A 57,325-nucleotide genomic window follows, 5' to 3' on the forward strand; every position below is an offset into this window, starting at 1 on the left:
TATAGAACGCTTTACCCAAATTCTCTGCTATCAGGGCTTCATTGCTCAAGTTTAAAAATGTGTGGTCATGGTTATGGAATTACTGCACATCCATATATTTATTTAATTTGGATGAAAGATACTGCTGTTGCATCCAGTTCTATGCTATTAAAAGACACTATAAAACGAATAAATAAAATAATGCTAAGGAACAAAAAAAGATGCAACAGGAATTCGATTACATCATCATTGGTGGAGGCAGTGCCGGCAGTGTTTTAGCAAGCCGTTTAACTGAAGATCCGAACATTTCGGTATGCCTTTTGGAGGCAGGGGACAACGGGGAAAATTGGACCGTGAATATCCCTGCCGCAGCTGTAGTTAGTTTACCGAGCAAAATTAATAACTGGGCTTTTGAAACCGTACCGCAGGCAGGACTGAATGGGCGTAAAGGCTATCAGCCTCGCGGCAAAGGTCTGGGTGGCTCTTCCAATATCAATGCCATGATTTATATACGTGGTAATCAGGCAGACTATGATCATTGGGCTTCTTTAGGCAATACCGGATGGTCTTATCAAGAGGTATTGCCATATTTTATCAAATCCGAAAATAATGAACGCCTGCAGAATGAATATCATGGCAATTCAGGGCCGCTTTCAGTTTCCGATGTACGCACTGACAATCCGCTGCATCAGCGCTATATTGCAGCTGCAAAGGAACAAGGCTACAAAATACTGGATGACTTTAATGGCGCGGAACAGGAAGGGCTAGGCGTTTATCAGGTCACCCATGTCAATGGTGAGCGTTGCAGCGCTGCCCGTGCCTATTTATATCCGCATTTGCAGCAGCCAAATCTGATGGTTTTGACCCAGGCGCTGACGCAGAAGATTCTGATTGAACAGAAAACGGCTATAGGTGTAGAAGTTCAGCATGCCGGGAAAATCAAGCAGCTACGTGCCCGCAAAGAGGTATTGCTCAGCGCTGGCGCAATCCAGTCACCGCAAATTTTGATGCTGTCTGGCATTGGGGATCAGGCTGAGCTGAAAGCGTATCAGATTGAAGTGCAGCATCATTTACCCGGTGTAGGTAAAAATTTTCATGATCATCCCGACTTTATTTTTGGCTATAGTGTTAAAGATATTCAGGGAACTTTCGGCATATCCATCCTAGGCTCGCTGGATATGTTTAAGCAGGTGGGGCGTTATCGAAAGGAACGCCGTGGCATGATTGCTTCAAACTTTGCCGAATGTGGCGGTTTTTTAAAAAGCGATCCATCACTCTCTATTCCAAACTTGCAATTGCATTTTGTGGTGGCGCTGGTCGATGATCATGCACGTAAATTTCATGCCAGTCATGGGGTTTCCTGTCACGTTTGCCTGTTAAATCCGCGCAGTCGTGGTTCGGTTCAGCTGAGCGGTAACAAAATTTCTGATCCATTAAAAATTGATCCTAACTTTTTGGCAGATGAACAGGATTTGGAAGACCTGGTGCAAGGCTTTAAACTCACGCGAAAACTGATGCATTCGCCATCATTATCTGAAATTTATAAACGTGACCTGTTTACCGAGCATGTCAAAACCGATGATGATATTCGCCAGATTCTGCGTGAGCGCACAGACACGGTTTATCATCCGGTCGGCAGTTGTAAGATGGGTGTGGATGACATGGCTGTGGTTGACCCGCAATTACGGGTTTACGGTATACAGAATTTGCGCGTGGTGGATGCATCCATTATGCCAACCGTGGTAAATGGCAATACCAATGCGCCGGTGATCATGATTGCGGAAAAAGCGGCCGATTTGATCCGTCAAAGTGCACTTACGCAGTATGTGGCTTGAATAGACAAGAAATTGTACTGACATCAACTTAAGTTTCATCTATGTTGTAAAACAAGAAAAATAGGAAAAAAGATTATGGCGATGGAACAGCATCAGCTTTTTGAAAGCCTCGATGAGCCTGGAACAGGCGATTCTGACACAGCGGAGGGGCAGTTGCAGCAAGTCTTTGAACTGCAGAAGCAGGTATTTAAAGCACAGACTTATCCTGGTTTTGAACAACGCAAGCAGCATTTGCAAACATTGTATCAAATGGTCGCACAGCATCAGGATGAAATTGCTGAGGCCATCAGCCATGATTTTTCCAACCGCAGTGCCGATGAAACCCGACTGTTTGAAGTGATGACCAGCTTGAATGGCATCAAGCACAGTCTGAAGCATTTAAGAAAATGGATGAAGCCGAGCAAGCGGGAAGTCGGTATTCTGTTCCAGCCCGCCAGCGGCTATGTCATGTATCAGCCTTTAGGGGTTATCGGCGTAATTGTGCCCTGGAACTATCCTTTGTTTTTGGCAATCGGGCCATTGGCACAGGCTTTGGCAGCAGGCAATAACGTGATGCTGAAAATGAGCGAGTACACGCCTGCGTTTTCTGAACTGTTTAAAAAGTTGATTGCAGAAAACTTTGCCCAAAGTCATGTCAATGTCATTACGGGTGATGCACAAATCGCACAAGAGTTCACCCAACTGCCATTCGATCACTTGCTGTTTACTGGTGCAACTTCAATTGCATCACATGTACTGCATGCGGCAGCTGAGCATTTGACTCCAGTCACGTTAGAGCTGGGCGGCAAATCTCCAGTCATTGTGGCTCAGGATGCAGACTTGAAAGAAAGCGCGCGCCGTATCGCTTTTGGTAAAACCATGAATGCAGGTCAAACCTGTGTAGCACCGGATTATGCCATGGTGCATCGCAGTCAGCAGGATGAATTCATCAAAGCCTATTTTGACGTGATTCAGCAGTTTTATCCCGACAGCATTCATGCCAATCCAGATTACACCGCCATCGTCAATGAGCGTCAGTTCGCGCGTTTACAGCATTATTTACTGGATGCACAGCAAAAAGGCGCGCAGCTGATCCAGATTGAGCCGGAAGCGGATGGCAGACGCATGCCACATGCAATCGTTACAGATGTAAATGACAATATGCAATTGATGCAGAATGAAATCTTTGGGCCTATTTTGCCGATTGTCTGCTATGAGCATATAGACGAAGCGATTGAGTATATCAATGCACGTGAGCGTCCTTTAGCCTTGTATTACTTTGGCTATAACAAGGCTGAACAGCAGAAAGTGCTGCATGAAACCCATAGTGGCGGTGTCTGCCTGAATGAAACCCTCATGACCGCCGGAATGGAAGATATGCCGTTTGGAGGCATTGGCGCTTCAGGCATGGGGCATTATCATGGTCATGAAGGCTTTAAGACCTTTAGTCATGCCAAGTCGGTTTTTGTTCGGCCAAAATTTAGCTTGATGAAATTGATTTATCCACCGTATGGAACGTGGATTCAACAGCTGATTTACCGTTTATTTATACGCTAATGGCCCAATAAAAAAGCGCTCGGTTGAGTGCTTTTTTATTACAATATTTATCGGCGAAATCAGCCAATTTTCTTAAACAGGAAGTCATTAATTTTATGACCTTCCTCTAAGCCGCGACGCTCAAATTTTGTTTGCGGACGCCAGTCCGGGCGAGGGTAGCTGTTGCCTTTGCCTGCCATATTTTCAAGATTTGGACGGTTATCTAAAACGTCGAGCATCCATTCAGCATACGGTTCCCAATCGGTCGCTGAGTGGAAAGTACCGCCCATTTCCAGTTTTTGTTCCACCAGTGGCATACGGTCGTGTGATACAAAGCGACGTTTGAAATGGCGTTTCTTTTGCCAAGGATCAGGGAAATACAGCTGTACGGCATTAATGCTGTTATCTGGCATTTCGCGAAGTACCTGAATGGCATCCGCATCAAGCAAGCGTAAGTTGGTTAGACCTGCCATACCGGCTTCATACACACATTGCGCAATACCCGGAACATGGACTTCAATACCGACATAGTTACGCTCAGGGTTGGCTTTTGCCATGAGTACCAGTGAGCGACCCATACCAAAACCAATTTCAACGGTAAGCGGGCGTTCAGGGTGCTCAAACTGCTGACGTAAGTCACCCACCGGATATTCCAAAATTAGGTGACCATATTGTTCAAGCGCAGTACGTTGAGAGGTATTCAGCGGAGATGAACGACGCATAAAAGTGACAATTTCACGATGTTCATTCAAGTTGTCCAGCTCTACGACTTGCTGGTCTAATTGATCGTTCGACATAACTTTGGCAAATGTAAAAAATTCGAATGCGGTATTTTAAGTCCTGAGCCTGACAAGTCAAACTTTTTCATTTTTAAGATGCAACAAAGACAGCAGTGTCTTGTAGTTGTTGTGCCCTTATTTATTATAAGAAGTACCAATCTGTAAGAATTTCTGCTGTGGAAGGATATTTTGACTAAATTAAGAGTAATGCGTATTTTGTAAAATATTGGCTTAGAAAATATGGAAGCGGTGCGGGTCAGAAAATACCTTATTTTAAGGCAATGGTGAGTACGCCAACAGCAATTAGGACAATACCCAGATATTCCTGCACGCTTGGCCGTTCACCTAAAAAAATAACAGCAAATACCGTCACCAGAACTACGCTGAACTTATCAATCGGTGCAACCTGAGATGCTTGACCTAGTTGCAGGGCCCGAAAATAACACAACCATGAAGCACCGGTCGCTAAGGCAGATAAAGTTAAAAACAGCCAGGTCTTCCCTGAAAGCAATAAGGGATTCTGCCATTTGCCTAATCCCCAAACCATTAAACTTAATACCAATACAATAATCACGGTGCGAATGAGTGTGGCTAAATCGGAATCTACCTGGCGTAAACCGACTTTAGCAAAAATAGCGGTTAAAGCTGCGAAGCAGGCAGATAATATCGCCCACATCAACCAGTGATTCGTATTCATATGGCTGCCTATGATTTTTTTAGTTTTAGGTGGCTATCGTAAGAGGGGTATAGAAACGATAGCAGCGATAATCTCATGCTTATTTTAATTCAAAGTTACAGCGGATTATAGCAATCAATAAGTCTGGCTTGCTTCATTTAAACCGGCAACTTCAATATGCTGAGCTTTAAAATTGCTGTACCCCATGGTTCATAGCCCATATATAAACATCACACAGATCCATCACGATTTTTGATAGGTTTTGTGGAAAATCAAAAAACTGGATTTATCTGAAATGATAAAGAAAATCAGACCAGATACCCTGTAATAATGTATTGATTCATACAGTAAGCATGCGCTAATCCATGGCTGTCATCTGCTTGCTTTTCGTTAAGGGAAGAATCACTTGAATGGTTGTGTGACCAGGTTACGAATCAATTTTAAATTCACCGCCAATACGGGAAATTCGGGTGCACATACTATGCAGGCCAACGTACCGGCCTTGCTCAACCGTTGCCGGGTCAAAGCCGATGCCATTATCCTGAATTTGTAATATTAGTTTATGATCGGACTCAGATAAAGAAACCATGACTTCTAGTGTTGAATAGAATACATTGAATGTATTTCGGCTGAAGATGCATTGCATTTCAGAGGTTCCCCATTAAAAAATCACGTATTTCCTCAAATAAAGGCATACATTGATATCAAAACGCCAAAGCACTTTTAAATAGCTGTTTATTTAATAGTCAATATAACAGATTTATCTTTAAGAATATGACTTTATCAAGCCGGATATTTTATTTAAGTACTTAAAATTCAAAATAAAAGCAGCCTGAATGGGCTGCTTCATCTCTCAGATTCAGTTCAAATTTATAACTTAAGAACTGACACGGTCAATCAAGGTACTGCTGGCTTCATTTAAACCCGTCAAAGTGGTTTGTATGCCTTTAGCTTCAAACTTCTGTACCACAGCATTCAGCATATTCACCGAAGTAATATCCCAAATATGCGCATGTGTCAGATCAATGGTGACCTGATCAATGTGTTCCTGAAAGTTAAAAAACTGGAAGAATTTTTCTGAACTGCTAAAGAAGATTTGACCGCTAATTACATAGTGGCGTTGATTATTATGCAGGCTTGATTGTACTTTTACTTCACTTTCAAGCTTGTTGATAATGAACAGTGCAGACAGCAACACGCCAACTAATACGCCTAGAGCAAGATTATGCGTTGCCAGTACCACAATCACCACAGCAATCATCACCACAGCAATCATCACCACATTAAATGAAGCAGGATGCTGGCGGAATTGTTTCACTGATCCCCATTGGAAAGTGGTCAAGGCAACCATCACCATAATGGCCACCAATGCCGCCATCGGCACATAAGCCAGCCAGTCTTTTAAGAATACGACCAGACAGAGCAAGAACACACCAGCCACCAAAGTCGACAGTCGGGTACGTGCACCTGAAGACACGTTAATAATTGACTGGCCGATCATGGCACAACCGGCCATACCACCCATAAAACCACTGACAATATTGGCAATTCCCTGGCCGCGACATTCCTGATGACGGTCAGCCTCGGTCTCAGTCACCTCATTAATCACCGTTGTGGTCATCATGGTTTCAAGCAGACCAACCGTGGCAAGGGTGATGGAATAGGGAAAAATAATTTGCAGAGTTTCGAAGTTAAGCGGGATTTCTGGAATCAGGAAAATCGGCAAAGTATCGGGGAACTGTCCTAAATCACTGACGCTACGCATGTCGGCACCCAGAAATACGGCCAAAGCGCTGAGCACAACAATACAGATTAAAGGGGAAGGAATGGCTTTGCCAATTTTGGGTAGATAAGGAAACAGATAAATAATGCCCAGGCCAAGTGCCATAAATAAATAGCCTAAGCTATCCATTTTGCTGATTTCAGGAAGTTGTGCGACAAAAATCAAAATGGCGAGGGCATTCAAAAAGCCATAGACCACGGACTGCGAGACAAAGCGCATCAGTTTTGCCACTTTAAAATGAGCTGCAATCACTTGGATGATCCCTGTTAAAATCGTGGCCGCCAGTAAATATTGCAGCCCATGATCTTTCACCAGGGTAATCATCAGCAAAGCCATAGCACCCGTTGCAGCAGAGATCATGGCAGGTCGCCCACCAAAAAAAGCAATCGTGACAGCTATACAGAAAGAGGCATATAAGCCTACTTGTGGATCAACCCCAGCGATAGCTGAAAAAGCGATGGATTCGGGAATTAAGGCTAAACCGACCACCAAACTGGCCAATACATCGGTACGGATATTGGAAAACCATTGTTCTTTTTTCAGGTTAATCACACTAATTGCTTTCACAAATTTTAAAGATGCGTATGTTAAAACAAGTTTAATAAAAAATGCATAACAGTTTGAATTGAAAATATGCGTGATTTATACAATATTCAAAAGGTAAGTGATTTTTATACATTTACGCTTTTTTGCAATTTACAGGTTTGATCACTTGAAAGTTTGTTAGAAGCAATTTAAAACAGTAAATAGATATATAACAAGGATCAGGTATGAAGCTTTATTATTCTCCAGGTGCATGTTCTTTGGCATCCCACATTATTTTAAATGAAATTAATGTTGATTTTGACTTGGAGCGCGTTGATTTAAAAACACATAAAACTGAAAAAGGCACAGATTATTACGACATTAACCCTAAAGGTTATGTTCCGGCTTTAGAAATTAATCCAGGTTTGATCCTTACTGAAAACGTTGCCATTTTACCTTTCCTTGCTCAGCACGACCCTAAACAAGATTTGATTCCACCATCCGGGCTTGGGCGTGCCAAAGTTCTAGAATGGTTGGGATATTTAAACTCAGAATTACATGATGCTTATGCGGTTTTCTTTGGTGCTCCCTTGGAAAAAGAAGCAAAAGAAAAAGCCTACGCCGAAATCGACCGTTTATTGACTTATATCGATAAAGCAATTGGCGAGTCAGATAACGATTATCTGGTCGATGATAACTTTGGCCCGGCAGATGCATATTTATTCGTATTAACTAACTGGTCGAATGGTATCGAACATGACTTAATGCCGTATAAGAATATTATTGCCTTGCGTAATAAAGTGGCAGAACGCCAATCGGTACAGATTGCCATGCGTGATGAAGGCCTTATCCCTTAATTTTTTACATTGAATTGATTTGAAAAGCACCTTCGGGTGCTTTTTCCTTTTTTGGTTTTAAAACGTGTTAGAAGTGGAAGGATTGGAGAATGATATTATTGATTTTTAATCAATAGTATTTTGCAAATTCATGAATTTTTATCAATAAGATATTTGAGTATATTGGCCTTATGAAAATATATGATTCAAGGCGAATAAATGAGTAATATTCTGATTGTGAATGGTGCCAAACAGTTTGCACACTCGAATGGCGAGTTAAATGACACCTTGACTGAATTGGCAAATACTGTGCTTGGCGAACTGGGGCATAGCGTTAAAATTTCCCGTGCCGATAGCGACTATGAAATTCAGCAGGAAATTCAAAAATATGTCTGGGCTGATGTCATCATTTACCAAATGCCAGGCTGGTGGATGGGTGCACCGTGGACAGTAAAAAAATATATGGATGAAATTTTTACCGAAGGGCATGGCACTTTATATGCCAGTGATGGCCGATCACGTTCAGATACATCAAAAAAATATGGTTCAGGTGGCCTCATCCACGATAAAAAATATATGTTGTCCTTAACCTGGAATGCACCGATCGAAGCTTTTAATGACCCTTATCAATTTTTTCATGGCGTTGGGGTCGACGGGGTATATCTGCCCTTTCATAAAGCCAATCAATTTTTGGGTATGAAAAGTTTAGAGACTTTCATTGTGAATGATGTGATAAAAATGCCCAATGTCGCTCAATATGAACATGACTATCGTCAACATCTTATGGATGTTTTTGCTTAATTGATCGGTTGTTGAAGGAGTAAATCATGTTGATTGTAATTGCCGATATTCAGATTCGCCCAGGTGACCAGCATCGTGAAAATGTATTAAATGCGTTTAGAAAAATAACACCTGCTGTTTTGCAGGAACCGGGCTGTCACGGCTATGAGTTGCTGATCGATCATGAATCGGACGTCGATTATCAGACCAAAATTCCTGATTCAATTACCATGCTAGAACAGTGGCAAAGTCTTGAACATTTAAATGCACATTTACAGACTCCACATATGCAAGCCTATCAGCAACAGGTTAAAGATGACGTATTGGATGTAAAAATCCGGATGATGCAGAAAGGGCTAAACCTTTAAGTGCATTTTCTTGAAATATAAAAAAGGACTCATTTGAGTCCTTTTTTAATGACTTTAGCTTTATTTAAAGAAATAACCGGTTTCAGGTGAGCTGGCATTGGCCATGCGTTTACGCGGCATACGGCCTGCAAGGAATGCTTCGCGACCGGCTTCAACCGCTTTTTTCATCGCAGATGCCATTAAGATAGGGTTTTGCGCCGCAGCAATTGCAGTATTCATGAGTACACCGTCACAACCCAATTCCATTGCAATAGCAGCATCACTCGCTGTACCGACGCCTGCATCTACCAATACCGGAACTTTGGCATTTTCTTTAATAATCGAAATGGTATGCGGATTTAAAATCCCTAAACCTGAACCAATCAGGCTACCTAAAGGCATAATGGCGACACAGCCCATGCTCTCTAATTCTTGGGCAATAATCGGGTCATCTGATGTATACACCATAATCTCAAAGCCATCATCAATTAATGTACGCGCTGCTTTTAAGGTTTCAGTGACATTTGGATAAAGGGTTTTTTCATCGCCCAGTACTTCCAGTTTCACCAGATTGTGCCCATCCAGCAGTTCACGTGCCAGCATACAGGTACGTACTGCACTGTTGGCATCAAAGCAGCCGGCTGTATTAGGCAAAATGGTATATTTTTCTGGTGGAACGACAGAAAGCAAATTCGGCTGATCAGGATGCTGGCCAATATTGACCCGACGGATGGCAACCGTGACGATCTCTGCGCCGCTGGCCTGAATAGCCAGGTCAGTTTCAGTTAAATCTTTATATTTACCTGTACCAACCAATAAGCGTGAATTAAAAGTACGAGAACCAATTATAAGCGGGGTGTCTTCCATGGGAGCTCCGAATTAGCCGCCACCGACGGCATGAATAATTTCAATTTGATCTTCAGCGCAAATAGGGGTTTGTGCCAGTTTGCTTTTGGAAATGATCATTTCATTCTGTTCTACAGCAAAGCGTTTGCCTTCAAGTTCAAGCTCTTGAATTAGTTCTAATAAATTGGTGCATGTGGTGTTTTTTGCTTCGCCATTTAAATAAATCTGCATCTCTATTTTCCCTTTAATTTTATTTCACGTATTTAAAGGCATTCCACGCCAATACCAGCCAGCCTGCAATCATCAAAGCACCGCCAATCGGGGTAATGGCACCTAAAACGCGGGGTAGGCCCAAGGCCATGACATAGAGTGAGCCACAGAAAAAGAAAATACCAACCTGAATCAGGATAAAACTTGCTTTAATGGGAAGCTGGGGAAGTACTCTGGCTAAAATAGCAAGCGCCAAAAGTCCAAGTGCATGATAGAAAAAATAATCAGTTGCGGTATGCCACCATGCCAATTGCGCTTCAGTTGCACGTGTTTTTAAACCATGGGCACCGAAAGCACCTAGCATGACAGCAAAAGCTAAATTGAGGGCTGAAATTGCAATCCACATAAGCAATGACTACCTGAGTAAATTTGCGCATAACTTAGCATATTCTGGCACTTGCACGAAAGGCAAAAAGCAACATTCCTGCAGCCTATATATAAAAAAAGAGCACGCAGCCCTTTTTTTCAAAATATCATAAAATCGGTTCGATCACTTAGTTGGAAGACTTAATTAGATGACATGGCGACCTTAATTTTTTCCATGGCATTTTTTTCTAACTGACGAATACGCTCGGCAGATACGTTATATTCAGCAGCCAGCTCATGCAGTGTCGATTTTTCATCATCTAACCAGCGACGCTGTAAAATGTTGCGTGAACGGTCATCCAGTTGATCCATGGCATCATGCAGGGCAGAAGTACTTTGTTCCTCGTAGTCTTCTTCCTCAGCTAAACGTGCCGGATCGTAACGGTTATCTTCCAGATATAAGGCTGGAGCGACATGGGTCGAGCCTTCATCATCGTCATCGCCTTGTGCTTCAAAGGCAGCATCATAAGCGGTTAGACGACCTTCCATTTCCAGCACCTGTTCAGGTGTGACATTCAAGTCATTGGCAATGGATTGTGCTTCATCCAGGGTTAATTTTTTACTGGATTTTTTTAGGCTACGTAGATTGAAGAATAATTTACGTTGCGCCTTGGTGGTGGCAATTTTAACAATACGCCAGTTACGAATCACGTATTCATGAATTTCAGCTTTAATCCAATGCACGGCAAAAGACACCAAACGCACACCCATATTCGGGTCAAAGCGTTTAACCGCTTTCATCAGGCCAAGGTTGCCTTCTTGAATCAAATCGCCTTGTGGTAAACCATAGCCTGCGTAACTACGCGCAATATGTACCACAAAACGCAAATGCGACATTACCAGCATTTTTGCGGCATCTAAATCTTGGTCATAATAATAGCGTTCGGCTAACTCTTTTTCTTGTTCAGCCGTCAAAATAGGAATCTGATTGACAGTACTTATATAAGCACCGAGATTTACCCCTGGTGCCGATAATGACAGGGGCATCAATTGATTGCTGCTGTCACTCATGTGTTCTCCTTGAGAGTTGGATGACATAACCATCTTAATAAATTTATCTTAATCCAATATTTCCGTGAAATTAGGAAATTTGGGTAGAGAAATGTAATTTTTTATGCACATTTGAAACGTTCTAGTTTAATTGAAAATAATTAAGATTCAATTAAGTAGTGATACTCAGAATCAGAAATTTTACTCATCTTGCAATTCATCTGATGTATCTGGCAATAACGGCTTACATCTTGCTGACTATGGGGATCTGAAGATTTGAGTAAAAATATGCCGCCTGATTTGTTCTTGATCGCTCGCTTAAGCATCAATAATGGCATGGGGCAAGGCTTACCCATTGCATCAATAATTATTGCTGAATTGGCTAGATCATTCATCACATTCTATATCTGATTAACATTAAATAAATATTAGCAAATTTGGTGCCAAAGCCCAATAAAATTATATAACTTAAACATAAATATACTTATCTAAAATAAGGAAATAATTAGTAAAAAAGAAGCGGAATCAAAAAGAAGATTAATCAAAAAAAACAGTATGAATTGTTATAAACCCGTGTTAAGCTCGTCGCGTATTCAAAATTAATGACACTATTTCAGGTGTCTTAAAATTGAATATTGCAATGGATGTAACCGGGATTTTGTTAATAGTAATACAGAATGATTACAAGCTTAGAAATAATAATTATTTTTAAACCTTGTTTACTCTGCTGTTTGCAACACCGGGTGGTCCTTTAATTAAATACAATGAGGATTAACTTATGACAGCTCGTGAACAAGGCGTAGTTAAATGGTTCAACGACACTAAAGGCTTCGGCTTTATTCAACGTAACGGCGGCGACGACGTATTCGTTCATTTCCGCGCTATCCAAGGTGACGGCCACCGTTCACTTCGTGACGGCCAACGTGTTGAATTCAGCGTAGTTAAAGGTCAAAAAGGCTTCCAAGCTGAAGAAGTGCAACCTTTAGACTAATCGCCTGATTATTCATGAGAACGCCCCAATGTAATTTGGGGCGTTTTTGTTTATAATAGAGTCCTATTTTTCTTGATCATTAAGTTAGAGCACATTTATATGTCATCTGGTTTTGAAACCTTAAATTTACATCCGAAACTGAAACAGGCAATTGATGCTTTAGGTTTCAAAGAAATGACACCTATTCAGGAAAAGGTTTTAAAATTCACTTTGGCTGGACATGATGCCATTGGTCGTGCACAAACCGGTACGGGAAAAACAGCGGCTTTTCTGGTCAGCGTGATTAACGATTTGCTGAATAATCCGATCAAACAACAGCGTTTTCGTGGTGAAGCGCGTGCATTGATTCTTGCACCTACACGTGAGCTGGCTTTACAGATTGAAAGTGATGCCAAGGAGCTTACCAAATTTACCGATCTGCATCTGGTGACTTTGCTGGGTGGGGTAGATTTTGATAAGCAGAAAGCACAGCTAGATAAAAATTTTGTCGATATTATTGTGGCGACTCCAGGCCGTTTAATTGATTTCGTTGAACAAAAAGAAGTCTGGCTGGACCAGATTGAATTTTTGGTGATTGATGAAGCAGACCGTTTACTGGATATGGGCTTTATTCCATCGGTAAAACGTATTGTGCGTTTTTCTCCGCGTAAAGAACAACGTCAAACCTTAATGTTCTCTGCAACTTTTAGCTATGATGTGTTGAACCTGGCGCAGCAGTGGTTGTTCGAACCGGTGACTGTAGAAATTGAGCCGGAAAAGAAAACCAATGCTGATGTAGAGCAACGCGTTTATATGGTTGCTAAAACAGATAAATATAAGTTGTTGCAAGAAATCTTACGTGATGAACCGATTGAAAAAGTCATGATCTTTGCCAATCGTCGTGATCAAGTACGTAAGCTTTATGATCACCTGAAAAAAGACGGTTATAAAGTGGTGATGCTGTCTGGTGAAATTGCACAGGACAAACGCTTGAAAATGCTGGACCAGTTTAAGAATGGTCAACATAATATTATGATCGCAACCGATGTGGCAGGTCGTGGTATTCATGTGGATGGCGTTTCGCATGTGATTAACTTTACCTTGCCTGAACAGTCGGATGACTATGTCCATCGTATTGGCCGTACCGGTCGTGCGGGAACCAGTGGCGTGAGTATCAGTTTCTTGTCTGAAGATGATGCGTTCTATCTTCCGGAAATTGAAAAGGCCATTGGCCAGAAATTACCTTTAACCCGTTTAGAAGGTTACTGTTAATTTTAAGATGTTAATCTAAGTATTAAATAACATGTAAACCAAAAGCCGCTTCAATAAGCGGCTTTTTTTGCTTCTTGATCTAGACATTTTATTGAGTGAATAAGCTGAGATAGACCCTTATTAGAAACTTTAGTTGGCTCGACAAGTAAAGGTTAGGACAGTTTGATAGTCTTCATCACGTGCCAGACTGCCGCTTTTGCCAGCCAAGGTGCCAAGTACCGTGGTTGCAGCCTGAATCATTTGTCCTGTTTTTTCATCAACTACACCTTTTAAGGCGCCATTGTATTCAGTTTTTTCATTCACGATGACAGGGGTGGCTTTTTTACCACAAGTGTTATTGGCTGCGGTAATCGCATTATTTTTAGAAATTAAACTGCTTTTACCGATACCTGTCACTTCATATTGATTATTTTCTTTTTGCACAGCTAATGATGTGGTTGGATTGGATGCACATGCGGTGAGGGTGAGAGCAACGGCAGCTGTTGAAGCGAGTGCAAAGACTTGATTCATCTTTTTCCCCTGGATTGTTTTAAAAAGAATTTGAATTATTTGAACATGATTTTTTGAATGATTTTTGAAGGACTTGTATGAAATATGCAGCTTTATATGAACTCTCTGTGACTGAAAGTTGGTTAAGTTGGCTATTGTGGAGTAGACATTCACTCAACGCTCTAGAGTATCTGAACGAGATTATGCTAATCTTGATGAAATATTTAGTACACAGATATCAAAGTCAATGACGGATTCAGCGGTAGACACGGTTCATCAAAATATTCATCAACGTCAGTCGATTGGGCATTTGGTTGAGCCTGCGCCGAATGCAGAGCAACTGGAGAAAGCCTTTCAGTCGGCTTTGACTGCACCAGATCATCACCGTTTAAAGCCTACCCGTTTTGTGGTGATTCTGAGTGATCAGCGTGAAGCTTTTGGTGAGTTGCTGTCTAAAGCTCTGGCAGATATGGGTGAAACCGATCCGGCTCAGTTGGAGCGTGTTAAGCATCATCCATTTCGTGCACCGCTGCTGGTTTTGGCATTAACCCAGTTTCAGCCCCATCCTAAAGTGCCTAATTTTGAACAAACCTTAAGTTCAGGCGCGGCAATAGAAAACTTCTTATTGTCTTTACAGGTACAAGGCTTTTCAACCATGTGGCGTAGTGGGGCGGTGGTTGAGTCGCCATTGTTTAAGCGAAGCCTGGGACTATCAGAAGATGATTTAATTTCTGGAATTATTTATATTGGAACCGCAGCGAAAGCGATTCCAGCGCGTACAGCAGTGGATACACAAAATTATGTCAGTTATTGGAACAAATAACTGTATTAAATCATGAGTTGAGATATAAAAATAATGTCAGAGTTGAAATTTTCAGATCTTGTTGAACCGGTTGTCATCGATCAAAAAACGGCTTTGCGTGTAACGGTATTAGGGGGTGGTAGTTTTGGTACTGCTATGGCCAATACTGCGGTACGTAATGGTTGCGATACCATGATCTGGATTCGTGATGAAGCGGCAGCAGCAGAAATTAACCAGACCCATATCAATAAACGCTATTTACCCGATTTTGTTTTGGAACCGGGTTTAAAGGCAGTTTTGGATCTGGAAACTGCCGTTTGTGATCGTGACATTATTTTAGTGGCTATTCCGAGCCATTCTTTTCGCGATGTACTGAAACAAATTAAGCCTTTTATTACTTCGCAGGCCGTTATTTCCTTGACCAAAGGGATTGAGGCAAAAACTTTCCATTTTATGAGCGATATTATTCGTGAGGAATTGCCTCAGGTTCCGTATGGTGTACTTTCAGGACCAAACCTGGCCAAAGAAATTATGGCCGGACAACCTGCAGGAACGGTGATTGCCAGCCAATCGGAACTGGTGCGTTATGCCGTACAGCAAGCATTGCATAGTGCATTGTTCCGGGTTTTTGCTAGTGATGATGTGCATGGTGTGGAGCTGGGTGGGGCGTTAAAAAATATCTATGCTGTTGCCATGGGTATGGCTGCTGCTTATAAGGTGGGTGAAAACACCAAGAGCATGATTTTAACCCGTGCACTGGCAGAAATGAGCCGTTTTGCAGTGAAGTTGGGTGCAAATCCTCTGACGTTCCTTGGTTTATCAGGCGTAGGTGACTTGTTTGCCACCTGTAACAGCCCGCTCAGCCGTAACTATCAAGTTGGGTTTGCCCTGGGTTCCGGTAAAAGTCTGGAACAGGCCACTGAAGAATTGGGCCAAACTGCTGAAGGGATCAATACCATTGTGCAGGTGCGCAGCCGTTCGGAAGAGTTGGATGTGTATATGCCAATTACCAGTGCGCTATATGATGTGATTTTTGAAGGGGCTCCACCTTTAAGCATCGCACTTTCACTGATGAAAAATGGGCATCGTAGTGATGTGGAATTTGTTTTGCCTCATAATGAAGTGTAATTTTTTAATAAGATTCTTACCTTCATAAAGCCTGGTTATAATTGCTGCATATTCGAAAATAAGGAAATTTTATGCAACTTACCTTAGTCCGTCATGGTGAAGCTGCTCCAGCAGTGCATGGCAATGATGACAAGCGTCCTTTAACCGAGCGTGGTCATACACAGGCGCAACTCACCGCAGAATATTTAAAGGATATCATCCAGCCAGATGCTTTTGTGGTGAGTCCCTTATTGCGCGCGCAGGAAACCCTGGCACATCTGCAACATTATTTTCCTGATGTGCCAGTCTTGGTGTGCAATAAAATTAAACCCGATGATGATGCGAAGTTGGCAGTGGACTGGTTGTCACAGCTTCCTTATGAATCCATTGTGGTGGTGTGTCATATGAATGTGGTGGCACATATTTCGTCATTGTTGACAGCAGAACCTTTTCATCCGTATGCTTTGGCTGAAGCGCGGATCTATGAGCAGGCAGTCATTGCAACTGGGTTATCAACCCAGTTAAAAAGTTTTATACCAAACGCATAAAATATTAATTAAAACGGCAGAAAAACATTAATGTTGTATTTATGGATGCCTGAAGCCAATGGGGTTTGGCAATGGTCGACTGGAGAGAGCTGGACTCAGGCCTCTAGTCTTGAACAGTTGATTCAAGAGACTCAAGGCTATCATGGGCAAGAGGCGGTTGTATTTTTCCCCAGTCGCGATGTGCAAATGCTGCAACAAAGTCTGACCAAGCCTCAATACAAGAAATTGGGTGTGGACGGGGTAAAATATTTATTAGAAGAATTTGTGGTTTTACCCATCGATTCCATGAAAGTATTGCATCATTTTCAAAATCCCGATCAGCTGGTTATTTTGGGCGTGGCACATAGTACCGTTGAAACCTTGCAACATGCTTTGAACCTCATTCCGGTTAAAGTTATTTCCTTATTGCCTGATTTTCTCATTTTGCCGGTTCCAGAAGTGGGGCAAACCATTATTGCCAACCTGTCCGGGCGCTTGCTGGTACGTGAAAGTGAATTTATGGGAAATTCTGTAGATGATCTGGCACTTTTTTTAGATTATCACCCTCAGGGTCAATCTTATAAAATCAGTAATTTTACTGCTGAACAAATGCAAAGCCTTGAAGCCATGGTGACGCATGAACAGATTGAAACTTTTGATTATGCCGTGCCCTTATTAAAAAAAGCACAACATCATCCTTTTAATGTTCTGCCCAAAGCCAAAAATACCACGGGTGTATCTGGCTATTGGAAAGCGTGCGCTGCGGTATTGGTTGCTGCTTTAGTGGTTCAATTTGGCTATGATCTAACCCGCTGGTATAAATATAAAAAGGTGGCAGACCAGACTGCACTTCAAGCTGTTGATCAGTATAAATACTGGTTTGGGCAGAGCAGCCGTGTGACCGAGCAGAATTTAAAAAGCCAATTTGAAAGTCATGTGCGCTTAAATAAAAGTGCCAACACCCAAGCTTTGCAGTTGCTGAGCCGTCTTGGGCCGGTGCTCATGCAAAACCAGATTGTGGCTAATCGTGTTCATTACGAGGCTTCAGCTTTAAACATGGAATTGAAAGCGAATTCATCTACTGTGCTGCAAAATTTAATCCAGCAGCTGAATCAGCAAGGCTTTAAGGCAGAATTGGGTAATATTCAGCCGAACGGTGCGGGTGTAATGGGATTGGTGAAAATACAATAATGAATAGCTCAGAAAAACTGCAAAACTCGATTGATCAGTCCATTGAAAGAATCACTGATTATCTGGATCGGCTGTCTGTACGTGAACGTTATATGGTGATCTTTACCACTATTTTTGTTGTGGTTGCGGCCATTGGTTCAGCGCTTTGGTATATGCATGCTGCCGCGAATAAACAGCAGAATCGGGTCAATGATTTAAAAGACATGATGGTGTGGATGCAAAGCAACGCGGTGACCATGAAACCTGCAGATGATTTACAGTTAACTGTGGCAGATAAAGTGCAACGTGTTGCCCAGCAGCAGGGATTATCTGTGGCATCGCAACAAACAGGTGAGCAAATTCAGATTGTGGCAGTGCATGAAAATTATGCCATTTTAGCCAATTTTTTAACCCAATTGACACAAATGGGTCTAAGCCTTGAAAAAATAGAATTAATTTCCGAGGCGGGGCAGATTAAATTAACAGCGACAGTGCAATAATGGGTAAAAATAAAGATCTGCTAAGCATGGTGTTTTGTACAGGCTATGCCTATAATATGGCGACTTAAAAAGCAGTAGACTTTTATAGATATGTTGTATTCTCTTGCCCGCCCTTTGTTGTTTTCTTTAGCACCAGAGCGTGCACATGAGCTAACATTATCGTTATTGAAATCAGCTCATCGCATGGGCATGATGCGTCAAAACGTAGCGTCCAAACCTGTGACCTGTATGGGAATCGAATTTCCCAATCCAGTGGGTTTGGCTGCCGGCTTAGACAAAAATGGCGCTTATATTGATGCCCTGGCTGGACTGGGGTTTGGTTTTATTGAAATTGGAACCATTACACCGCGTCCACAAGCGGGCAATCCGCATCCCCGTTTATTCCGTTTACCTGAAGCCAAAGCCATTATTAACCGTATGGGGTTTAATAATGATGGGGTGGATAAACTGGTTGAAAACGTCAAAGCAGCTAAATTCAAAGGCATTTTAGGCATTAATATTGGTAAAAATGCCGATACGCCGGTTGAAAATGCAGTGGATGACTATCTGATCTGTCTGGAAAAAGTCTACAACTACGCTTCGTATATTACTGTCAATATTTCATCACCGAATACCAAAAATTTGCGTAGCCTGCAAAGCGGCGATGCACTGACCGAATTGTTGCAAACCTTAAGAAAACGTCAGCTTGAACTGGCTGAAGAACATCAGCATTATGTCCCTTTGGTGCTTAAAGTTGCACCAGATCTGACTGCCGAAGATATCGAGTTTATTGCGAAACAACTCATCCAGTTTAAAATTGATGGTTTGATTGTGACCAATACCACCTTGTCTCGTGAAGGTGTAGAAAATCTGAAGCATGGCGATGAAGCCGGGGGCTTGTCTGGTGCTCCGGTATTTGAAAAAAGTACTGCTTGTCTGGCAGCTTTTGCTAAAGCACTGAAAGGTCAGATTCCATTGATTGGCGTGGGCGGTATTTTGTCGGGTGAACAGGCGGTTGCGAAACAGCAAGCAGGCGCTAACCTTGTACAAATTTATAGTGGCCTCATATATACAGGTCCAAGCTTGGTAAAAGATTGTGTTGATGCTTTAAAAACGCCATGAATACACTGGATATCTTCGTACTGATTATTCTGCTCATTGGAGGGCTCAACGGTTTGCGACAAGGATTGGTTTCAGCCTTTGCGAACTTGGTAGGATGGATTTTTGCACTGGTCATCGGTGCAAAATATGCAACTATCCTGGCACCTTCGATGGTCTCACTCAGTGCAGATCCAGTAGTACAAAAAATAGCGGCTTTTGCATTTATTGTCTTGGTCATGGTGGTATTAACCTGGATTATTACCGCATTTCTCAACAAGATATTAAAGAGTCTGAAGCTTGGTCCTCTGAATAGACTGGCAGGCGGTGCTTTTGGCTCTTTAAAAGGTTTAATGATTGTACTGATTACCATGCAGGGCATTGGCCCTTGGGTAGAAAGCTCCCCGCATTGGAAACAGTCTAAATTTGTACAACTCCTTATTCCTTATGCACCCTGGGCGACTGAACTTTCTAAAGAAGCGGCGCAAGGGGCACTTGCTCATATCAAGTCCGATGAAGGTGCGCCGACATCTTCCGACTCATCATCTGATAAAACGCAAAAGCATGTAGCGCGTACAGATGAATCAACAAATAATCCTTTTTATTAATCCTAGCTTGTTTGCGAGGTTGCTATGTGTGGAGTAGTTGGTATAGCTGGTAAATCACCCGTTAACCAAATGTTGTTTGATGCATTAACGATGTTACAGCATCGTGGTCAGGATGCAGCCGGGATAGTAACTTGTCATGAAGGGCGTTTGTTCCTACGTAAAGACAACGGTATGGTACGAGACGTCTTTCATACACGTCACATGCGTGCACTGCTAGGGAATTACGGTATTGGTCATGTGCGTTATCCAACAGCAGGTTCTTCAAGCAGTGCTGAAGCACAGCCATTTTATGTGAACTCGCCTTATGGTATTACCTTGGCGCATAACGGTAACTTGACCAACGCTGAAGAAATTCATGAAGATTTGTTTAAAACAGATCTTCGTCACATGAATACCGATTCGGATTCTGAAGTACTGCTAAACGTTTTTGCACATGAAATGCACAAGAACGGCAAGTTGAATCCATCACCGGAAGATATCTTTGATGTAGTGTCACGTGTACATGAGCGTTGCAAGGGTGCTTATGGTGTTGTGGCAATGATCACTGGACATGGTTTGGTCGGCTTCCGTGATCCAAATGGTATTCGTCCATTGATCTATGGTTCGCGTGAAACTGAAAAAGGCATGGAATATATCATTGCTTCCGAGTCTGTAGCGATTACCGCTTTAGGCTTTAAGGTTGAGCGCGATATTGAACCGGGTGAAGCAATCTTGATTACTTCAGAAGGTGAATTGTTCAGCAAGCAATGTGCTGCAGATCCTGAATATCGTCCTTGTATCTTCGAATATGTCTATTTCGCACGTCCAGATGCAATCATCGACGGCATTTCAGTGTATAAGGCACGTTTGAAGATGGGCGAAAAACTGGCCAATAAAATTATCCGTGAATGGGGTGAGGAGCACGACATCGATGTGGTGATCCCAATTCCAGATACTTCGCGTACTTCCGCTTTGGAACTGGCAAATAGCTTGGGTGTTAAATTCCGTGAAGGTTTTGTGAAAAACCGTTATATCGGACGTACCTTTATTATGCCGGGTCAGCAGCAACGTGAAAAATCAGTACGTCAAAAACTTAACCCGGTTGAGCTTGAGTTTAAAGGCAAAAATGTTTTACTGGTAGACGACTCGATTGTACGTGGTACCACCTGTAACGAAATTATTCAAATGGCACGTGATGCTGGCGCGAAAAAAGTATTCTTTGCTTCAGCTGCACCGATGGTGAAATATCCAAACGTGTACGGTATTGATATGCCGGCAAAAGCGGAATTGATTGCTTCAAACCGTAGCGTTGAAGAAATTCGTGAAATTATTGGTGCTGACCGTTTAATTTTCCAGGATCTGGAAGATTTGAAAGGCGCAGTACGTACCAGTAAAGTACCGGCATTGCAGGAATTTGACTGTTCGGTGTTTGATGGTGTGTATGTGGCAGGTGGTATTGATGCAGCTTATCTCGATAATCTTGAGAATAAGCGTAACGATTCTGCGAAAAAAGCTCAAGACGGCTATATTGATGTCAATATCGATGCTGCATCAGTAGACTTGACTGGCGTGAAAGAAGAATAAATTCTTCTTTCATGCGATGAAAAGCGGGAAATTCCCGCTTTTTTAATTTATGATGAGTAGATAAATACAATGTAATAAAGGAACTTTACATTGAAGAGTGCTGGTTATTCTTTTATTCAAAACAAAAATATGATTTGGTCTGCAAGTATCTGTGTACTTGCGGTGTTGCTTACATTATTTATTTTAAATACCATTTTGGGGTTGAATGTTTTCTATTTTGATCAAACTCAATCCATCTTCTGGCATGTGTTAAGTCCTTATTTGATCGCTTTATTACTGAGTGTGATGGCTGTTTCTATAGGGTATGAGTTTTATGTTTTTCGTTCTGGTGGACATTCACTGGCGAAACAGATGGGGGCTCGTCGTTTAAACTTAATCGAAAGTATTCCTGAAGAAAGTATAGCGCTTAAAATTACCGAACAGCTGGCTGAAACCTTTTTAATTGATACACCTACGGTATATGTATTGCCTGATGAAGTCGGAGTAAATGCACTTACAGCCGGATTTTATCCACGTGATATTGTGATCATTTTAACCTGGGGCGCTTTGCAGAATCTGGATGAATTAGAGTTGTATGGTCTGTTAAGTCATGAGTTCAATAAAATTTTATCGGGTGAAACAGCTGAAAATACGCGTTTAAAAATTCTTTACAGCAGCCTGACGACTTTGAGCCAGTGGGGCAGTAAAATTGCCAAATTGGGCTTTACCAAGCATGGTCAGGCATATAGGCATAAACTTGCGACTTTCTTTGTGGCTATGGGTGGGCTGATCTGGTTGGTTGGAAGTTTAGGGGTTTTGATTACCCGTTTTATTAAATATATTTCACTCGGTAGCCGCACTTTTAAGAATGATCAAAAAACCAGACGTCTGATTCAAAATGATGCCAATGTGCAAACCTTGCTCAGAATTTATGTGCATCATTCAGGCTCACAAATTCATAGCGAATATGCAGAATCCATTTCACATATGTGTTTTGCCAATTCTTTAGGCCCACAAAACTGGATGAATATTCATCCGCGTATTGATCAACGTATTTATGAGTTGAATCCCGGGCTGGTGCAGGATTTACAGCTTGAAAATTTGAAGAAATTACGCAATCAGCCCTTATTTAGTCTGTTCCGTTCGCTTGATGAGTTGAACAGTGAAGTCTATATACCTTGGAGTTCCCCGCAACCCTTGCCCTTGCTGCGCCTGTCACCAATCAGTTTTGCCCTGAAGGATGCCATTAAACCCTTAAATCCAGAAATTCGAAACAATATGCAGCGTCCTGAATTAATCCAGCGTGCATTGCAGACTGCTACGGGTTCGCGAGAAGTGATGGTAGCCATTTTAATGATTCGGCAGTACCGTGAATTTATTCCGGCTGAAGCCGAAGTTAGCCGTGCCATCGTGGATTCATTACTGCATCTGGATGGCCGGGTGCATATCTCGATCTTTTATGAAGCATGTAAAAATATTGGCAGCATGCCTGCGACCATTGCACGACAGTTTTTAATGAAACTGGCGCGAATCATTCAGGAAGATGGTGAAATAGGTCTGCTAGATGCTTTATTACTGGAACGTGTGAAATATGAATTGAATCTGCTGCCTTTACATACCCCGACCTCACTGGAAGATGTAAAGCCGCAGATCGTGCGTTTGATTGATGCCTTGTTGCATGTACAGCAGATTAATAGCCATAATCAGCTCGATGTACGTAAAAAAATTCTGCGACGGGTACTCACGCTAAAAGAGCTGGAAATGTATGCCGAAATTTCAGATGAGCCGATTGATTTGTCAGAAATCTTAAATGATATTGCAGGTTTATTGCTGCGTGACCGCTTAAGTATTTTGGGTGTTGCTGAGCTATGTTTGTGGAATGATCGTATTATTACCCAAGATGAACTGGATGTTTTGCAACTGCTGTATTGGCGTTTTGGTTTTGAAACCGATGAAATTGTTGAACTGATGCAGAAGAAAAATAGTTTGATGATTGTCTAAACAAGTTGCGATAAAATTAGTGATGATTCAATAAAAGCACAGCAAAAAATCAGTAATCTCGTTAGAATACCAAGTATTCAATGGGTGATGAAAAAAGATGATAGGGCATCAGCGTGACATACTGGCAACATTGGGAATCGATATCTGGATTCCCCGGGATGCTGTATGTCAAAAAATGCCCTCTTCATCAATCTGGCGCGACCAGACTGCACCTGAATACCAGACTGAAATTGTGCTGGCAAAAGCGCCAGCAGTCTTGCCATTAGAGCTTAAGGCCGATCCTGAGCAAGCGATTGAGCGTATAGAACCTGTCAAGGCTCCGGTCTCAGCAAGTACAGAAAAAGTTGAAGTTGTTGCTGAAGCCATCGCAGAACGTGCAGCGCTGCAAATTGCAGCTTTTCAATTGCAAGCCTTAAGTTTGCCACATTGCGTCATCGTGGTTGATGCAACCGAAATGAGCGCTGAGCAGCAGCAGCTTTGGAGTAATATTCAACAGGCAATGCTGGCTGAATATTATGAATTGCAGTGGCCATTTCCTTTAATGAATTTTCAGGATGGTCACGGAGCGGAGAGTTATGTGCAAGGCTTTCTCGATGCAATAAGTGCAGATAAAAATATTATCTTTCTCGGGCAATGTACTTATTTTAGACATTCCAAAAGTATCAATTTGGCTGGTTTGCAGGAAATGCTGGATCAGCCCTTATTAAAAAAACGCTTGTGGCAGTTTATGCAAAAAAGGCCGCAAAACACGGATGGAACATGAAGCAGAAAGTTGTCGTTTTTAGCCAGTTAGATCAGGATATCCTTCAGCGATTACAACAACAATATCATGTAGTCATGATTAACCCGAAACTTGGGGATATCAATGCGCAGCTACTTGAACAGGTTAAAGATGCCGATGCAATGATTGGCGCAGGGCGTCTACTCAATGCAAGTAATTTGGCTACAGCACAACAGCTTAAAATTATTTCAAGTGTCAGTGTGGGTTATGACAACTATGATCTGGCCTATTTAAACCAGAAAAAAATCTGGTTATCCAATACCCCGCATGTATTAACCGAAACCACTGCCGATTTGGCTTTTAGCTTAATGCTGAGTGCAGCACGAAAAGTTCCTGCTCTTGATCAATGGACCAAGCAGGGCAATTGGCAACGTACCGTCGGGATGGCGCAATTCGGGCAGGATATTTTTGCCAAAACCCTCGGAATCATCGGTTTGGGAAATATTGGAGCTGCGATTGCACGGCGTGGTTTTTATGGTTTTAACATGAACATTCTGTACCACAACCGCCGTGAAAAACTGGAACTGGCGCAACCGTTAAATGCCCGTTATTGTGCTTTGGATGAATTGTTGCAACAGTCCGATTTTGTTGTGCTGGCTGTTGATCTCAATGCAGAATCTAAAGCGCTGATGGGTCAGCACGAGTTCGATCAAATGCAGTCACATGCGGTTTTTGTCAATATTGCCCGTGGTTCTGTGGTGGATGAGCAGGCGCTCATTGAGGTACTCAAAGCCGGTAAAATTTTTGCCGCTGGCCTAGATGTCTATGCAAAAGAGCCTTTACAAGAATCTGAACTTTTTGCTTTGGAAAATGTAGTGACTTTGCCACATGTGGGTTCTGCGACTGCAGAAACACGTAAAAAAATGGCTGAACTGGCTTATCGTAACTTGGTAGATGCTCTGGAAGGGCGCACACCTGCGTATGTGCTGAATCCTTCCTTTTCTTAAAATTTGATAACACTTCATTGCAAATTGCTCCAATTTTCAATGTTATAGTCTGATAAATCTTAAAAAAGCAGTTTGAGAACATCACATTGAAACGGTTTTTATGGGCTTGCAACATCGGTTTGCTTTCTGCAATGGCATTGACGCACAGTGCGAATTTCAATTCAATGCCGCAATTTAATGTTCCTGAAATCGGCAGCGGCATTGGTTTGATTGACCAACAAAAAGAAAAAATGATTGGCGAAAAAGTATTCCGTGAAGTGCAACATCAAATGTCGGTGCTGCAAAACCCATGGTTGGAAGACCAGTTAGGTGATGTATTTTCCCATATTCTAAGCCAGACCCAGCTGGGACAGCCCATAGGTCTGGTGATTATCAATGATCCGCAAATCAATGCTTTTGCTGTTCCCGGTGGACTGTTTGCCATCAATACGGGGATGGTGACATCTGCCCGAAATATCGATGAAGTGGCTGGAGTGATGGCACATGAAGTGGCACATGTGTCACAACGTCATTACAGTCGCTCGCAAGAGGCGTTTAAGGGGCAAGGCCTGTTAACTGTGGCAGGATTACTGGTCGGTGCGCTGATTGCTTCCCAAGCTGATGGTGATGCAGGGACTGCGGTGATGCTGGGTTCTCAGGCGGCGTTAATGGATAAACAGCTGAACTATAGCCGTAATCAGGAGCAGGAAGCAGACCGGATTGGGATGCAATATATGTATAGCGCTGGCTTTAATCCGCAAAGTATGGCCGACTTTTTTGAAGTGATGGATCGGTCAACCAGCAAGGTCAGTTTCTTGCCTGACTTCTGGTTAACCCATCCACTCAGTACCGAGCGGATGAGTGAAGCTCGTTTAAGAGCCAATCAATTCCCTCTGGTAAAATCAAGCTTGCATGATGAAGATTTTGAAATACTGAAATGGTACAGCAGGGTCATTTCTAATCAGGCGACAGAACAGCAATTGCAAGTTTTGGCCAATCGCAATAATTTTGCCGGCCAGCTGGCATTGGCTGCATTTTATTTAAAACAGGGTGATTATGTTCTGGCGCAGCAGGTTTTGAATCAGGCGAAAGCACAGCAGCGCTTAAATAATTTATTGGTTTTAATTCAAACCGACATTTATCTGGGACAGAATAAAAACGAGCAAGCCTATCAGGCCATTCAATCAGCAGCACGGATTATGCCGGAAAACCGGGCTTTGGCTTTTAAACTGGCAGAAGTTTATATTCGCCAGAAAGATGCTGCGCAGGCACAGAAGCTGATTCAGCGATTCACCAATAAAAACCCGCGTGATATACAGGCCTGGCGCTTGATGCAGCAAGCTGCAAATCTCGATCAGCAGTCAGCGTTTAGAACCGTGAATGTATTGCGATATCGGGCAGAAGTGGAATACTGGTCGGGATCGGAAGAAAATGCGATTAAATCCTTATTGCATGCACAACGCTTGACGAAAGATAATGAACTGTTGGCTGCAAAATTAAAACTGCGCATCAATGAAATGCAAAAAGAACGACAGTTAAGAATTTAATTCAGGATTTGGGATTTAAATTTGAAATAGCTATTTTACCTTTACCGTGCTGATAAAAATAAGGAGTTGCAGATGATAGAAGGTCAATGCTTATGTGGGGTGGTGAAGTATCGTTATCATGCTGAGATTGAAAAAACCATCATCTGTTATTGCAAGCACTGTCAAATGGCGCAAGGCTCCATCTTTGGATGGAACAGTCCCTTGCAGAAATCAAAATTTGAAATTACTCAAGGCATTAAATTTCTAAAAGAATATTTTCATAGTCCACATAAAGCACGGGTGTTTTGTCAGAAATGTGGCAGCCCGATCTATTCATATCGCTTGGATTTACCGGATATTATCCGTTTACGTTTAGGGACGGTAACTCAAGGTCATGTATCTGCGCCACCCGAACAGGCTTATGTGCAATACAAACCTGATTTTCTGCATATCGATGAATAAAATCTGCTGCTAGAATGATTATGCCTATGATAATCTTTATGTCTTGTGAATTTTAAATAATGAACAGAATCGATTTATGAAAAAAATATTATTGGTTTTATCGGTATTGGGGTGTGTGGGGTTAAATACGGCTTTTGCAGGCGTGGAACAATATGTCGCAGCAGTGGATCAAATCTCTGAGCAGTACAAGCAGGAGAGCAGAAACTTTTTTAGCAGTTTAAATGCGCAACAGACAAGCTTTACGTCACAGCAGCAAACACAGTACTGTGCAATTGTGGGTCGTTATATAGATCGGTTATATCAAGCGGCAGATCAGAACAGGGATTCTTTGGATCTTCAATTTAGACAAATGACTCGGCAAGATGTGATTAATCAAGTCATGTCATCAAGAGAAATGCTGATTTTGAAAAAATATAATATTCAGTGTGATCTGAAATAACAGAAAATATTTATGAGGGATTAGGGGGAAACATTTGAACTGTCTTTGAATAAAGGCAGTTCAACGATAAAGAACGATTTTAGGAGTGGGGATTAGCCAAGTTTCGCTTTAATTTTAGCTGAAACCTGTGCAGGATCGGCGCGCCCGGCTATGAGCGGACGCAGAGAATTCATCACCTTACCCATATCTTTCATGCTAGTAGCTTCTTGAGCAGTAATCGTCTGCGCAATAATAGAATCAAGCTCTTCCTCAGTCATAGCTTCTGGTAGAAATTGAGATAACACCTCAACTTCGGCTTGTTCCTTACTAGCTAAATCATCTCGACCAGCACCTTCAAAGGCTTTGATCGATTCTTTACGTTGTTTAATTTGCTTTTCAATGACCGCAAGAACTTGAGCGTCGTCAAGTTCTTTGCGCTCATCGACTTCGATTTGCTTAATTGCTGCCTGTAGACCACGAATCACCGTTAACTTGGACATTTCTTTAGCACGCATAGTGGCTTTCAAAACATCGGTTATTTGGTTTTTTAAAGTAGTCATTTATTTAGTCCAGGCAGTCAATCACAAATTAATCTTAGTAAAGGCGAGTAGTACGTACTGATTCACGCGCCAATTTCTTTTGGTAGCGTTTAACAGCAGCAGCTTTTTTACGTTTACGTTCTTGAGTTGGTTTTTCATAGAATTCGCGTTTACGAACGTCAGCTAAAACACCCGCTTTTTCGCATGAACGTTTGAAACGACGGATAGCTACGTCTACTGGTTCGCCTTCTTTCAATTTAACTTGTGGCATGAAGAATCCTCATTAAGTTATGGATAAGATCTAGGCTGTATTGCCTTGGATCACAAGTGAAGGACAGTATTTTACTCATTTACATCTCATATCACAAGTCTATAATAGCTTTAGCAATATTTAGATACGGGTAAAAGGCAGTTTAATGATCGTTCTGGGCTTGGAAACTTCTTGTGATGAAACTGGGTTAGCACTCTATGACAGTGAAGTCGGCTTAATAGGACAGGTGTTATATAGTCAGATTAAACTGCATGCAGAATATGGTGGCGTGGTACCGGAACTGGCTTCACGCGATCATGTGCGCAAGTTAATTCCTTTAATTAATCAATTGCTTGAACAAAGCAAGATTAAAAAATCAGACATTGATGCAGTGGCTTATACACGTGGTCCCGGTTTAATGGGGGCATTAATGACTGGTGCTCTGTTTGGTCGTACCTTGGCGTTTGCGCTAAATAAACCGGCTATTGGTGTACATCATATGGAAGGTCATATGCTTGCGCCACTGTTGTCTAAAACTCCACCAGAGTTTCCGTTTGTGGCGTTATTGGTGTCTGGTGGACATACACAGTTGATGGCAGCACATGGTATTGGTCAGTACGAATTGCTTGGTGAATCCATTGACGATGCTGCCGGTGAAGCTTTTGATAAAGTGGCAAAGATGATGGGCTTGCCTTATCCAGGTGGTCCGAACATCTCAAAACTGGCTGAGCAGGGGAATCCTGAAGCCTTTGCTTTCCCGCGTCCGATGTTGCATCAAGGTCTGGATTTTTCATTCAGCGGCCTAAAAACGGCAGTTTCGATTCAGTTAAAAAAAGTGGCAGGTCAAGGTCGCGAAGCCGATATTGCAGCAAGTTTCCAGGAAGCACTGGTCGATACACTGGTAAAAAAATCGGTAAAAACCTTGAAACAGACCGGTTTAAAACGTCTGGTGATCGCTGGTGGGGTAAGTGCCAATAAACGTTTACGTGAACGTTTGGAAGCCGATTTGGCCAAAATCAAAGCACAGGTTTATTATGCTGAACCTGCACTGTGTACAGATAATGGCGCGATGATTGCCTTTGCCGGTTATCAGCGTTTAAAAGCAGGCCAGCATGATGGCTTGTCTGTGACCACTACACCGCGCTGGCCGATGACGGAGTTGACTAATCCAAATCAAGCTTAAACATTCGAAATAAAAAAGAGGCGTAATGCCTCTTTTTATTTACTTAAAAAGCTGTGTTGTGGTTTTGTCCTATATTCAACAAAAAGGCATATTTTTTGAATAGCTGGCAAAATTCTAGACACCTAACTATCTCTTGATGGTGCTGTTCCTAATCTAATAGGAAACGTTGAGATGAGAATCAGGTTTGCATTTTGAACAGTAGAGCATCTTCAGATATTCAAATAAGTTTAAGTATTTTGATCTTTAAGTCCTAAGTAAAGGGCGATTTTAGGAATTCTGGATAAAATAAATTGTTCTAAGCACAATACAACAATGAGCGATAAACCGAGCAAAGGCAATGCAATACCCAAGATGATCATGGTCAATTTTAATGCCCAGCTTAAACGTCGGGACAAAATGATTGGAGGAGCTCCAAGTACAGCCTGAGGTTTACGTTTAAGCCACATCATTAAGCCGCTGATAGACACAAGAATAAGGCAAAACAGGGTCACGACACCAATAACGACATTGATCCAGCCTAAAAACCGACCTTCATGAATAGCAACACCATAAGCAATTAAACGGTCTAAAAATGCTTGATCGGCAAACTTTTTATGCTGTGTGATTTGACCATGATCATCAAAGATAATCTTTTCTCTTAAGGGACGATTTTGTGCTTGAGATTCTACAGTCCAAGGCTGCTGCATATCTTGAATTTCGGGTTTAATTAAAACTGGATTTGCCAAGGCAAAAGTAGATGCTTGTGCTGTGATTTTATCCAGTGTTTGATTTTGAGCTGCATTTAAATCTGCAGCATGCATTTCACCATGATGCGCAGATTTTTGCTGCTTTGTGAGCTGATTGAATACATGCTGCTGATGCTGTGCCTCGGCTTTGCTGCTGCTGGTCCAATCCTGATGGATTTCTGTATGCGCCGACCATTGACGGATATTTTTTAGCATGGCACCCCAGGAGGCAGACCAGGGTAAACCCGAAACAATCAAAAACAGTACAATTGCTGAAATCCAGAAACCGAGCACACTATGGATGTCTTTCCAAAAACTTCGTCCTGTACGGTTTAGACGTGGATATAGCATGCCGCCCAGTTGCAATTTTCCGCCTTTGCCTAGCCACATGAAAATACCGGTAATGATGAGCACTACAGTCCATGAAGCGGCAATTTGCATGAGATGTGAACCTTTGTCACCCAGCATAAATTCGCCGTGTAACAAGAAAATTTGCCGAGTAAATTCATCATTTTGATTGATGACTTTTAAAATCTGCAAATTTTCCGGATGCACATAGACTTTAATCAGCTGGTCTTGCTGTGCAACTAAAATTCTTGCTGCCGCATCTGGATAAGGCGGCATTTGATAAGCTGAAAATACAGCATGGGGAACGGCATTTACAGCGGCCTGAACCTGAGCAGAAGCAGGCTGCGCATGCTGAATGATTAAATGGTCATAAGGCCGATCAATATAGGCATCAATCTGCGGTTTGAATAAATATATTAAACCTGTGCAAGAAAGCCAGAGTATAAAGGGAATACAAAGCAGTCCCGCATAAAAATGCCAGCGCCATACCGTATTGTAGTGCAAGCCCTGTTTTTGAGCCTGTGGTGCATCAGTGGGCTGAGAAAAATTGGAATGTGTCATAAGCATCTCGAAATAGAGATAAAAGCATTTGGGCTTCTATCTCTAGGCAACTATTCACAAGCAGCGCTTAGAAGCGGTACTTCGCACCTACAGTCAGGTTTAACGGCATTGCATATTGGGGGACTGTGCCTGAACTTGAAGTATTGATGCGACCATCTGCCAGATAGCTAACTCCCTGATCATAATAAGCTTGATCGGTAATATTTTGAGCAATAGCAAATAGCTGTAACTTCGGGGTTGCTTGATAGTTGGCACTCACATCTGTGGTCAGTGCACCTTCATTCAGCTGTGTATGTGCGGTATTGTTCCAGTAATCGGCAAAGTCTCGTAACTGCGCATTCAGATTGAGTTTGTCTGTGGCTTGCCAGGATGCACCCAGTATGGCATTCCACGTCGGAATCTGGCCTAACTGTTGTCCTGTGGGTGCTATATTAGCACCCAGTTTTGATTGGGTGAGCTCAGACTGAGTGCGTGTATATCCAGCATTGAGGTTGAGACGGTCATTGAGTTGCCAATCTGCAATGAGTTCAAAACCTTGCATTTTTGCATTCCCCGCATTGATATACTGGCGTAAATTTGTGGCCGTGCTTACACCGGTATTGCAGTAATTATTGGCACTGCTGCAGTTTGTGCGCACGGTTGCATAATCAATGTAGTCCTGAACTTTATTATAGAAATATGTGCCAGAAAAATTTAAATCTTGATGTTTAAAATCGAAACCAAACTCGGTACCACGGTTGGTTTGTGAACTTAAGTCGGTGTTGGGTACCGTGTAGTTAGCACCACTGATAAAACTACGGTACATCTGGTTCAGCCCGGGTGCAGAGAAGTTTTTATAACTCGCACCACGCAAATCAAGCTGATCATTCAGATGATATTTAAAACCTATTCGCGGGCTAAAATGGCGTTCATCCTGATCCGCCAAGTTATTTTGAATGGGGCTACCACTATATTCACCATAAGTTTTTGCTTTGGAAGCCTGCCAAAAATCTTGCCGTAAACCTAAGGTAATATCTAAGGGAAGACTGTCGGGCTGATACAAAGCCTGAGCAAAAATGCCTGCGAACTGGTGGGTCGCTTCTGCGGTAATTTTGCCTAAAGCACCTGAACTATTATAAATATTCAGCGGATCTTTCACCTCGATTTGACGATAGTCAACCCCCAACTTAATGTCGTGTAAGGTTTTCCATTGCGTACTTGCAGTCATTGAGCTACCGAAACTATGGTATTTTGAAAATTCTTTTTGGCTGATATTGGCTGTGCCATTATTCGGTGTGGCCAAGCTATAGCCGGCATTAGACACATTCTGCGTATTCATTTCATTGCTTTGATACCAGCCTAAAGTATTTAAGCTCCAATCGGATGAAAGCACAGTTTTCCCGCTTGCAGCAATGCGGTAACTGTTCCATTCATTTTCAGCATTTTGATATTGCAAACCATTTTCTTGGGTTTGGCTGGCTTGTAAGGCAAGCCAATATTCATCCTGCTGATTTGGGGTATAAACGGCTTTAACATTTAAGCTATCCACCTGAGTCTGCGTTTTACTCATCTCGGGGTGGCGGTATTGTTTCGGCGTCTGCCAATAACCATCAGACTGGCTACCGTCATAACTTAAGCCAATTTTTAACTTTTCTGACAGTTCAAGCCCCTGGCTGGCCCCGTAGCTTGCGGTATTAAAACTGCCATAACTGGCATAAACTTCGCTGCCTTGCGCAGGCTGGCGTGTGACGATATTAATCACACCGCCCATAGCCATATTGCCCCATAAGCTGGTTGCGCCACCGCCACGGATGACTTCAATACGCTCAACTTGCTCTTTAGGAATCTGAGCCCAATTAATGGTTCTAAAATATGGATCATTGGCTGGAATGCCATCTAATAAAACCAGAGTTAAACCATTGGTGGACGTACCGAAGCCACGAATGTTTAGCAATTGTCCGGTAGGATGAATTTGGGTAGATAAGCGGGCTGGAGCAAATACCCCGGGAATTTTATTGACGATTTGATCAATGCTGGTTTGGGGTGCATGTTGTATTTGTGCATGCTGGATAATCGTGGTGCTCATATCCATGTCTTTTAAGTCACTGCCACGGCTTGCCATGACCGATATGGTTGCTAATTGCTGTGGCTTTTTTACATTTTCATCTTCTGCATAACTCAGGTTGCAGGTCAAAATTGCCAGTGAAAGTGTACTGAATTTAAATAAATGGTTCTGTGTGTTCATTACATTATTCCGCCCGGATGAGGACATAAAAGGAAATGCAAAACTGCGTGCTTTAAACACGAAGTATGAATAATTTTTCAAACACCAGCTTATGGTGTGAACACGACAGGAACAGGTGGGGCCCGGTTTTGAAAGAGAAAAAAGTAGAGTTTCTGATGCAGCTTAAAACTGTAAACATGCAGAGGGCGAGGCACTTTGCACAGTATCAATGCCAATAACACCAAAAGGCAGGCCAAAAAAACGGGATTAAAGTTTTGACTCAACACTAAGCAGAATTTGCAATATGAGTCTGTACTATGCAAGGGATTTTTCTTGGTACTGCTCGATTCACTTTGGAGCAAGGGTTCATGCATATGATGCTGTGCATGTTCTAATTTGACATGCTGGGAATGTGGCTGGGGTTCTGTGAAAATAGCAAGTTGTTCACAAACACCAAAACCAAGTTCTGGATGCTTTTGTAAAATAGGCGTAATAAAGACAGAAAGCTGCATCAACCATGCAAAGATGGCTAAGGTAATGGTTGCTTTCTGAGTAAATGAACGCAAAATGAATTTACCGATGTGAAGGTGTACAGAAGATGGTGTTTCTTAATAGCGCAAAAGTCGATAGAGATAAAGAGAATAATTTTTTTAGTTACATTATTTTAGCCAGCTTGGGCTGTGCAACCTTACATCACTAATTTTGCTATCCTCTAGTAGAATGAATGAAACAGAAATTTATATTTCCTGTGATTGACATGATATTGACAGTTAGGGTCTGGGTGTTTATTAAGTTTAAAGACATCATATCAGTTTAAAAATAAGGTAACCCCTAAGGCATAACAGCTTTGTTTAAAGTTTTATTTTTAATAACTTATACAAGTTATATTAGAGGTGTTGTTCACAATGATTTTTGTGATCAATTTAAAACCCAAAAAAACTGCTTAATTAAAAAATCCCAGACTCATCAGTCCGGGATTCTTTGTGGATTGGTCACTTTCCAGTCCGATATTTAATCAGGGTGTTGCTTTCATTACATCGCTTTCAACTGCTGCGACCCGATCCAGTGTTTCGAGAATTGATAGGCAGCACGACCTGAACGCTGACCACGACCCTGACACCATCTTAATGCTTCAGCACGAGTTTCTTCAGTCATTGGCATATCAGCTTTGGCCAAATAGTGCTGCACAATTTCCAGATACAGGTTTTGATCCATCGGATAGAACGACAGCCACATGCCGAAACGGTCAGACAGTGAAATCTTTTCTTCAATCGCTTCTTGCGGGTGCAGCTCGGTATATTGTGGAACATCGACACGTGTGACCGGAGTATTTTCATGCATAAATTCAGGCAATAAATGTCGGCGGTTACTGGTCGCATAAATAATAAAATTGCTTGCACCGGACTGTAATGAGCCATCCAGCACACTTTTTAAACTGCGATAATTTTCATCTTCTGCGTTAAAAGCCAAATCGTCACAATAGACAATGAATTTTTCCGGACGACCAGCAATGATTTTTTGAATTTCCGGTAAGTCTGACAAATCATCACGTTCAATCTCAATTAGGCGTAAACCTTGCGATTCATATTCAGTCAGCAGGGCACGTACAATAGAAGATTTTCCTGTACCACGTGAGCCGGTCAGTAACACATCATTAGCCGGCAAGTCTTTTAAAAACTGCAAGGTATTTTGAGTGACTTTTTCTTTTTGTTTCTCAATACCTTTTAAATCGTCCAGATAAATTTTTTTCGGCTGTTGAATGGCTTTCAACTGTTTATCTTGCCATTTAAAGGCAGAGGCGGAAAAGTTGGTTTCTTGTTTCAGTTCGGGTAAGTTTTGCTGTAGCTGTTGGAGTACAGTAGCAAGGGCTTGTAAGATATTGTCGGGTAAATCAATTGTTGCCATGATTGTTCAGCTTTATGCGTACGAAATTAAAAGAAGAATTTACTTGGGACTGTATACCAAATAGTCATAGTTTGCCAATTGAATCGGGGGTATGATGGGTGAATAATCAATTAAGTATTGTGCACATATGTTGTTTGATCACCTATTGAGAATAGGACATAATAATGAAAGTGTTTGAGGGATAGATATGCTATTTACAGACTTCACGACAGATATTAATCCACATCAAGCGTATCGTATAAAAAAATTAAAAGGCCAACTCGCAGCGGCAGAAACCTATGAAGAATGGAAAAGCATCGCCCTAAAAATAGATGAAGAATCCGGTGCCCAAGAATGGAAATATGACAACTGTTCCCCCTATTTCGATGCCGAAGTTATTTCCTATCGCTTAAGTTTGCTAAAACGCTATCGTTTTCAAAAGCGCACCCAAGACCTGATGTATATATTACGTGAAGGTCTTACCTACGATATCGCCAATATTGCCCATCCCATGCTTTTTGCGGCAACTTATGTCGGCACCAAAAAAATTATTGAAGATTATGTGGAAGAAGTCAGTGAAAGCCTGGCATATATCGCATCCTCGTCTTGTCATTGTTTGTCGATGTCGGAAAAAATAGAATTTTTCCAGCATTGTAAAAAGGCCTATGGTCAACCTGCAATCATGTTTTCGGGTGGGGCAACATTGGGGTTGTTTCATACTGGGGTGTGTAAGGCACTGCTTGAGCAGGATTTAATGCCCAAGGTGTTATCCGGTTCCAGTGCTGGAGCGATTATGACCGCCATGCTGGGGACTTCAAAACCTTCAGATATTTCAGGTCTGTTAAATGGCGAAAACTTTTTTACAGAAGCATTTCACTTCCGTAAATTTAATGAAATCATCAAAGGCAATGGTGGTTTTGCCGATGTTAAATATCTGAAAAAATTCCTGGTTGAAAATCTGGGTGATGTGACATTTGAAGAGGCATTTAAAACCTCGGGTTTGAATGTCAATGTAGCTGTGGCGCCATATGATGCCTCACAGGACGCTCGCATTATGAATGCCTATACATCTCCAGACTTGCTGGTTTGGAGTGCGGTATTGGCTTCCTGTGCCGTGCCAATTTTATTTCCACCGGTGAAGCTGACCAGTAAACGTCAGAATGGTCAGCTTACCCCATATATGGCAAACACGCGTTGGGTGGATGGCAGTGTAAGAAGTGATTTTCCACAAGAGAAAATGGCCAGGTTATATAACTTAAATTACACCATCGCCAGTCAGGTGAATCCGCATATTGTGCCGTTTATGCAAAGCGATTTGGAGCGTTATCGTAGTGACATGCTGAGTTGGCCTGAACGGATTATTCGCCGTCAAGGCAAGGTGATTGCCAGAGGCCTTATGGACTTTAGCCGGGGACGGATGGGTAAAATCCCCCCGATACGTCGGCTCCTCGATCATGGCTTTGGTGTAGTCAACCAAGGCTATTATGGTGATTTGAATATTGTGGGAAATTATAGCTTACGTCACTATAGTTATATGTTTCAGAACCCGCGTCCATATTTGTTCAAATTATTGCAACGTGAAGGTGAGCGGGCAACCTGGCCAAAAATATCCTCTATTGAAACCCATGCTCGAGTGGGTAAAACCATTCAGCATTGTTTAGAGCTTTTAAGTTATCAGCATGATCCAGAACAGAAAACCGCAGAATTTATTGCAGTTTAAAAAAGAGGATTTTGCCAACATCCCATTACAGCTGTACACCAAGCCCAAAAGTTTAACTTTTGGGCGTTGTTTATACACATTTGAATATCAGCAGCAACGCTATTGGTTAAAGACTCAAACCCTCAATATTCATCCGGACATCGAAGCCGGCTTTGTGCAGGAACTCAATTTTTATCGGCAATTTCTAGATCAAGCAAAAACGGTCAATTTTTTATTGCCTTTTCAAATAATTTCCCATTTTAAAAACGCCATAGAAACTCAAGGGCAGGGTGCAACAGCATTGCTATTGGCGCATGCGCATGTGTTTCTGGATGACTGTACTCTCCAATCAGTTCAACAGATCAAACAAAAAATATTGCTGTTACTGGATGCTGTGGAACAATTGCATCAACTGGGCTGGGTGCATGGTGATTTAAAGCGAGAGCATTTTGTTGAGTACCAAAAGCGCGCCTGTTTAATCGATTTTGAACAGGTAGAAAACATCAATTCAGCACAACAGCAGAAAAACCTAACTGCAACCCCACGCTATATGGCGCCCGAACTTTTTCACTGTGCAGATAAAACCGTACAAACCGATATTTATGCTTTAGGCATTATTCTGTATGAATGGTTAAGCGGGCAGCGTTTGACGGCAAAAAATTACAAGGATTGGGCCTATTTGCATTGTCAGTGCTTAAGTATTGAACTTCCACAACATTTGCACGTATTTGAAAAGTTATTGATGGGCATGTTGGCCAAGCAAAACAAGCAGAGATTTGCCGATATTTACGCGATAAAACAGCTCTTACTCACTGAAAATGCTTAAGAAAAATACAGGAAAACATTTTTTGTTTCTTATTTAAACAAACAAGTGGATTTTTCATAAAAAGGTCTTGTCATGCGTAATCGATCTCTATAATATACACAGCCATTGGGGACGTGGCGAAATTGGTAGACGCACTGGATTTAGGTTCCAGCGCCGCAAGGTGTGAGAGTTCGAGTCTCTCCGTCCCCACCACTTAAATATCAACATAGCTTGATAATTAGGTAACAGAGGATTGGTGTAATGGTAGCATGACGGTCTCCAAAACCGTTCGTCAAGGTTCGAATCCTTGATCCTCTGCCAAGCTTTAAAAATCCAACTACTTGGTTGGTACCCTGATGGGGACGTGGCGAAATTGGTAGACGCACTGGATTTAGGTTCCAGCGCCGCAAGGTGTGAGAGTTCGAGTCTCTCCGTCCCCACCATCAGATTAGAGCAAGGTAAAGAGCCTTGCTTTTTTGTTGAAAAAATCCAGCATAAAGTTGGTGCCCTGATGGGGATATGGCGGAATTGGTAGACGCACTGTGTTCAGGTCGCAGCGCCTTCTGGGCGTGAGAGTTCGAGTCTCTCTATCCCCACCATCAGATTAGAGCAAGGTAAATGCCTTGCTTTTTTGTTGTAAAAAATCCAGCACTAAGTTGGTATCCTGACGGGGACGTGGCGAAATTGGTAGACGCACTGGATTTAGGTTCCAGCGCCGCAAGGTGTGAGAGTTCGAGTCTCTCCGTCCCCACCATTATATTAAAGCAAGGTAAATGACCTTGCTTTTTTATTGCCTGAAAATAAGTTAAAGATCAATAAAAAAAGCCCCAAACAGGGCTTTAAATAGATTTGAATAATTGATTTGTTTTTGTCTCGATCCAAAAGGAAAATAGCGTTTAAGCTTTTAAATGATCTTCGAATTCTTCGCCCAGTTGCATGGCAAGTGCATTGCCTGCCAAATCGCAAGTGACCAGACCATATTCTTTTTTAAAGCTAAAAGTAAATCCACGATTATCAGTCAATGACTTTACTGAATAGCCCAATTTTTCTAACCAGATACGAAATGCAATTAAATTTTTTGCCTTAACAACTTTCTTCACGAGAAAACTCCTTGTATATAAGTTACGAACCGCTATTTAATAAATAATAGGGATGCAGCAATTTTTTTAAAGGGTAGCTTTGGCAGGTTTTTTATAAAATAATTTTTTTGTATTTTTTTTATGCAGTAAATGGCTAAATAATCGCTAAAAAATGATTTTTATTTAAGCGAGGAGTTAGATTAAATAGAAATTATATGACTGATTTTTATTTATTTTAATCGCTTTATTATTGTTGGTGAGACTATGGAAATATTTATACACAATTTTCAATTGCTGTTAAATATTCTATTGCGAGGTGATTACTTAAAAAATATCTAAGTAAAGCGATACACTTTCAGATTTTTTATTGATATATAGATAGCCAAAAGATAGTTATCTAAAAAATATGCATCTAAAAAAATGGCCATGCTTGATATAGTGAAAAACGTTAAAGTTGCCGTGCACAGTGTAGCAGGATCGCTCAGCAGTTCTGGGCTGTGTGTAGTGCAGATGATATCAACAAGCTTAGATTAAACTGGTTAAATTGAAATGATGACAGAAACCATCGAACAGCAAGTATTGGATCAAATTCAAAAGATGCAGCAACAGGATCAAGTTCCTGTTGCTGTGATGTTAGGGCATGAAGACTGGCTGATTTTTGCCGAGCAGTCGAAAGTAGCTTATACACCTTTTGGCAGTGCTCGCCGTTATCAACCGGCTTTAGGCGGTTTACTGCTGGTTCGTGTGGATGAGATGAACATGACCCAAGTGGTTACTCAGGCTAAGCTGGATGCTTATGCCCAAACGCATCAACTTTTATAAATGTCCTGCTTATCAGTTCAATTAAAACTGATCTTTCATTTCACGTAGGCGCTGGAATGCTGCAACGCTTTCCACTCTTAAAAAAGGATTGGTCTGTAGCTCCAATTCAATTGTGCTGGGTAAAGTGCATTGTCCCAGCATGCGTTGGGCTTCTACTTTATCGAAGCGTTGCTGAATCGCAAGATTATCGGGTTCTACATGCAAGGCAAACTTGGCATTGGCCAGCGTATATTCATGGGTACAGTAAACCTTGGTTCGTGCAGGCAAAGCAGCCAGACGATTCAACGAATGGTACATTTGCTCGTAAGTACCTTCAAATACCCGACCACAACCCATGGCAAACAATGTGTCGCCACAGAAAAGCACATCCAGAGCATCAATAAAATAAACTATATGCCCCAGCGTATGTCCCGGTACGGCAAGAATCTCAATATTTAAATCATGAAAATGAATATGTGCTTCATGTTGCAGGGGATGAGTGATAAAAGGAACTTTGCTCAACTCATCACGTGGCCCATACACAGGAATGTGGCGGTTGATTAAAAGTTCAGGTACACCACCGGTATGATCTTTATGCCAATGCGTCAGCCAGATTTGACTGAGTTTTAAACCATGTTCTGCGCAATAGTCTTCGACCATATGCGCTTCGGTTGGGTCAACTGCGACCACTTCTTTAGTTGGGATATGTTCTAATAACCAAATATAGTTCTGTAATTGATTTTTCACATCAATCATATGGATTTGAAAATTCATGAGATAGAAATCAACAATATAGATATGAATAAGCTAGCGTTAAAGCCAAGTTTTTTCTAGGGGAAAATCGCAATTAATAGGGCAGGATTTATACATAAAGTTGCTGATCTGTAGGAAGAGATAAAGCTCATCCTCATAGACAGCTGTTTATTTTAGAAATGGTTGCTATTGAATGCTGGTTGAAACGATTTCTGTATTGCAGTCAGCACATGCAAAAATGCAGAGCCTAAAATTGGGGAAATAAATATGAAAATGTATCAGGTGGATGCGTTTACAACAGAATTATTTAAAGGGAATCCAGCGGCTGTGATTATCACCGAGCAATGGTTAGATGAGGCGCTAATGCAAAATATTGCTCTGGAAAATAATCTGTCTGAAACGGCGTTTGTTAGAGTAATGGATGCAGAGAATTATGAAATCCGCTGGTTTACCCCAACCACGGAAGTGAACTTTTGTGGGCATGCCACTTTAGCCAGCAGTTTTGTGCTATTTAAGGATTTTACTACTGCGAAGACCATTCAGTTTCATGTAAAAAACTTGGGTGTTTTTGTCGTAAGCCAAGCGGCTGATGGCAAAATCAAAATGAATTTTCCGATTCGCCGTGCAGAAAAAATTACCCATTATCCTGAAATTTTAAAGCAAATTTTAAGCAAGCCATTTAAAAATGTTTTTTTAAATACTCAGGCTTACATTATGGAATATGAAAATCCACAAGATGTACTGGATGAAAAGCCCAACCTGCAATTATTAAAACAATGGGCACAACATCAAGCAAAAGTAACAGAACCGCAGGTTGCGCTGGATCTTGCCATTACGGCTCAGGCAGCTACAGCTTATGATTGTGTATCTCGTTATTTTGCCCCAGCCAATGGCATTGATGAAGATCCGGTTACCGGTTCAATTCATTGCGCCATTGCACCGCTTTGGGCAGATAAATTGGGTAAGAGTGAAATTCTGGCTTATCAGGCATCTGCACGTGGAGGAAACTTATATTGTAAAGTGCTTGAAAATGAAAGGATTGAAATTTCAGGTTATGCCAAGCTATATATGCAGGCCGAGTTAAATTTTTAACTTATAGATATAAAAGAACTACAAAGCTGTTGAAATAAACAGCAATTCTTGCAAAAAGCTACTACTCGTCATCATCATCATTTTCTAAGATGTGATGGCTTAAAAATTCATATGACTGAATAAATTGGAATAATTATGCTCATGCGGTTTAAACAACTTACTATCTCATTATTATTTGTTGGCTTTAGTGCAACTGCTTGGGCACAACCTATTTTAATTAAATCTGAGCAGAAGATTGAAGAATATAAATTAGACAATGGTTTTCGCGTGGTTCTGGCGCAAAATGATAAAGAAAATAAAGTATTTATGAACACGGTCTATCTGACCGGTTCACTCAATGATCCGCAGGGCAAAGGCGGTTTGGCGCATTTGCTAGAGCATCTGGCATTTAAGGGTACCCAGAATATTAAGGGTGAAGAATTTCAGCGCCGTCTGGATCAGTATACCTTAATGACCAATGCCAGTACCGATTATTATTCCACTAAATATACCAATATTATTCGTCCTGAACAGAATGTGATTAATGAAGTGATTCATCTTGAAGCCGAGCGCATGGATAAACTGGTGCTGCAAGAAAAGTTTGTGCCTTCTGAAATTTCCATTGTGAAGCGCGAACGCGAAGTTCGTATGGACCAGCCTTTTTCGGTGATGATGGACCAGATGTGGAAATCGGCTTATGGCAACCAGTATTTGGGACGTTTACCGATTGGCGATTTAAAAGAATTACAATCGATCAAAATGGATGAGCTGAATAAATTTTACCGAACCTGGTATGCACCGAATAATGCCGTCATGATCATTTCCGGTAAATTTGATAAAGCAGCCGTATTAAAACAGATTGATCAGCAGTTTAGTTCAATAGCAGCCCGCCAAGTTCCTGCCCAGACCAAAGTTCCGGTGCTGGATTCAGCCAAAATTCAGCAAAGAAATTTTGTCGTGAAAAAGGGCAGTGATCTGGCCAAGTTCAATATTTATTTGAACGGCAAAAATGAAAAAATCAAATCTACTTTGGCACTGGCCCCTTATTTATATACCATGCAGCCGAGTGGACATCTCTATCAAAGCGTGGTGGAAACTGGGCTAAGTACCGGTGTTCAATCGACCACCTGGCTGGATCAGGACTTTAATCTGGTGTTTATGGGAGCGGTTTACGCGCCAAATCATGATGAGAAAAAGGTTCAATCCGAACTGGTTTCAGGAGTGGAAAAGAGTAAGCCCTTTAATGAGACCGAACTGAACCGGGTGAAAAACCTGATTCAGAATCAGGCGGACAGTGTGCTGAGTAATTCAGCTGCGCTGGGTGGGCGATTAAGTGATTATTATGTGGCTTATCAGGGAGACTGGTCACAGTATTTTACTGATCTGAATAATGTAAAACAGCTCAAGCTGAACGAGGTCAATCAGACCCTAACCCAGTTTTTAGTGCCTGAACACCGTATTTCTGGTGATATTAAACCGACACCGGAAGATCAGAAAAAAGCATTGCAGCAACAGGCCGCCGAGCAGCCTAAAACGCCAAATCAGACCAGTGTGCAAGAAGAGCCGCTTAAAGATAGCAGTGTGTATAAGCAGGAAGTCGCGGAATATGTCAAAACTTCCAAACAGTATTTGCTGAGTACGGAAAAGAAAATTCAGCGTGGAAAATTGAAAAATGGCATTGCCTATGCCTTATATCCGACCTCCACCCGTGATGATAAAACCTATGCCACGATTTCTATCGATTTCGGTACAGAACAATCCTTATTTAACAAAGGTGAAGTGCTGGATTTGATGGCGTATTTACTGTTGCGTGGTTCAGATCAATATAGCTTGCAGGATATTACCGACAAATCGATTGAAGCAGGCGGTGGAGCAACTGCTAGCGCTTCTGCAAATAGCATTACCATTCAGATTGTGGCGAAAAAAGATAAATTTGATGACTTCTTTAAATTTATGATGCAGGTGCTGAAAAAACCGAAGTTTGAACAGTCGCAATTTGATTTGATCAAGTCACAAAGCTTGTCGAGTCTGGATCGTCCTTATACTGAACCTGAAACGGTTGCAGCCCTGACCATGACCCGCTTATTAGAAACTTATCAGCCAGGAGATTTACGTTACCATTTTGAGCCGGATCTTTCCAAACAGCAGATTAAAGCGGCAACAGTTGAGCAAGTGAAAAAGTTGTATCAGGATTTCTTTGTCAGCAATCATGCACAAATTGCCATCACCGGTGATTATCAAGCTCAGCCCATGCTTAAACTGCTGCAAAAAGAATTTTCAGGATGGAAAGCGCAATTGCCTTATCAACGCCTAAATTCTGATTATCAGGCCTATAAGGCACAAAAAGTCCATGCCTTGGCAGAGCAACGTGAATTTGGTAATTATCAGGCTATTTTGACCTTGCCGGTAGGTTCAGATCATGCTGATGCACCAGCACTCATGGTGTTGAGTTATATTATGGGTGACTCGCAACTGTCTTCACGCCTTGCACAAGAACTACGTGAGAAAAATGCCCTGGTGTATGGTTTTGGCAGCAATCTGGATCTGGATGAATGGACCGACTCAGGTGCACTCACTATTGAAGCCAATTATACGGCAGCGAAGTCGGCGCAAGTATCACAAGGGGTGCATAAGGTGCTAAATGATTTACTCAGTAATGGGGTGACGGAACAGGAGCTGGAAGCGGCCAAAGCCAATATTCTGAAAAAACGGGTCACTGCTTTGGAAGATGAGCACAATATTCACGCAATGCTTATGCCACAACTGGAACATAATCGCGACTTGTTGTTCCGTGAAAAACGCGATCAGGCATTTGCAAAACTCAGCAAAGCCGATGTAGACGCCGTAATCAAGAAATACATCAAATTGGATCAGTTGGTGGAAGTCATGGCAGACCAGTATGGGAAGCCACAAACCAAGTCATAATGTTTAATCCCTTCTTTATAGAGCTATAGATCTGAATTTTTCATTTTTATAATAAAGAGTGAACCCAATAAAACACCTCCCTTTTATAAAGGGGGGATTTTTGGATTTTGGCAGATGGAACAGTTATAAGCGATAAAACTGCTTCGCATTATGATGAAATATCCGTTCCAGTGCACTCGCATCACAAGCCACAACTGCATCACTAAAGGCATCAATGATGTTGACCAGTGAAGTGCTGACCTTATCCATCGGGAAGTTGGAGGCAAACATTACCCGGTAACTGCCAAAGTGTTGCAGCACATGGCTGATAAGAGGAAAGGCCAGGTCATAGACTTCCTGTTTGCTGGCTAGGCGGTTTTGCTTATGGAACTGATGACCCAACACAGGCATAAACAGGCCTGACATTTTGGTATAAACATTCGGGCAGCTGGCCAGCTCCGCAATATCTTCCTGCCAGCGTACCAGAATGTTTTCCCGTGCGACTTTGGTCAAGCCAGTCAGCGCACCCACATGGCCAAATAGACCGGCAGGCGTGCCAAAATGATCCAGTACGATAGAGGTTTCTGGAAACTGCTTGGCTAAAGCAATCACATCACTCAATTGAGTGGAATATACCCAGGCATCAAAAGTTAAATTGTTTTGTGCGATGGCTTCAAAGCCTTTTAAAAACTTTTTATTGCAATATAAATGCGGTTCATCTGCCCAGGCCCGGATTTCTTTGTCTTCATGCACTGCGGCCATTTTACGAATGCCTTTAAAGCGCGGCGAAGCCTTTTTATGCAATTGCAAAATCTTTTTGAAATTGCTGTCTCGTGGATCTGCCGTTGCAACAATACCGCCAAGTTTGACCGTTTCTACATTAAAGGGCAGCGATTCAATAAAGTGAGTTTCACCGATCACGCCTTTCCCCTTATTCTTATGCCAGCCAGCTTCCACATGCACCACCTGTTCAACCTGGTAATGCCCGATATCTTGCACATAATTTTCCGGTAAATAGGGTGCGGTAACGTGATTGGTTAAGCCTACGGTTTCAATGAGATCATCAGCATTCACCATACGGACCATTTTGTCGAGCAGGTAAGGATGTTTACCCAGTAATTTGACCGCCAATGCAGCTGCATGCGGCGTGGTATAAGGATTCCATTGGTGAATATGTGCATCAATAATTGCAAAATCCAGCTGTTGCATTTCTGTCCTTGGTTCAGCAAATCTCTGTTAGTTAAAATACTGTAAAGTATTATGGCTTTAAATAACCTTTCATCCAAAAAAAGGGCCTAAAAAAAGCCCTGACGGGCTTTTTCAACGGATGATCAGTGCTGATGATCATGGTCATGCTTGTTGGCATGAAATTCTTCGTTATGACGGAAGCGAAGATAGTTTTCAAACTGTTCACAATATTCATCATAGTTGTCTTCCAGCATCATCTGGAACTGCTGCATGATATAAGACATGACCTGATCTTTGGCATCGCGCATTTCATTGCCATCTTTAAAGTTATTGGCAGCCACCCAGGTATTAAAACGGGCAGTACCGAACAACATTGCAGCACTGACTTGTCCACGCATTTCAGCAGGTTTTATGGCTGAACCTTTTTCTACACGGCTAAACTCATTGGCTTGTTTAATAAATTCATCAGCACGTTCAAAAAAAGCAGCATTTAACGCTTCTTCTTCGGTTACATCTGTTGCTTCAATCTTTTGAACCATGAACTTTTCCTGCAAAAACGATCTAATGGCATATTATAGGCAAAGCCTTGCAGAAACTAAACCTTTGGCTTAATCTAAAAATAGCCTAAGCATAAAATGGATACTCCAATGCAAGATGCCATTGCTGTTCAAAGTTTAAAAAGTGACATTGCCCTATTGCGACAAAATATTTGGCCGCCTGCAAATCTGGCCAATGTTGAAGGCTTGCCCATTTATTATGGTTCTAAAAAAGAAGTTGATGAATATTACCGGCAATGGACGGGTTTAATTGAAAGGGCACAAGATCTATTCCAGCCTTTTATGGAGGATGAAACCATTGATGCTGTGCATTTACCCAGCCATTTGAATCTGCCGTTATTTTATTTTCATGTCGATCGAATCCGGATTAACAAAACCCGCGCCAAAGAATCGAAAACCTTTCGTGGTATTGCCAGCCTGATCGATAAATGCGGAGAATATCCACCCGAGCAGATTCAAGCCATGAGAGCCTGGCTGGAAAGTGATGATACGGCAGCATTGGTGGCTCATCGTGAATTTATCGATTTGCGCACTTATGTATTTCAGCATGGGCAGAGTGAATATACCCGCACACGGTTTTATGTAAATGGCATTGTGCTGAGTACAGAGCCACATTTTGAGCTGGTCGATGCCCGTGACAAGCCGCGCAAACAGCGCAATGACAGTTATAGTGACCCGTTGGCAGATAATGGAACCTGGAAAATTTTTGGCAAATATCGCTAATATTTGGTTTTCTTTTTTTACTTACCAAAAAGTATCGGTTTTAGAATAATCATCTAAATGCTGTTTGGCCTGTTGCAGAATGTATTTTTTTTCATTGGCAATCCAGCCCACGGCAAACCATGCTTTTTGCTTCCTTTTTACGATGTTCTGAAACATGACTTCAGCCACCATTAAATCGTTATATTGTCCCAAACTTTCTTGGGCGGGTTTTAAATCTTTAAGATAGCGCTTTACATCTTTGTTTGGATAAAGTGAAGCCACGAACTCTACACAATAACGCAAACGTTTGACGCGTTTGCGTGTGCGATGCCGTGACGGAATATCTAAATCTAGAAATTGTTCGCCATCTTTGCAGATCTGGTGATGTAATTTTTGCAGTTTTTTGGCGATATCTTTTTTTAATCCGGATTTTTTCTGTTCTTTACTTGGCTGATCGACAAAGCGCAGCAGATGCAGAATCAATTCCACAAAGTCAGAAGAGCGTAAAGATTCATCAATTTCAATGCCGGATTGTTCAGGCGGATCCGGAAGTTGAACAAAAGGGGCACCTGCCTGTTCGAGCTGAGGTAAAAGTCCTTCACTCAAGGCATCACGGTCACGGGTTGAACCCAGTTGGCGGAACAGATGAGTCAGTTGTTCTTGCCAGTCAGGATTGACATCTTTTGACCAGTCGTCAAAAACACGTAAGGCACTTCTTAAACGGCGAATGGCAACCCGAGTCTGATGCACATGTTCGCTATCATATTGTCCGGAAGCGATGGTCGATGCATTCGGCAATAGGTGTTGCAAGGTATTATTGATGATCTGCTTGAATACGTGATCTGTTGAATCCTGTTGATTCAGTTTGAGCGGGCTTGCAAACTGAGCGGGAGGAATTGTTAAATCCTGTGCCAGCAAATCACCGCGTTGAGCTTTACTTCGCACATCCAGCCATAAGTGATATCGCTGCACCCAGGGGTGAATAAACTTGATCAGGTCTTGTATGGAACCTTGTTTAAGCTCAAATTCAATTTCATAAATTGATACGCTCTGATCGTTATGGCAAATCTCGCCGCGATCCAGACTCACTTCAATTTTTGAACGGTTAAAATGAATCACATGTACCAGACGTTGAACGACCGTTTCATATTGCACAGTCAGGTTTTTAGCCTGTTTGCCCAAAGCCTTTTGCAGCAATTGTTTTGCTTTTGCATGCGACTGGTAAATCTCAAGGTCCAAAGAGGGGTTTTCTAGCTTGCCTAGATCGGTTTCCAGTTCAAAACGTTGTAAGGAATGATCGCTGGGCGCTTTTAAAGTTTGTATCCAGTGATCGTCTTCAAGACGTTGCCGTAATGAAATATTTTTTTCAGCCAAATGTCGTTCGGGCGTGTCATAGTATTTTGCGTATAAAGAAATCAAGCGAGCATTCTTGTTCAAGAAGAGCTGATAGAGCTTTTCTTGATCTGATGCGGGGATCTGAAATTTTAATTCTACTTCAAGCATGTTAAAACTCCTGACGCTTCATCATCCGATAGGGCCATGACTTTCATTGTAAGCCAGTATCAAAAAAAGAGTAGGGTTTTGCCAGAAAGTAGATCAAGCGTATGTCGCCCCACTCATTGGTGTGCATTAAAAGATCATGCCATACGCTTTGATTTTACTGGTTTAATTTTGTTGCTTTATTTGTTACTTAATAAATTTACGACTCACTAGGAATTGTTCTGTCGCTTCAAGCAGGTTTTGTGCATACACTTCCTGTTTTGCTGTCAGCCAGCCCAACACGAACCAGTCACTGGCTTCAAGTTCGGTTTGCTGAATATATTCGGCAGAAGAGGACAGAATCTGATATTCACTGGCTGCAAGTTGCGCATCATTTAAAGCTTTGCTGTATTTTTGCAAATTCTTGACATCATAAATTGAGGTTAAAATGGGGAAACTAAATTTCAGTTCATGAATTTTAGTGGCTAAGGTATCCAGACTCGCAAAATCAGTAATGTCAGCGCCGTTTAGGCTGTCTTGCAACTGTTTATATTGATTTTGTAGGGTGGTTTGCGCAAAACCTTTTAGGTCTTGTGCTTGCACCTTATCTTCCTGATCCAAACTGAACATCAATAATTCCAGATAGTGATGCACGTTTTGGGTTGAACGTACCAGATTGGCCAACTTTTCTTTGGCGTACAAAATATCTTTGGCTAAATTTGATGCAGTATTAGGGTTCTGTAAAAATGCACCTAAAGTGGTTTGCATGTGCTGTAAATGCTGCAAATGATCGAACTGCTGCTTAAATGCACCCAGTTGCATGGCCCATTTATCTGAAACAGCCTTATTCCAGTCTTTAAATAAAGATAGCGTCAAATTCAAATGATCCAGGGCAATTTGCGCTTGCTGAATATGTTCCTTTTCTGCCACACCTGCTGAAATGGCTGCAATATTCGGCAGTAAATGCTGAAGTTGCTGGGCAATCAGTAGTCTGAGGTTTTTATTGGCCGGATCTTTTTTACTTAAATTAAATTCTTTGGCAGATTTTGCCGGACTCACTTGTTGCTGGGTTGCTAAAAGATTGCCGATTTCAGCTTTACTACGCACATCCAGCCATAAATGATATTTTTTTACCCATTCAAAGCTAAAGGCTAACAGCGATTGAATAGAGCCGGCTTTAAGTTCAAATTCAACTTCATGCACTTCAGTTTGCGCCGTTTCGGTACGCACTGCACCGACATCTAAACTGACTTCAATATCGGTTTCTTCAAACTGAATCACCCGAAAGGTGCGCTGTATATCGGTTTCAAATTGCAGTTTGAGCTGATCCTGTGCATCTCCCAAAGCATTTTTCAAGATTTGCTGTGCTTCGGCATCCTGATTATAAATCGATAAATCCAGTTGCGGGGCGTGTTCAAGTTCACCTAGGTCATGATTATGCTCAAAACGGTGTAAGTGGCTTTTTCCGGCAGCTTTTAAGGTTTGAATCCAGCGTGTGCCTTCCAGACGTTGTCTTAAGGCAACGCCGTGCTGAGAAAGTAGGCGATCTTCAGTATCATAATATTTGGCTTTCAGTTGAATAATTTCAGATTTTTTAGGATCTAATGCCTTAGCTAGGGCATTACGTCTTGCTTCAGGAATTTGAAATTTTAATTCCACTTCAACCATGATCTTTCATCCTAATTTTTTGATGCGATGTCAACAATGAAACATGACATCCGATAGCTTACAAATGCGTTATAAAATCTATTTTTTCTAGCGCCGGAATTGTATTGTTCATTCTAGGCTTCTGATTGTAGCGAAAATGAGGTTTGATGTAAGACTTGACGAATGGATTTGTGAATAATTGCTTCGGAAATGATCAAAAAATGATGCTAGCGGACACTTTAATTTGAACAAAATATGCGCTAACGTAAATGAAAACAGCGGGACGACAACTATGAATACAACGATTCAGCTCCAATTTGAACATCAACCGGAATTTCAGCTGCCGATTCAAAACTATCATGAATTTTATCGGTTTTATCTCACTGAGCACCGTAATATCATGAGTCGCCGTTTGCACATATTGGGCAGTAGTGTCGGATTGTGTTTATTGAGCCGTGCTATTCTAAAAAGAAAGCCCAAATATGTGGCTTATGGTTTATTGGGTGGTTATGCCAGCGCATGGATTGGACATTTCGTGTTTGAAAAAAACAAGCCAGCAAGTTTTAAACAGCCGCTGTATAGTTTTATTTCCGATTGGCGTATGTTTTCTGATGTAATGCGCGGCAATTTAAGTTTAAAAGATCGCTCTCTAGATAAAATTCCAAGTTAGTTCAATCAGCTGCTCACTCTTGTTTGTTATGTGAACAGTGTCGCAAAAAAATTTACCCAAAAATAAAATAGATGAAAATTTATGAGGTATAAGCTTGCAATGATAGGGTGAATATCTTATTAATAGAACAGACGTTTAAGAAGCTGATTTTTTCACTTCAAAACTGTCCCAGTCTTAAAGTTTTCCAAGCCTAGAGCGACCTTTCTCTAGGCTTTTTTTATGCAAAGAATTCTGTATAAAAGCTGAATGTTTAGAAGTAGGGTAAAAATACATTTTTTATAAACATAGAAAATGACTCAGGCATGAATCATCCATCAGGATTAAAAAATAGTACGCAATTTTGGCTGAGAGCCAAGATAAAATAAAAATAGGGTGACTCCCTAATCCCTCATTTGCTTCCCCAAGCGTGTTTTATAACAAAGGATCAGGAAGTCTGTTCGTTGCTCCAAGTTTATGTTTTTAGGGTTATTATTATTTTGTTGTTTATTAAACCGTTTAATATCCAGATGATCTATCCCTGAAAATGGGTATTTTCACTAAATTTTAAATAAAGTTAATGTAGTTTTAGTTTTTAATTTTTTGCACATTTTTCTGCTGTAATGCTAAGGAATTAAGACAGTCCCGCTGAATCTTGTCCCTGATATGCCTATAATAGGGCAGTTTTAGTTTTGGCAGTTTGTTATGCGCGGTTTATATCTGATTACCAATGATGATCCTTTAGAGCTTTTATTAGCTAAGCTGGAAGGCGCAATGGCCAATGGTGGTATTGCAGTCTTGCAATACCGTCGTAAAAAAGTCGCCAAAGAAGATCAAACTTATGAAATTGAGTACATGAAAGCCATGTGTGCTGAATATGGTGTGCCTTTCGTAATTAATGATGATCTTGAAATGGCGGTCAAATATGGTGTCGGTGTGCATTTAGGTCAGGATGATGGTTCTATTGTCAATGCTGTTGCACGTTTGCCTCAGGGCGTACTGATAGGTCGCAGCTGTAATAACTCACTTGAGTTGGCTGAACAGGCAATTGCTGAGGGTGCAAATTATGTGGCATTTGGGGCGATCTATGCGACCGAGTCTAAACCTGAAGCTGGAAACATTGGCTTAGAAACCTTAAAACTGGCCAAAGAGAAACTGAACGTACCACTCTGTGCGATTGGTGGTTTAACTGTTGAGAATTCCAACGAAGTCATTGAATGTGGTGCAGATTATTGTGCGGTGATCAGTGATATATTAGGTCGTCCGATGAATGCTATTCCAGAGCGTTTAGATGAATGGTCTGCGCTTTTTCAAGCTACAGCATAAAATATTTTGATTGATTTAATTTTTAGTCGAGTGCCTTCATGAGCTTATCTCCAAAGCAAGAACAATTGTTCAAACAAGCCAATAAACATATTCCGGGTGGAGTAAATTCACCTGTGCGAGCATTTAATGGGGTGGGCGGTACGCCTGTATTTATTGAAAAAGCCAAAGGTGCGTATTTATACGATGTCGATGGAAAACGCTATGTGGACTATGTGGGCTCATGGGGACCAATGATTCTGGGACATGCCCATCCTGAGATCATTAAAGCAGTTCAAGAGGCTGCGGTAGATGGTTTGAGCTTTGGTGCGCCAACAGTTCATGAAACCACGCTTGCAGATATTATCTGTGAAATTATGCCGTCTATTGAGTTGGTGCGTATGACCAACTCAGGTACTGAAGCGACCATGACTGCGATTCGTCTGGCACGTGGTTATACCGGTCGTGACAAGATCGTGAAGTTTGAAGGCTGTTACCATGGTCACTCAGATTCACTTCTGGTTAAAGCAGGTTCTGGTTTATTGACCAGTGGTGAAGGTGAAGCGACTTCTGCGGGCGTACCAGCTGATTTTGCAAAACACACGCTGACTCTGCCTTACAATGACATTGAAACCTTAAAAGAATGCTTCGCAAAATTCGGTTCTGAAATTGCAGGGGTGATTGTAGAACCTGTTGCAGGGAACATGAACCTGGTGAAACCGATTGACGGTTTCCTGCAAGCGATCCGTGATGTATGCGATGAGCATGGTTCTGTATTCATTATTGATGAAGTGATGACCGGTTTCCGTGTCGGTCTTGGCGGTGCACAAGCACACTATGGCATAACTCCTGACCTAACCACTTTAGGTAAAATCATCGGTGCGGGTCTGCCAGTCGGTGCTTTCGGTGGTAAACGTGAAGTGATGGAATGCATTGCACCGCTTGGTAAGGTTTATCAAGCAGGGACATTGTCAGGTAATCCACTGGCGATGCGTGCCGGGATCGAAATGTTTAAACATCTTCGTGCTGAAGGTTTCTATGAGAAGTTGTCTGCTCAACTTGAAAAATTGCTTGCCGGTTTACAAGCTGCAGCGGATGAAGCAGGCGTACCGTTCAAAACTCAACAAGTGGGCGGTATGTTCGGTTTGTACTTTACCGATCAAGAAGACATCACTAGTTTCGATTCAATGCTGAAATGTGATGTTGATGCTTTCCGTAAATTCTTCCATGGTATGTTAGACCGTGGTGTGAACCTTGCACCATCTGCATTTGAAGCGGGCTTTATTTCCGCGGCACATAGCGATGAAGATATTGAGTTTACTATTCAAGCTGCCAAAGAAACCTTTGCTGAAATGAAAGCTTAAGTTTTCGAATCCTCCCTAACCCTCCTTTGATAAAGGAGGGAACTCTCAGATAACTAAATCATAAGTTCCCCTCTTTCTTAAAGAGGGGTTAGGGGAGATTTAACTTTTTTATATTTATTAGGGAAAATATAAATGCAAACCAAACATTATTTGACTTTAAGTGATGCGGAATTTTTATTAAATCAAGCCCATCAATATGCGATTCAGAACAATTTTAATGTCAGTATCGCCGTTGTAGATGAAACGGGTAATTTGTTAGCGATGAAGCGTATGGATGGGGCATCACCTATGACAGCCAATTTATGTCTAGAAAAAGCCAAATGCTCGGCAATGAGCCGCCGTCCATCCAAATTGTTTGAAGATATTATTAAAGGTGGTCAAATGGGCTTTCTGACTATGGAAACGTTCTCGGGCATGTTAGAAGGTGGTGAGCCGATTCTGTACCAGGGGCAGTTGGTCGGAGCGATGGGGGTGTCGGGTGTGAAATCTTTCCAGGATGCTGAAATTGCGCAGCAAGCGATTGAGAGGTTTTTAGAGGATCAATAATAGAAAGATTTTTTATTATGATTTTATTACAATCTCGTTCATTTTTTATATTTCTGGGGATGCTATGAGGCTTTTACAATGGACGCTATTTATTGATATGTTAGGGTATAAAAATATAAATGGTGCTATTGATTCTAAAGAAAAAGCTTTAGATTTGATAAATTTTATGAAGGAGAATGCAGAAATATTTCAAGAACAAGATTCTCAAAAGAGGAAAGAACTTTATTTACAAGAGGAATTTGACTTATATGAATTTTATGAACCGAAATATTGTTTCGTTTCAGATTCTTTAATAATTTCTTTTGAACCTAAAGAAGTAAATCGTAAAGAAAGATTTAAGGATGAGTTTGTACGCCATTCGGCAAATGTAGCAATTATTATAATGATGAGACTTGTAGTATTTATATTCAAATGCTATCAGGAAAAAAATATATTTTTACGTGGTGGAATTACTAATAAATTTTCATATATTGACGGATCTATAGCTGTTGGGGAGGGTGTGGGAGCTGCTTATGACGGCGAGTGTGCTGCAATTAATCCTAAAATTATTTTGTGTGATGATGTGGTTTCAAATACAAGGCTCATGAAACAGATAAAATTTTTATCAAAAAAAATGTATGGAGATGATAATCTTTTTACTTTAAACGATGGACATCATTTTCTAGATTATTTAAAAATGACAAGAGTTATGACAGATGTTAGATCTCCTAGTATTAAAGATTTCATGGTGAGAAATAATATGGTCATATTGCCTAAAAGGCTTATTGATAATACAAGAAATATCTTTAGAAGACATAAAGAATCCATTATCCATAATATGGAAGAAGTGAATTCTCAAGCTAAACTAGTTCGAGAAAAAGATTCAGGTGAAGAATTAGATCAGAAAAATAAGCAAATTGAAAAAATTCGTAGCAAATACGTATGGTTGAAGAACTACCATAATCAAGAGTGTAAGAAATTGAGTTGGGTCAATGAATATAAAATTGATTAAAAATAAATGAAATTAGTATTTCAGTAGATATATAGAGCTAATGAATTTAAGCTAGCATAATATCGCAACCTTGCAATATGCTAAGTAGAAATCCTCCATGCTGTACCCCATGCCCAAAAAAATCCAACTCGCACCCTCCCAAGCCAAATGGCAACTATCAACTACAGATGCAGTACTTATTTTAGTGGGATTGCAAAATTTAAGAATGATGGAAGGCATACAAGACAGTGACTTAATGACTCATCTTGTTCAGATCAGCAATAAAGCCAAAGCTTTAGATATTCCAATTGTCGACTTATATGGCGATGACCTGATGCAAGGCATGCAGCAACTGGGTGAATATGCATCATCGCATCCGCAGCTGATTTTTGCAGGGCAGGTCACGCCGATGCTCAAGCAAATATTGCCACATCTACAAAGTGTCACCGAGCAAATCTGTGTGGTTGATGATGCGATTTTATTGTCGAATCAGGAACAGCATATTCAATGGATTGATAACATTTCGGCACAAGGTTTGCATCACATGAATAGCTATAGTTTGACTAGATTATGGGATTTAAGTGCACCGTCAAATTATGTGCTTTCAACCAAAGGAATTATGCTCGCCGTGGCGGAACAACTGAACATGGATGCACTTGAAATTGATCCATATGTTGATTTGAGGCAATACGGTTTGGATTCTATCGCTATTGTTACTTTGGTCGGTATATGGCGAGCGCATGGGGCAAATATCACTTATGAAGATGTCCTAAAACACAATTCACTGCATGAACTGGCCAGCTTTATATTGCAATCGGCAGGTTCATAAAGTGCTATTGAAATTATTTTTGTTTAAAATCGAAAAAACCGTCGCCAATTCAAGCATTGTGCATTGTAATTCTGTGCCAAGCTTTCTATCATTGCCGGCTTGTTTTCGCGATCAGCCTGGGATTGAACATTGAGTAATTTTCTAACCGAACATCTGATACATCGTGATGAAGATTTTATGGTCATCCATAAACCAGCAGGTGTGCTCACTGTTCCCGGCAAAACCGAAGATTTACAAGATTGTGTGATCAACCGATTATTAGAAATAGAACCAAAAACATTACTGATTCATCGTCTGGATCGGGATACCTCCGGCATTCTGGTGTTTGGCCTGAGTAAATGGGGACAAAAAACCATTTCCCGCCAGTTTCAGGAACGCCAAACCGAAAAAAACTATCAGGCTGTTGTGGCAGGGCATCTTGAAGGGGAAGGCACGGTCGATGTTCCTGTGGTGTACGATCCTGAACATCCGCCTTTACATATTGCCGATCCCAAGCATAACAAGCCTGCATTAACTCATTGGCAGGCCATTGAACATTTTCAAATTCAGGGACAGGCGGTTACGCGTGTCAAACTCATGCCAATTACCGGGCGTTCACATCAGCTTCGTGTACATATGCAGTATCTGGGGCATCCGATTGTCGGTGATACCTTATATGCTACAGCCGAGCAGCAACAGTTAATGCCGCGTCTGTGTTTGCATGCCGAAAACTTAAGTTTTTATCATCCGCAAACAGAGCAGTTGGTAGAGTTTTATTATCCTGTACCTTTTTAAGGTGAAAACTTTTTAATCTCATCGATTTTGCGCACTTTTTAGTGGGCTTTATGTCAAAATATATTGCTTAAAGACCTATTTTTTTGCTCAAATACTAGGCAGTTTTTGAGTTTGAAATTAGAGTCGTCATTTTTAGATAAAGGTGGAAAAATTGCATCAGTTTGCTATTGGTCAGCGTTGGTTATCAGATACAGAAACAGAACTCGGATTAGGGGTTCTTATTGATGTAGATGAACGATCGGTTAGCATCTTATTCCCAAAAAGTGATGAAACGCGTGTCTATGCACGTAACAATGCACCTTTATCACGTATCGTTTTTAACATTAAAGATGAATTGCAGGATCAGGAAGGCACCAAATGGGTGGTTGAGTCTTTTGAAGACCGTCATGGTGTGGTGCGTTATAACGTGATTCGTACTCTGGAAGATGGTAGCGAAGAACGTAAGTCGTTAAATGAAACCCGTATTGGTGCGACCATTCAGCTGTCTAAACCGCTTGACCGCTTGCTGGCCAGCCAGGTCGACTATAAAGAATGGTATGACCTGCGTATTGAAGCATTACTGATGCAAGCCAATATGAAGAACAGTCCCTTACGTGGCATGGTCGGTGCACGTGTCGGCTTAATTCCACACCAGCTTTATATTGCCCATGAAGTGGGTCAGCGTTTTGCACCGCGTGTATTACTGGCGGATGAAGTGGGCTTGGGTAAAACCATTGAAGCAGGTTTGATTATCCATCAACAACTGAAAACTGCCCGTTCTGAACGTATCCTGATTTTAGTTCCAGATTCACTGCAATATCAGTGGATGATT

At 41.5% G+C, this 57,325-nt stretch carries 59 protein-coding genes and 5 tRNA genes (2 of these 64 cut by a window edge); 43 read left to right on the forward strand and 21 right to left on the reverse strand.

Annotated elements, in window-relative coordinates:
• The 3 genes from WAE57_RS01090 to WAE57_RS01100 all read left to right on the forward strand — a co-directional run.
• Positions 1-55 carry the end of a class I SAM-dependent methyltransferase gene (locus WAE57_RS01090; RefSeq protein ID WP_337707649.1) on the forward strand. Its footprint begins 617 nt before the window's first position, so only the last 55 of its 672 coding nucleotides appear in the window; its start codon lies off the left edge, out of view; the stop codon is at positions 53-55.
• Positions 56-200: 145 nt separating this feature from the next.
• Positions 201-1,814, forward strand: a complete 1,614-nt coding sequence (locus WAE57_RS01095; protein WP_337707650.1) for a choline dehydrogenase — start codon at positions 201-203, stop codon at positions 1,812-1,814.
• Positions 1,815-1,889: 75 nt separating this feature from the next.
• Complete coding sequence (locus WAE57_RS01100) at positions 1,890-3,350, forward strand: coniferyl aldehyde dehydrogenase (RefSeq protein ID WP_337707651.1); 1,461 nt, start codon at positions 1,890-1,892, stop codon at positions 3,348-3,350.
• Between the two features lie 59 nt (positions 3,351-3,409).
• Here the strand turns inward: WAE57_RS01100 and trmB are convergent, their stop codons facing one another.
• Positions 3,410-4,126, reverse strand: coding sequence for a tRNA (guanosine(46)-N7)-methyltransferase TrmB (gene trmB / locus WAE57_RS01105; RefSeq protein ID WP_237788097.1), 717 nt, complete (start codon positions 4,124-4,126; stop codon positions 3,410-3,412).
• A gap of 250 nt (positions 4,127-4,376) precedes the next feature.
• Positions 4,377-4,805, reverse strand: coding sequence for an EamA family transporter (locus WAE57_RS01110; RefSeq protein ID WP_086176310.1), 429 nt, complete (start codon positions 4,803-4,805; stop codon positions 4,377-4,379).
• A gap of 397 nt (positions 4,806-5,202) precedes the next feature.
• On the opposite strand from WAE57_RS01110, the gene WAE57_RS01115 reads away from it, so the two are divergent.
• On the forward strand, positions 5,203-5,337 hold the full coding sequence (locus tag WAE57_RS01115) for a hypothetical protein (RefSeq protein WP_337707652.1): 135 nt from the start codon (positions 5,203-5,205) through the stop codon (positions 5,335-5,337).
• A 324-nt stretch (positions 5,338-5,661) separates the two neighbouring features.
• On the opposite strand, the gene WAE57_RS01120 is transcribed toward WAE57_RS01115, so the two are convergent.
• Positions 5,662-7,119 carry a SulP family inorganic anion transporter gene (locus tag WAE57_RS01120; protein ID WP_337707694.1) on the reverse strand — a complete coding sequence of 486 codons (1,458 nt, stop codon included), beginning with the start codon at positions 7,117-7,119 and terminating at the stop codon, positions 5,662-5,664.
• 218 nt (positions 7,120-7,337) lie between these two features.
• Between WAE57_RS01120 and WAE57_RS01125 the strand changes: the two genes are divergently transcribed.
• The 3 genes from WAE57_RS01125 to WAE57_RS01135 all read left to right on the forward strand — a co-directional run bounded on the left by WAE57_RS01125 (position 7,338) and on the right by WAE57_RS01135 (position 9,076).
• Positions 7,338-7,949: a glutathione binding-like protein gene (locus WAE57_RS01125; RefSeq protein WP_237788100.1), complete on the forward strand. Its 612-nt coding sequence runs from the start codon at positions 7,338-7,340 to the stop codon at positions 7,947-7,949.
• Positions 7,950-8,147: 198 nt separating this feature from the next.
• The gene (locus WAE57_RS01130; RefSeq protein ID WP_337707653.1) at positions 8,148-8,729 is read left to right on the forward strand and encodes an NAD(P)H-dependent oxidoreductase; all 582 of its coding nucleotides are present in this window, start codon (positions 8,148-8,150) and stop codon (positions 8,727-8,729) included.
• A gap of 26 nt (positions 8,730-8,755) precedes the next feature.
• Positions 8,756-9,076: a putative quinol monooxygenase gene (locus WAE57_RS01135; RefSeq protein ID WP_337707654.1), complete on the forward strand. Its 321-nt coding sequence runs from the start codon at positions 8,756-8,758 to the stop codon at positions 9,074-9,076.
• Between the two features lie 60 nt (positions 9,077-9,136).
• On the opposite strand, the gene WAE57_RS01140 is transcribed toward WAE57_RS01135, so the two are convergent.
• From WAE57_RS01140 to WAE57_RS01160, 5 genes are all read right to left on the reverse strand, one after another.
• A complete protein-coding gene (locus tag WAE57_RS01140; RefSeq protein ID WP_086200191.1) occupies positions 9,137-9,922 on the reverse strand; it encodes a thiazole synthase in 786 nt (261 codons plus the stop codon).
• Positions 9,923-9,934: 12 nt separating this feature from the next.
• Entirely contained in the window at positions 9,935-10,132 is a 198-nt protein-coding gene (gene thiS, locus WAE57_RS01145; protein WP_301434936.1) for a sulfur carrier protein ThiS, read from the reverse strand.
• Positions 10,133-10,151: 19 nt separating this feature from the next.
• On the reverse strand, positions 10,152-10,517 hold the full coding sequence (locus tag WAE57_RS01150) for a DUF423 domain-containing protein (protein ID WP_237788105.1): 366 nt from the start codon (positions 10,515-10,517) through the stop codon (positions 10,152-10,154).
• 161 nt (positions 10,518-10,678) lie between these two features.
• Positions 10,679-11,548 carry an RNA polymerase sigma factor RpoH gene (rpoH, locus tag WAE57_RS01155; protein ID WP_086176049.1) on the reverse strand — a complete coding sequence of 290 codons (870 nt, stop codon included), beginning with the start codon at positions 11,546-11,548 and terminating at the stop codon, positions 10,679-10,681.
• Positions 11,549-11,688: 140 nt separating this feature from the next.
• Positions 11,689-11,922: a sulfurtransferase TusA family protein gene (locus tag WAE57_RS01160; protein WP_337707655.1), complete on the reverse strand. Its 234-nt coding sequence runs from the start codon at positions 11,920-11,922 to the stop codon at positions 11,689-11,691.
• A gap of 383 nt (positions 11,923-12,305) precedes the next feature.
• Here WAE57_RS01160 and WAE57_RS01165 point away from each other — a divergent pair, with 383 nt between their 5' ends.
• Both WAE57_RS01165 and rhlB read left to right on the forward strand, forming a co-directional pair.
• Positions 12,306-12,518, forward strand: a complete 213-nt coding sequence (locus tag WAE57_RS01165; protein ID WP_004648643.1) for a cold-shock protein — start codon at positions 12,306-12,308, stop codon at positions 12,516-12,518.
• Between the two features lie 99 nt (positions 12,519-12,617).
• Positions 12,618-13,769, forward strand: a complete 1,152-nt coding sequence (rhlB, locus tag WAE57_RS01170) for an ATP-dependent RNA helicase RhlB (RefSeq protein ID WP_086176047.1) — start codon at positions 12,618-12,620, stop codon at positions 13,767-13,769.
• A 129-nt stretch (positions 13,770-13,898) separates the two neighbouring features.
• Here the strand turns inward: rhlB and WAE57_RS01175 are convergent, their stop codons facing one another.
• The gene (locus WAE57_RS01175) at positions 13,899-14,279 is read right to left on the reverse strand and encodes a hypothetical protein (RefSeq protein ID WP_337707656.1); all 381 of its coding nucleotides are present in this window, start codon (positions 14,277-14,279) and stop codon (positions 13,899-13,901) included.
• A gap of 226 nt (positions 14,280-14,505) precedes the next feature.
• Between WAE57_RS01175 and WAE57_RS01180 the strand changes: the two genes are divergently transcribed.
• From WAE57_RS01180 to WAE57_RS01245, 14 genes are all read left to right on the forward strand, one after another.
• On the forward strand, positions 14,506-15,081 hold the full coding sequence (locus WAE57_RS01180; protein ID WP_337707657.1) for a nitroreductase: 576 nt from the start codon (positions 14,506-14,508) through the stop codon (positions 15,079-15,081).
• 33 nt (positions 15,082-15,114) lie between these two features.
• Positions 15,115-16,188 (forward strand): NAD(P)H-dependent glycerol-3-phosphate dehydrogenase, encoded by a 1,074-nt coding sequence (locus WAE57_RS01185; protein ID WP_337707658.1) that lies wholly within the window; start codon positions 15,115-15,117, stop codon positions 16,186-16,188.
• Between the two features lie 71 nt (positions 16,189-16,259).
• On the forward strand, positions 16,260-16,715 hold the full coding sequence (locus WAE57_RS01190) for a phosphoglycerate mutase family protein (RefSeq protein WP_337707659.1): 456 nt from the start codon (positions 16,260-16,262) through the stop codon (positions 16,713-16,715).
• Positions 16,716-16,745: 30 nt separating this feature from the next.
• Positions 16,746-17,885, forward strand: a complete 1,140-nt coding sequence (gene gspL / locus WAE57_RS01195) for a type II secretion system protein GspL (RefSeq protein ID WP_337707660.1) — start codon at positions 16,746-16,748, stop codon at positions 17,883-17,885.
• Positions 17,885-18,364, forward strand: a complete 480-nt coding sequence (gspM, locus tag WAE57_RS01200; RefSeq protein ID WP_337707661.1) for a type II secretion system protein GspM — start codon at positions 17,885-17,887, stop codon at positions 18,362-18,364. The genes gspL and gspM overlap by 1 nt, the downstream gene beginning before the upstream one ends.
• Positions 18,365-18,454: 90 nt before the next feature.
• Positions 18,455-19,465, forward strand: coding sequence for a quinone-dependent dihydroorotate dehydrogenase (locus WAE57_RS01205; RefSeq protein ID WP_237788113.1), 1,011 nt, complete (start codon positions 18,455-18,457; stop codon positions 19,463-19,465).
• Complete coding sequence (locus WAE57_RS01210) at positions 19,462-20,049, forward strand: CvpA family protein (RefSeq protein WP_337707662.1); 588 nt, start codon at positions 19,462-19,464, stop codon at positions 20,047-20,049. The genes WAE57_RS01205 and WAE57_RS01210 overlap by 4 nt, the downstream gene beginning before the upstream one ends.
• A gap of 24 nt (positions 20,050-20,073) precedes the next feature.
• Positions 20,074-21,612: an amidophosphoribosyltransferase gene (purF, locus tag WAE57_RS01215; protein ID WP_086176038.1), complete on the forward strand. Its 1,539-nt coding sequence runs from the start codon at positions 20,074-20,076 to the stop codon at positions 21,610-21,612.
• 90 nt (positions 21,613-21,702) lie between these two features.
• Complete coding sequence (locus WAE57_RS01220) at positions 21,703-23,592, forward strand: M48 family metalloprotease (RefSeq protein WP_237788116.1); 1,890 nt, start codon at positions 21,703-21,705, stop codon at positions 23,590-23,592.
• A 97-nt stretch (positions 23,593-23,689) separates the two neighbouring features.
• Positions 23,690-24,355 carry a hypothetical protein gene (locus WAE57_RS01225; protein ID WP_237788117.1) on the forward strand — a complete coding sequence of 222 codons (666 nt, stop codon included), beginning with the start codon at positions 23,690-23,692 and terminating at the stop codon, positions 24,353-24,355.
• Complete coding sequence (locus WAE57_RS01230) at positions 24,352-25,320, forward strand: D-glycerate dehydrogenase (protein ID WP_237788118.1); 969 nt, start codon at positions 24,352-24,354, stop codon at positions 25,318-25,320. Before WAE57_RS01225 ends, WAE57_RS01230 begins: the two co-directional genes overlap by 4 nt.
• 86 nt (positions 25,321-25,406) lie before the next feature.
• Positions 25,407-26,846: a M48 family metalloprotease gene (locus WAE57_RS01235; RefSeq protein ID WP_337707663.1), complete on the forward strand. Its 1,440-nt coding sequence runs from the start codon at positions 25,407-25,409 to the stop codon at positions 26,844-26,846.
• A 72-nt stretch (positions 26,847-26,918) separates the two neighbouring features.
• A complete protein-coding gene (locus tag WAE57_RS01240; protein WP_237788120.1) occupies positions 26,919-27,287 on the forward strand; it encodes a GFA family protein in 369 nt (122 codons plus the stop codon).
• A gap of 76 nt (positions 27,288-27,363) precedes the next feature.
• The gene (locus tag WAE57_RS01245; RefSeq protein WP_337707664.1) at positions 27,364-27,726 is read left to right on the forward strand and encodes a hypothetical protein; all 363 of its coding nucleotides are present in this window, start codon (positions 27,364-27,366) and stop codon (positions 27,724-27,726) included.
• A 92-nt stretch (positions 27,727-27,818) separates the two neighbouring features.
• On the opposite strand, the gene WAE57_RS01250 is transcribed toward WAE57_RS01245, so the two are convergent.
• A complete protein-coding gene (locus tag WAE57_RS01250; protein ID WP_086176031.1) occupies positions 27,819-28,265 on the reverse strand; it encodes a GatB/YqeY domain-containing protein in 447 nt (148 codons plus the stop codon).
• A 34-nt stretch (positions 28,266-28,299) separates the two neighbouring features.
• Positions 28,300-28,515, reverse strand: a complete 216-nt coding sequence (gene rpsU, locus WAE57_RS01255) for a 30S ribosomal protein S21 (RefSeq protein ID WP_001136722.1) — start codon at positions 28,513-28,515, stop codon at positions 28,300-28,302.
• Positions 28,516-28,660: 145 nt separating this feature from the next.
• Here rpsU and tsaD point away from each other — a divergent pair, with 145 nt between their 5' ends.
• The gene (tsaD, locus tag WAE57_RS01260; RefSeq protein WP_237788122.1) at positions 28,661-29,677 is read left to right on the forward strand and encodes a tRNA (adenosine(37)-N6)-threonylcarbamoyltransferase complex transferase subunit TsaD; all 1,017 of its coding nucleotides are present in this window, start codon (positions 28,661-28,663) and stop codon (positions 29,675-29,677) included.
• 227 nt (positions 29,678-29,904) lie between these two features.
• Here tsaD and WAE57_RS01265 read toward each other — a convergent pair whose 3' ends face one another.
• The 4 genes from WAE57_RS01265 to WAE57_RS01280 all read right to left on the reverse strand — a co-directional run bounded on the left by WAE57_RS01265 (position 29,905) and on the right by WAE57_RS01280 (position 35,419).
• A complete protein-coding gene (locus WAE57_RS01265; RefSeq protein WP_337707665.1) occupies positions 29,905-31,311 on the reverse strand; it encodes a PepSY domain-containing protein in 1,407 nt (468 codons plus the stop codon).
• Between the two features lie 67 nt (positions 31,312-31,378).
• Positions 31,379-33,535 carry a TonB-dependent receptor gene (locus tag WAE57_RS01270; protein WP_337707666.1) on the reverse strand — a complete coding sequence of 719 codons (2,157 nt, stop codon included), beginning with the start codon at positions 33,533-33,535 and terminating at the stop codon, positions 31,379-31,381.
• Between the two features lie 89 nt (positions 33,536-33,624).
• On the reverse strand, positions 33,625-34,080 hold the full coding sequence (locus WAE57_RS01275) for a hypothetical protein (RefSeq protein WP_337707667.1): 456 nt from the start codon (positions 34,078-34,080) through the stop codon (positions 33,625-33,627).
• A 466-nt stretch (positions 34,081-34,546) separates the two neighbouring features.
• Positions 34,547-35,419 carry an ATP-binding protein gene (locus tag WAE57_RS01280; protein ID WP_337707668.1) on the reverse strand — a complete coding sequence of 291 codons (873 nt, stop codon included), beginning with the start codon at positions 35,417-35,419 and terminating at the stop codon, positions 34,547-34,549.
• A gap of 187 nt (positions 35,420-35,606) precedes the next feature.
• Here WAE57_RS01280 and WAE57_RS01285 point away from each other — a divergent pair, with 187 nt between their 5' ends.
• The 7 genes from WAE57_RS01285 to WAE57_RS01315 all read left to right on the forward strand — a co-directional run bounded on the left by WAE57_RS01285 (position 35,607) and on the right by WAE57_RS01315 (position 38,656).
• A complete protein-coding gene (locus WAE57_RS01285; RefSeq protein WP_301435192.1) occupies positions 35,607-37,118 on the forward strand; it encodes a DUF3336 domain-containing protein in 1,512 nt (503 codons plus the stop codon).
• A complete protein-coding gene (locus WAE57_RS01290; RefSeq protein WP_337707669.1) occupies positions 37,078-37,923 on the forward strand; it encodes a protein kinase in 846 nt (281 codons plus the stop codon). Before WAE57_RS01285 ends, WAE57_RS01290 begins: the two co-directional genes overlap by 41 nt.
• Before the next feature lie 107 nt (positions 37,924-38,030).
• Positions 38,031-38,115: transfer RNA gene (locus tag WAE57_RS01295), tRNA-Leu, on the forward strand.
• Positions 38,116-38,149: 34 nt separating this feature from the next.
• Positions 38,150-38,223: transfer RNA gene (locus WAE57_RS01300), tRNA-Trp, on the forward strand.
• Positions 38,224-38,260: 37 nt separating this feature from the next.
• Positions 38,261-38,345: transfer RNA gene (locus WAE57_RS01305), tRNA-Leu, on the forward strand.
• A 70-nt stretch (positions 38,346-38,415) separates the two neighbouring features.
• Positions 38,416-38,501: transfer RNA gene (locus tag WAE57_RS01310), tRNA-Leu, on the forward strand.
• A 70-nt stretch (positions 38,502-38,571) separates the two neighbouring features.
• Positions 38,572-38,656: transfer RNA gene (locus WAE57_RS01315), tRNA-Leu, on the forward strand.
• A gap of 142 nt (positions 38,657-38,798) precedes the next feature.
• Here the strand turns inward: WAE57_RS01315 and WAE57_RS01320 are convergent.
• Positions 38,799-39,002 carry a hypothetical protein gene (locus tag WAE57_RS01320; RefSeq protein WP_086176023.1) on the reverse strand — a complete coding sequence of 68 codons (204 nt, stop codon included), beginning with the start codon at positions 39,000-39,002 and terminating at the stop codon, positions 38,799-38,801.
• Positions 39,003-39,533: 531 nt separating this feature from the next.
• On the opposite strand from WAE57_RS01320, the gene WAE57_RS01325 reads away from it, so the two are divergent.
• Positions 39,534-39,803: a hypothetical protein gene (locus WAE57_RS01325; RefSeq protein ID WP_237788140.1), complete on the forward strand. Its 270-nt coding sequence runs from the start codon at positions 39,534-39,536 to the stop codon at positions 39,801-39,803.
• A 21-nt stretch (positions 39,804-39,824) separates the two neighbouring features.
• Here WAE57_RS01325 and gloB read toward each other — a convergent pair whose 3' ends face one another.
• The gene (gene gloB / locus WAE57_RS01330; RefSeq protein ID WP_337707670.1) at positions 39,825-40,556 is read right to left on the reverse strand and encodes a hydroxyacylglutathione hydrolase; all 732 of its coding nucleotides are present in this window, start codon (positions 40,554-40,556) and stop codon (positions 39,825-39,827) included.
• Between the two features lie 246 nt (positions 40,557-40,802).
• Here gloB and WAE57_RS01335 point away from each other — a divergent pair, with 246 nt between their 5' ends.
• Positions 40,803-41,627, forward strand: a complete 825-nt coding sequence (locus WAE57_RS01335) for a PhzF family phenazine biosynthesis protein (RefSeq protein ID WP_337707671.1) — start codon at positions 40,803-40,805, stop codon at positions 41,625-41,627.
• A 135-nt stretch (positions 41,628-41,762) separates the two neighbouring features.
• Positions 41,763-44,531: a pitrilysin family protein gene (locus tag WAE57_RS01340; RefSeq protein WP_337707672.1), complete on the forward strand. Its 2,769-nt coding sequence runs from the start codon at positions 41,763-41,765 to the stop codon at positions 44,529-44,531.
• A gap of 123 nt (positions 44,532-44,654) precedes the next feature.
• On the opposite strand, the gene WAE57_RS01345 is transcribed toward WAE57_RS01340, so the two are convergent.
• Both WAE57_RS01345 and WAE57_RS01350 read right to left on the reverse strand, forming a co-directional pair.
• On the reverse strand, positions 44,655-45,719 hold the full coding sequence (locus WAE57_RS01345) for an amidohydrolase family protein (protein WP_337707673.1): 1,065 nt from the start codon (positions 45,717-45,719) through the stop codon (positions 44,655-44,657).
• 122 nt (positions 45,720-45,841) lie between these two features.
• The gene (locus WAE57_RS01350; protein WP_337707674.1) at positions 45,842-46,237 is read right to left on the reverse strand and encodes a DUF3144 domain-containing protein; all 396 of its coding nucleotides are present in this window, start codon (positions 46,235-46,237) and stop codon (positions 45,842-45,844) included.
• 108 nt (positions 46,238-46,345) lie between these two features.
• Here WAE57_RS01350 and WAE57_RS01355 point away from each other — a divergent pair, with 108 nt between their 5' ends.
• Positions 46,346-46,978, forward strand: coding sequence for a hypothetical protein (locus WAE57_RS01355; protein WP_337707675.1), 633 nt, complete (start codon positions 46,346-46,348; stop codon positions 46,976-46,978).
• 21 nt (positions 46,979-46,999) lie between these two features.
• Here WAE57_RS01355 and WAE57_RS01360 read toward each other — a convergent pair whose 3' ends face one another.
• Both WAE57_RS01360 and WAE57_RS01365 read right to left on the reverse strand, forming a co-directional pair.
• Entirely contained in the window at positions 47,000-48,460 is a 1,461-nt protein-coding gene (locus WAE57_RS01360; RefSeq protein ID WP_337707676.1) for a CHAD domain-containing protein, read from the reverse strand.
• A 183-nt stretch (positions 48,461-48,643) separates the two neighbouring features.
• Entirely contained in the window at positions 48,644-50,104 is a 1,461-nt protein-coding gene (locus WAE57_RS01365) for a CYTH domain-containing protein (protein ID WP_337707677.1), read from the reverse strand.
• Between the two features lie 271 nt (positions 50,105-50,375).
• On the opposite strand from WAE57_RS01365, the gene WAE57_RS01370 reads away from it, so the two are divergent.
• The 8 genes from WAE57_RS01370 to rapA form a co-directional block, all read left to right on the forward strand.
• Positions 50,376-50,753 (forward strand): DUF962 domain-containing protein, encoded by a 378-nt coding sequence (locus WAE57_RS01370; protein ID WP_237788135.1) that lies wholly within the window; start codon positions 50,376-50,378, stop codon positions 50,751-50,753.
• A gap of 681 nt (positions 50,754-51,434) precedes the next feature.
• On the forward strand, positions 51,435-52,055 hold the full coding sequence (gene thiE / locus WAE57_RS01375) for a thiamine phosphate synthase (RefSeq protein WP_337707678.1): 621 nt from the start codon (positions 51,435-51,437) through the stop codon (positions 52,053-52,055).
• Between the two features lie 38 nt (positions 52,056-52,093).
• On the forward strand, positions 52,094-53,395 hold the full coding sequence (gene hemL / locus WAE57_RS01380; RefSeq protein ID WP_337707679.1) for a glutamate-1-semialdehyde 2,1-aminomutase: 1,302 nt from the start codon (positions 52,094-52,096) through the stop codon (positions 53,393-53,395).
• A gap of 132 nt (positions 53,396-53,527) precedes the next feature.
• Positions 53,528-53,941, forward strand: a complete 414-nt coding sequence (locus WAE57_RS01385) for a heme-binding protein (RefSeq protein ID WP_337707680.1) — start codon at positions 53,528-53,530, stop codon at positions 53,939-53,941.
• Between the two features lie 64 nt (positions 53,942-54,005).
• A complete protein-coding gene (locus WAE57_RS01390) occupies positions 54,006-54,932 on the forward strand; it encodes a hypothetical protein (RefSeq protein ID WP_337707681.1) in 927 nt (308 codons plus the stop codon).
• A 97-nt stretch (positions 54,933-55,029) separates the two neighbouring features.
• Complete coding sequence (locus WAE57_RS01395) at positions 55,030-55,740, forward strand: phosphopantetheine-binding protein (protein ID WP_337707682.1); 711 nt, start codon at positions 55,030-55,032, stop codon at positions 55,738-55,740.
• Positions 55,741-55,869: 129 nt separating this feature from the next.
• Positions 55,870-56,514, forward strand: coding sequence for an RluA family pseudouridine synthase (locus tag WAE57_RS01400; protein ID WP_337707683.1), 645 nt, complete (start codon positions 55,870-55,872; stop codon positions 56,512-56,514).
• A 142-nt stretch (positions 56,515-56,656) separates the two neighbouring features.
• Positions 56,657-57,325: the start of an RNA polymerase-associated protein RapA gene (gene rapA, locus WAE57_RS01405; RefSeq protein ID WP_337707684.1), read on the forward strand. It continues 2,169 nt past the right edge of the window; only the first 669 of its 2,838 coding nucleotides appear in the window; the start codon lies at positions 56,657-56,659; its stop codon lies off the right edge, out of view.

This window comes from Acinetobacter sp. NS-4 (genome assembly GCF_037402435.1).
Classification (GTDB): Bacteria; Pseudomonadota; Gammaproteobacteria; order Pseudomonadales; family Moraxellaceae; genus Acinetobacter.

What these genes read in the sequence shown, in the direction of transcription:
- WAE57_RS01095 (WP_337707650.1), top strand. Translation starts at nt 201, where the DNA reads ATGCAACAGGAATTCGATTACATCATCATTGGTGGAGGCAGTGCCGGC.
- WAE57_RS01100 (WP_337707651.1), top strand. Translation starts at nt 1,890, where the DNA reads ATGGCGATGGAACAGCATCAGCTTTTTGAAAGCCTCGATGAGCCTGGA.
- trmB (WP_237788097.1), bottom strand. Translation starts at nt 4,126, where the DNA reads ATGTCGAACGATCAATTAGACCAGCAAGTCGTAGAGCTGGACAACTTG.
- WAE57_RS01110 (WP_086176310.1), bottom strand. Translation starts at nt 4,805, where the DNA reads ATGAATACGAATCACTGGTTGATGTGGGCGATATTATCTGCCTGCTTC.
- WAE57_RS01125 (WP_237788100.1), top strand. Translation starts at nt 7,338, where the DNA reads ATGAAGCTTTATTATTCTCCAGGTGCATGTTCTTTGGCATCCCACATT.
- WAE57_RS01130 (WP_337707653.1), top strand. Translation starts at nt 8,148, where the DNA reads ATGAGTAATATTCTGATTGTGAATGGTGCCAAACAGTTTGCACACTCG.
- WAE57_RS01135 (WP_337707654.1), top strand. Translation starts at nt 8,756, where the DNA reads ATGTTGATTGTAATTGCCGATATTCAGATTCGCCCAGGTGACCAGCAT.
- WAE57_RS01140 (WP_086200191.1), bottom strand. Translation starts at nt 9,922, where the DNA reads ATGGAAGACACCCCGCTTATAATTGGTTCTCGTACTTTTAATTCACGC.
- thiS (WP_301434936.1), bottom strand. Translation starts at nt 10,132, where the DNA reads ATGCAGATTTATTTAAATGGCGAAGCAAAAAACACCACATGCACCAAT.
- WAE57_RS01150 (WP_237788105.1), bottom strand. Translation starts at nt 10,517, where the DNA reads ATGTGGATTGCAATTTCAGCCCTCAATTTAGCTTTTGCTGTCATGCTA.
- rpoH (WP_086176049.1), bottom strand. Translation starts at nt 11,548, where the DNA reads ATGAGTGACAGCAGCAATCAATTGATGCCCCTGTCATTATCGGCACCA.
- WAE57_RS01160 (WP_337707655.1), bottom strand. Translation starts at nt 11,922, where the DNA reads ATGAATGATCTAGCCAATTCAGCAATAATTATTGATGCAATGGGTAAG.
- WAE57_RS01165 (WP_004648643.1), top strand. Translation starts at nt 12,306, where the DNA reads ATGACAGCTCGTGAACAAGGCGTAGTTAAATGGTTCAACGACACTAAA.
- rhlB (WP_086176047.1), top strand. Translation starts at nt 12,618, where the DNA reads ATGTCATCTGGTTTTGAAACCTTAAATTTACATCCGAAACTGAAACAG.
- WAE57_RS01175 (WP_337707656.1), bottom strand. Translation starts at nt 14,279, where the DNA reads ATGAATCAAGTCTTTGCACTCGCTTCAACAGCTGCCGTTGCTCTCACC.
- WAE57_RS01180 (WP_337707657.1), top strand. Translation starts at nt 14,506, where the DNA reads ATGACGGATTCAGCGGTAGACACGGTTCATCAAAATATTCATCAACGT.
- WAE57_RS01185 (WP_337707658.1), top strand. Translation starts at nt 15,115, where the DNA reads ATGTCAGAGTTGAAATTTTCAGATCTTGTTGAACCGGTTGTCATCGAT.
- WAE57_RS01190 (WP_337707659.1), top strand. Translation starts at nt 16,260, where the DNA reads ATGCAACTTACCTTAGTCCGTCATGGTGAAGCTGCTCCAGCAGTGCAT.
- gspL (WP_337707660.1), top strand. Translation starts at nt 16,746, where the DNA reads ATGTTGTATTTATGGATGCCTGAAGCCAATGGGGTTTGGCAATGGTCG.
- gspM (WP_337707661.1), top strand. Translation starts at nt 17,885, where the DNA reads ATGAATAGCTCAGAAAAACTGCAAAACTCGATTGATCAGTCCATTGAA.
- WAE57_RS01205 (WP_237788113.1), top strand. Translation starts at nt 18,455, where the DNA reads ATGTTGTATTCTCTTGCCCGCCCTTTGTTGTTTTCTTTAGCACCAGAG.
- WAE57_RS01210 (WP_337707662.1), top strand. Translation starts at nt 19,462, where the DNA reads ATGAATACACTGGATATCTTCGTACTGATTATTCTGCTCATTGGAGGG.
- purF (WP_086176038.1), top strand. Translation starts at nt 20,074, where the DNA reads ATGTGTGGAGTAGTTGGTATAGCTGGTAAATCACCCGTTAACCAAATG.
- WAE57_RS01225 (WP_237788117.1), top strand. Translation starts at nt 23,690, where the DNA reads ATGATAGGGCATCAGCGTGACATACTGGCAACATTGGGAATCGATATC.
- WAE57_RS01230 (WP_237788118.1), top strand. Translation starts at nt 24,352, where the DNA reads ATGAAGCAGAAAGTTGTCGTTTTTAGCCAGTTAGATCAGGATATCCTT.
- WAE57_RS01240 (WP_237788120.1), top strand. Translation starts at nt 26,919, where the DNA reads ATGATAGAAGGTCAATGCTTATGTGGGGTGGTGAAGTATCGTTATCAT.
- WAE57_RS01245 (WP_337707664.1), top strand. Translation starts at nt 27,364, where the DNA reads ATGAAAAAAATATTATTGGTTTTATCGGTATTGGGGTGTGTGGGGTTA.
- WAE57_RS01250 (WP_086176031.1), bottom strand. Translation starts at nt 28,265, where the DNA reads ATGACTACTTTAAAAAACCAAATAACCGATGTTTTGAAAGCCACTATG.
- rpsU (WP_001136722.1), bottom strand. Translation starts at nt 28,515, where the DNA reads ATGCCACAAGTTAAATTGAAAGAAGGCGAACCAGTAGACGTAGCTATC.
- tsaD (WP_237788122.1), top strand. Translation starts at nt 28,661, where the DNA reads ATGATCGTTCTGGGCTTGGAAACTTCTTGTGATGAAACTGGGTTAGCA.
- WAE57_RS01265 (WP_337707665.1), bottom strand. Translation starts at nt 31,311, where the DNA reads ATGACACATTCCAATTTTTCTCAGCCCACTGATGCACCACAGGCTCAA.
- WAE57_RS01270 (WP_337707666.1), bottom strand. Translation starts at nt 33,535, where the DNA reads ATGAACACACAGAACCATTTATTTAAATTCAGTACACTTTCACTGGCA.
- WAE57_RS01280 (WP_337707668.1), bottom strand. Translation starts at nt 35,419, where the DNA reads ATGGCAACAATTGATTTACCCGACAATATCTTACAAGCCCTTGCTACT.
- WAE57_RS01285 (WP_301435192.1), top strand. Translation starts at nt 35,607, where the DNA reads ATGCTATTTACAGACTTCACGACAGATATTAATCCACATCAAGCGTAT.
- WAE57_RS01290 (WP_337707669.1), top strand. Translation starts at nt 37,078, where the DNA reads ATGATCCAGAACAGAAAACCGCAGAATTTATTGCAGTTTAAAAAAGAG.
- WAE57_RS01325 (WP_237788140.1), top strand. Translation starts at nt 39,534, where the DNA reads ATGACAGAAACCATCGAACAGCAAGTATTGGATCAAATTCAAAAGATG.
- gloB (WP_337707670.1), bottom strand. Translation starts at nt 40,556, where the DNA reads ATGAATTTTCAAATCCATATGATTGATGTGAAAAATCAATTACAGAAC.
- WAE57_RS01335 (WP_337707671.1), top strand. Translation starts at nt 40,803, where the DNA reads ATGAAAATGTATCAGGTGGATGCGTTTACAACAGAATTATTTAAAGGG.
- WAE57_RS01340 (WP_337707672.1), top strand. Translation starts at nt 41,763, where the DNA reads ATGCTCATGCGGTTTAAACAACTTACTATCTCATTATTATTTGTTGGC.
- WAE57_RS01345 (WP_337707673.1), bottom strand. Translation starts at nt 45,719, where the DNA reads ATGCAACAGCTGGATTTTGCAATTATTGATGCACATATTCACCAATGG.
- WAE57_RS01350 (WP_337707674.1), bottom strand. Translation starts at nt 46,237, where the DNA reads ATGGTTCAAAAGATTGAAGCAACAGATGTAACCGAAGAAGAAGCGTTA.
- WAE57_RS01355 (WP_337707675.1), top strand. Translation starts at nt 46,346, where the DNA reads ATGCAAGATGCCATTGCTGTTCAAAGTTTAAAAAGTGACATTGCCCTA.
- WAE57_RS01360 (WP_337707676.1), bottom strand. Translation starts at nt 48,460, where the DNA reads ATGCTTGAAGTAGAATTAAAATTTCAGATCCCCGCATCAGATCAAGAA.
- WAE57_RS01365 (WP_337707677.1), bottom strand. Translation starts at nt 50,104, where the DNA reads ATGGTTGAAGTGGAATTAAAATTTCAAATTCCTGAAGCAAGACGTAAT.
- WAE57_RS01370 (WP_237788135.1), top strand. Translation starts at nt 50,376, where the DNA reads ATGAATACAACGATTCAGCTCCAATTTGAACATCAACCGGAATTTCAG.
- thiE (WP_337707678.1), top strand. Translation starts at nt 51,435, where the DNA reads ATGCGCGGTTTATATCTGATTACCAATGATGATCCTTTAGAGCTTTTA.
- hemL (WP_337707679.1), top strand. Translation starts at nt 52,094, where the DNA reads ATGAGCTTATCTCCAAAGCAAGAACAATTGTTCAAACAAGCCAATAAA.
- WAE57_RS01385 (WP_337707680.1), top strand. Translation starts at nt 53,528, where the DNA reads ATGCAAACCAAACATTATTTGACTTTAAGTGATGCGGAATTTTTATTA.
- WAE57_RS01390 (WP_337707681.1), top strand. Translation starts at nt 54,006, where the DNA reads ATGAGGCTTTTACAATGGACGCTATTTATTGATATGTTAGGGTATAAA.
- WAE57_RS01395 (WP_337707682.1), top strand. Translation starts at nt 55,030, where the DNA reads ATGCTGTACCCCATGCCCAAAAAAATCCAACTCGCACCCTCCCAAGCC.